Here is a 57,671-nt window from a genome sequence, read left to right as displayed (position 1 = left end):
TCTAAAGCTAAGTTCAACTAACAGTGTGCCAACTAACAATGACACGACAATAGACAACGCCGAAAAAGTTAAACAGTCCTGGGAGGCGATTAAACAAACAGAGCGTGAACAAAAACAGCAGTTTTCTCTACTTGATGATATTCCAGTATCACTTCCAGCATTAAATCGTGCGATTAAAATTCAAAAAAGAGTTGCAAAAGTCGGCTTTGATTGGCCTGATTTAGTCCCTGTTGTCGCTAAAGTCCATGAAGAAATCGACGAAGTCATGGAAGAGGCGAAACATTTACAAGCTGAGCCAGAAATCTACCAAGCTAAAGTGGTTGATGAAATGGGGGATTTACTTTTTGCTGTAGCCAATATGGCGAGGCATCTAGGTGTTAATCCTGAATCTGCACTGCGACAAGCGAATCAAAAATTTGAGCGTCGATTTAGAGGTGTTGAAAGTTTAGCTGAAAAAAGTACAAAAACCATGAGTGAGCACACACTCGAAGAGCTAGACGCATATTGGGATACCGTTAAGCAAACCGAGCGAAGCAAATAATTACAGACTTGAATTAGAGCAAGTTGTTTATAGAGATTGAACTAAACAGCTCTGAACTAAACAACGATGAACTTAACAACGATGAGCCCATTATCTAGCATTAATTAAGTCAAAAGTTGAAAGATAGCGCCAGTCATTATTCATTAAGGTATCAGTCCCAAAGGCATCAGTCGTTAAAATACTGGGCGTTAAGCAATTAGGCGCTAAGAAACTGGCGGTTATGGCACTTGTGGCTAAGAGACTGGCGGCAAAGGTACTTGTGGAAAAGATATTGGAATAGATTTTGGTCATAAGTATTTGAAATAAAGTGTGGGATTCACAACAGAGGCAGTGAATCATTCTTATCGCCGTGTTTAATCGCACCACTAAGAATAGAATCAATTGGTTAAATTACACTTTGTTGCGGGGATAAATGGGTAACAGGCTCGCTAAAACAGTGAGCATAAGTTTTATATTAATTTAATGAGTTTATTGTTTGTTGTTATCAGGCTAATTTGGTAGAATGTCGCCCCGTCCTAGTGCTTTCTTACAAGCACGTATTTTTCAAACTCACATTCTCAGGTTCAGCATGACTACAAGGTATATCTTCGTTACTGGTGGCGTTGTTTCTTCACTAGGTAAAGGCATTGCAGCAGCGTCGCTCGCAGCAATTTTAGAGGCGCGTGGCCTCAATGTAACCATTATGAAACTGGACCCATACATTAACGTTGATCCAGGTACCATGAGCCCGACCCAGCACGGTGAAGTATTCGTGACTGAAGATGGTGCTGAAACTGACTTAGACTTAGGTCATTACGAGCGTTTTATTCGTACCAAAATGAACCGTCGTAACAACTTCACTACTGGTCGTATTTACGAGCAAGTATTACGTAAAGAGCGTCGTGGTGATTATTTAGGCGCAACCATTCAGGTTATACCGCATATTACTAATGCGATTAAAGAGAAAGTACTTGAAGGTGGTGAAGGCCATGATGTTGCTATCGTAGAGATTGGTGGCACTGTAGGTGATATTGAATCATTGCCTTTCTTAGAGTCTATTCGTCAATTAAGTGCAGAGCTAGGACGTGATCGCACTTTATTTATGCATTTAACCTTAGTGCCTTTCTTAGGTGCTGCAGGTGAGATTAAGACTAAACCTACACAGCACTCTGTTAAAGAGTTGCGTTCAATTGGTATTGCGCCAGATGTACTTGTATGTCGTGGTGACCGCGCGATCCCTGTGAATGAAAAAGCAAAGATCTCGCTATTCTGTAATGTAGAAGAAAAAGCCGTTATCTCGCTTAAAGATGTAGACAGTATCTACAAAATCCCAGCGTTACTTCGCTCGCAAGGTCTTGATGAATTAGTTATCAAGCGCTTTGGTATTGATTGTAAAGAAGCAGATTTATCTGAGTGGGAAAATGTAATTTACCAAGAAGCTAACCCAACAGGTGAAATCACTATTGGTATGGTGGGTAAATACATTGAATTACCTGATGCTTACAAGTCAGTCAATGAAGCATTAAAACATGCTGGCCTGAAAAATCGTTTAACCGTTAATATCACATACGTAGATTCACAAACTGTTGAAGCAAAAGGTGCTGAAGTTTTAGAAGGCTTAGACGGTATCTTGGTTCCTGGTGGTTTCGGTGAACGTGGTGTTGAAGGCAAAATTTATGCTGCTAAATACGCCCGTGAAAATAACGTACCTTATTTCGGTATCTGTTTAGGTATGCAAGTGGCATTGATTGAGTTTGCTCGTAACGTTGCGAACCTTGAAAATGCGCATTCAACAGAATTTGATTCTTCAACTGACCATCCAGTTATTGGTTTGATCACTGAGTGGATCAATGAAGAAGGTAATATTGAGAAGCGTCATGAAGAGTCAGATCTAGGTGGCACGATGCGTTTAGGCGCTCAGCTTTGTCATTTACTGGAAGGTTCTAAAGCTGCAGCGGCGTATAATTCGAATACGTGTGTTGAACGTCATCGTCATCGTTTTGAAGTGAACAACAACTACGTTGAGCGCTTAGAGAAAGCAGGATTAGTATTCAGTGGTCTTTCATCTGACCGCAAGTTAGTTGAAATGATCGAGCTGCCAAATCACCCTTGGTTTGTTGCGGGTCAATTCCATCCAGAGTTCACCTCGACGCCACGTGATGGCCACCCACTATTTGAAGGGTTTGTAGCTGCCGCTGCTGCCCATCAAAAAGGTGATGCTAGCTAAATAATGAAAGCCATTGATGCCAACATCAATGGCTTTTTTTTATCCATAGACAATCTTGTGCGCTTTGATAGTTGCTGCGCTAACATAATAGGTCTATGCTATGCTGCGAATTGATTTTAAATTACCAAACTGAAAGTGAAATACCAATAGTGATTCATTATTTAGATTAATGTTACTGATTATTGGTATTGATTTTCTATTTTAATTTTATCTTACATATATCGAGGATATTATGGCTAACATTATTAACGTCATTGGTCGCGAAATCATGGATTCGCGTGGTAACCCAACAGTAGAAGCTGAAGTACATCTTGATGATGGCTCTTTTGGTATGGCTGCTGCACCATCAGGTGCATCTACTGGTTCACGTGAAGCATTAGAATTACGTGACGGCGACAAAGCACGTTACTTAGGTAAAGGTGTCTTAAAAGCAGTTGAAGCGGTAAACGGCCCAATTGCAGATGCACTAAAAGGTAAAGATGCATTGGCTCAAGCTGAACTTGACCAAATCATGATTGACTTAGATGGTACTGAAAATAAAGCTAAATTTGGTGCTAACGCTATTTTAGCTGTGTCTTTAGCTGCGGCTAAAGCTGCTGCTGCATCAAAGAAAGTACCTTTATATGTTCATATCGCTGATTTAAACGGTACGCCTGGTGTTTACTCTATGCCACTACCAATGATGAACATCATTAATGGTGGTGAGCATGCTGATAACTCAGTAGATATTCAAGAGTTTATGATTCAGCCTGTTGGCGCTGCTAACTTCCGTGAAGGTTTACGCATGGGTGCTGAAGTATTCCATAGCCTAGCGAAAGTCTTAAAAGCTGACGGTCATTCAACTGCAGTGGGTGATGAAGGTGGTTTTGCACCTAACCTTCCATCTAATGCATCAGCATTAGCTGCAATTAAAGTCGCTGTAGCGAATGCTGGTTACGAGTTAGGTAAAGACATCACACTAGCGATGGACTGTGCCGCATCTGAGTTTTATGACAAAGAAGCAAATATCTATGACCTTAAAGGTGAAGGTAAAAAGTTCACTTCAGAAGAGTTTAACTACTTCTTACAAGATCTAACGAAAGAATACCCAATTGTTTCAATTGAAGATGGTCTTGACGAGTCTGATTGGGACGGTTTTGCACACCAAACTAAATTGTTAGGTGACAAAATCCAATTAGTTGGTGACGATTTATTCGTGACAAATACTAAAATTTTGAAGCGCGGTATCGACAACGGTATTGCTAATTCAATCTTAATCAAATTTAACCAAATTGGTTCGTTAACTGAAACGTTAGCTGCTATCAAAATGGCTAAAGATGCTGGCTTTACTGTCGTTATTTCTCACCGTAGTGGTGAAACAGAAGATGCAACGATTGCAGACTTAGCTGTTGGTACTGCTGCAGGCCAAATTAAAACGGGCTCATTAAGCCGTAGTGATCGTGTGGCTAAGTACAACCAACTCCTTCGTATCGAAGAAGCACTAGGTGAAAAAGCACCTTATAACGGTTTAAAAGAAGTGAAAGGCCAAGCTTAATTTCAAATCTTAGCTAAATCTTAAAAAGGTCACCACTAGGTGGCCTTTTTTGTTGTACTATAGCATTACTATTATTTTTAAATTTCGCCGAAAACCAACTATATGAAACGACTTTTACTATTACTTTTTATCTTAGTAGGCTTGTTGCAGTATCGACTATGGTTAGGCGAGAACAACCTTTCTCAGTATATGAATTTGCAAAAGCAAATTGCCAGCCAACAAGAAAGTAATAATAAACTTATTGCAAGAAACCTCGTGCTTAAAGAAGAGATTATTGATCTTAAAAGTGGCACTGAAGCAATTGAAGAACGTGCTCGCAATGAGCTAGGCATGGTAAAGGAAGGAGAAACTTTCTATCGTGTCGTAGGTAATAACCCTCGTAATAATTCTACCTTTGGTCAGTAAAAAAATGATGAAGTCTGTAACATCAGATGTGATTGCCATTGTGCCGGCAGCTGGCATTGGCGCAAGAATGGGCGCCACTATTCCTAAACAGTATCTATCACTTGGTGAGCAAAGTATTTTAGCCCACACCTTAGATAGCTTAATCGCTCATGATGATATCAGTGAAGTCATTGTTGCTTTGCATCCTGACGATCGATTCTTTGAGACATTGTCTCAGGCTGAACATCCAAAGATAACGACTGTTATCGGCGGAGATGAACGAGCTGATTCTGTGCTCGCCGCTCTTAGCGCTATCTGTAAAAATGATCACAGCACTCAGCTTAAATGGGCATTGGTTCATGATGCAGCAAGACCATGTTTAACCCAAACTGATATCGATAAATTACTGTCTTCTCGAGAGCAATTTCCACAAGGCGCTATTTTGGCTATGCCGGTAAGAGATACCATGAAAAGGTGTGAGTCATCGAGTCAGTCAATTGCAGAAACCGTGTGCCGAGATAATTTATGGCATGCATTGACGCCACAGCTATTCCCAGCAGGGCAGTTGCAACAACATCTATCATCAGCACTTGAGCAAAATATCACGATTACAGATGAAGCCAGTGCAATGGAGTGGGCTGGTGTGAACCCAGGCTTGGTCAACGGTAGAGCTGACAATATTAAAGTGACTCACCCTGATGATCTGCAACTTGCAAAGCTGTTTTTAGCGCATATCAACAGCAAATAAGCTTGATAAACCTATACGCATAAACATTAACGAAAAGTGATAATGATGAATATACGAATTGGACATGGTTTTGACGTACACAAGTTTGGTGGAGATAAACCACTTATTTTAGGCGGTGTCACAGTACCTTATGAGACGGGATTAATTGCTCACTCAGATGGTGATGTTGTGCTGCATGCTGTTTCAGATGCGATTTTAGGCGCTATGGCGCTTGGAGATATTGGTAAGCATTTTCCTGACACCGATGCTGAATTTGCAGGGGCTGATAGCCGTGTTTTATTAAGACATTGCTTTAATCTCGCAAAGCAGAAGCAATTTATTGTTGGCAACCTTGATGTCACTATTATTGCTCAAGCGCCTAAAATGCTACCTCATATTGAAGCCATTCGTCAGTGTATTGCGACTGATTTAGAGACGCATGTTGAGCATATTAATGTTAAAGCGACTACGACTGAAAAGTTAGGTTTTACAGGTCGTAAAGAAGGTATAGCCGTTGAGTCAGTTGTATTAATGACACAAAAATAGTTAAACCATTTTCTTGTAAGTGCCGTTCAACTTACAACCCCAATGAGTTAGAGAAAATATCATGAGTTCGTTACATTACCTTTTTGGTAAGCCTGCATGTAAAGCTGATTTACGTACTGTAAACAGTGATTTTATCGTTAAAGAAATGCTCCCTTTCAGTCCAACAGGTGAAGGTGAGCATCATATGATCCATGTGCGTAAAGAGGGCTTGAATACCAATCAGGTGGCTGAAATCTTGGCTAAATTCGCTAAAGTTCATCAAAAAGAAGTGACGTACGCGGGCCAAAAAGATAAAAACGCCGTTACTGAGCAATGGTTCGGAGTCAGAATTCCGGGAAAAGAAACCCCTGACTGGCAGTCTCTTTCAACAAAAGATAATAATGATGTAAAGGCGAATGAAGCTGACTTAGCGAATAAAGAAAATACCCCTCGCTTAACCATATTATCTAGTCAGCGCCATAGTAAAAAATTGCGTATTGGGACATTACTTGGAAATCGTTTTGAACTCACCCTGCGCAATGTCAGTGACAAGGTTGAGCTTGAGAAACGTATTCAACAGGTAATGCAAACTGGTGTCCCTAATTATTTTGGGGAACAGCGCTTTGGTCATCAAGGTAAGAATTTGATTTTTGGCCAGCAAATGCTAGCAGGAAAAAAAGTAAAAGATCGAAAAAAGCGCAGTATGTATCTTTCGGCAGTTCGCTCTAATGTGTTTAATCAAGTGGTGTCTTATCGATTAAACCATCATAGTATTGCGCCTCTGACAGGAGATTGCGTCATGCTTGCGGGGAGTAAAAGTTTCTTTGTGACAGATAAATGGGATCCTGAAACATTAGCAAGATTATCAAGCAATGATATTCAGTTATCGGCGCCGTTATGGGGAAGAGGTAGCATACTCCCTCAAGCTGATGCCGCTAATGTTGAGCAAGCTGCGTTAATAGCACTAACAAACGATCTACAAGGGTTAGAGCAAGCTGGGTTAGAGCAAGAAAGACGGCCTATGCTGTTAAAACCGCAAGCATTGAAATATCGTTTTGAGCAAGACACCTTGTTCATAGAGTTCATATTACCTGCAGGTAGCTATGCAACCTCCGTTTTACGAGAGTTATTGGATTATCAAGATGTGCAGGAAGTTGCACGTCAGCAAAGGGTTGCTGAACAACAAATGCAAGCTTCAATGCAAGTAGAAAACCTACAAAAAGCGCAAGAGTCGACAAAGTGATTAATATACTCGTTAGTAATGATGATGGAGTAACGGCTCCAGGTATAAAAGCCCTTGCTGTTGAACTTGCTAAAATCGCGAAGGTAAAAGTGGTCGCTCCTGATCGTAACTGTTCTGCAGCGAGTAATTCTTTGACCTTGACTAACCCATTAAGAATTAATAACTTAGATAATGGGTATATTGCGGTTAATGGCACACCTTCCGATTGTGTTCACTTAGCAATTCGTGAGCTATGTGATAATGAACCCGATATTGTCGTATCTGGCATTAATGCAGGCGCAAACATGGGTGATGACACATTATATTCAGGCACAGTGGCAGCAGCGATGGAAGGGCGCTTTTTAGGACTGCCTGCCATTGCTGTGTCTTTAGTTGGTAAAGAGCTGATACATTATCAAAGTGCTGCAATTTATGCGGCTAGAATTGTACAAGGCTTGCTTGAACATCCCATTAATAATGATCAAATTTTAAATGTTAACGTCCCTGACTTGCCTGTAGAAGAAATCAAAGGCATACGTGTGACTCGCCTAGGCTCGAGACATAAAGCTGAAGGCATGATCAAAGCTCAAGATCCTGCTGGGCGAGATATATACTGGTTAGGCCCGCCAGGTAAAGAACAAGATGCGAGTGATGACACTGACTTTGGTACTGTAGAGCAAGGTTTTGTTTCAATCACTCCGTTAACTGTCGACTTAACTGCATATAATCAGCTTGCTGGTTTAGAGAACTGGATAAATAAACTATGAGCCAGGTAGCCTCAACAGTTGCCATTAATTTAGCGAGAAAGTTACACGAAGCTGGGATTCGTAATAATGCCGTCTTACAAGCCGTGTCTAATACTCCAAGAGAGCTATTTTTAGATGGCGCTTTGGCGCATAAAGCTTATGAGAATACCGCCTTACCCATTGGGCAAGGACAAACGATTTCTCAGCCTTATATTGTCGCAAGAATGACTGAATTGTTGTTACAACATAATCCTAGCAAAGTGTTGGAGATTGGCACAGGTTCAGGATATCAAGCTGCGATATTAGCTCAGTTAGTGCCGCAACTGTGCACTATTGAACGAATTAAAGCGTTGCAAATTCAAGCTCGGCAGCGATTAAAGCGTTTAGATTTGCATAACGTTTCTTTTAAATACGGTGATGGCTGGAAAGGGTGGCAGAACAAAGCTCCTTTTGATGCCATTATGGTGACTGCTGCTGCAGCTTCAGTGCCAGAAGCTTTATTGATGCAGTTATCAGAAGGCGGTGTATTAGTGATCCCTGTTGGAGAAGACTCCCAGCAATTATTAAAAATTACTCGTCACGGGAATGAGTACAGTTCACAGATTATTGAGGCAGTAAAATTCGTCCCATTAATTAATGGCGAACTCGCTTAATTAGGGTGATATTTCCTATCATTTTGGAGAACATGCTTGAAGTATCACAATTGGGTTTTAATCACTTTCATATTGCTTTCAATTACGGGTTGTAGTTTTCAAGCTCATACTCCAGCACCTGTGAGTAGCATTTCGGCTTCTGCTGGGCCGAAATACAATAAAGGCTCGATCACCACCGGCACTTACAAAGTAAAACGTGGCGATACCTTGTATTCAATTTCTTGGGGGGCAGGCAAGGATTTTAGCGATATTGCTAAATATAATCGCCTCAAAGCACCTTACACAATTTACCCCGGGCAGACACTGAAACTCTATCAGCCTACACCTAGCAAAACGTCAGCTAAACCGGTTGCTATAGCGAACAGTAAACCTAAGCCTGCAAAGAAACCTGTGGCAAAACAAACTACAGCTACAAAACAGGCTAGCACTAGTGCTGATAAAAATAGTACAAAAAAAGAGCTTGATCACAAAGCAAAGCCTGCGTATTCTGTAAAAACTACCCAAGAAAAAACGGTACAAGTAGCGAAAAATCCTGTTTCACGCTTGCCAGATAAAGTAAGCAAGTGGAATTGGCCGAATAAAGGTCGAATAATAGGGTATTTCTCTACCACTCAACAGGGGAATCAGGGCATTAAGCTTGCGGGTTCTCGCGGTGATATTATTAAAGCCGCAGCTGATGGAAGAGTGGTTTATGCCGGCAATGCACTTCGTGGATATGGTAATTTAGTCATTATTAAGCATAACGAAGATTTTTTAAGTGCATATGCTCATGCTGATGCAATATTGGTCAAAGAAAAACAATATGTAAATGCAGGACAGACAGTGGCGAAAATGGGTAGCACAGGGGCAAACCAGGTGATGTTACATTTTGAGATCCGTCTCCATGGTAAGTCAGTTAACCCATTAAATTATTTACCTAAACGCTAACTGTTTAGTTCACATCAAAACGGAGGATAGGCAAGTGCAGTAGATACTTAAATTTTATCAGGTTTGGGAGAGCACCATATGAGCCAGAAACAAAACGCTGCAGTAGCAGAAGAGCTTATGGATTTAGCTAAACAACCAGAAGAGGTTGCACTAAAGGCAGGAACTAAAGCCAAAACAGCACAGCAACCCGATATCGACCAACAAGTTCAAGATGATCTGCAAAAGAATCTTGACGCCACTCAACTATATTTAGGTGAGATTGGTTTTTCCCCTTTGCTTAGTGCAGAAGAAGAAGTCTTCTTTTCACGTAAAGCACTCAAAGGCTGCGAGAAATCTCGTAACCGCATGATAGAAAGTAACTTACGTTTAGTTGTTAAAATTGCCAGAAGGTATAACAACCGTGGACTAGCGTTACTCGATCTTATCGAAGAAGGTAACCTAGGACTTATTCGCGCGGTCGAAAAATTTGACCCAGAGCGAGGCTTTCGTTTTTCAACTTATGCGACATGGTGGATAAGACAGACCATTGAGCGCGCTATCATGAATCAAACTCGCACCATTCGTTTACCTATTCATGTCGTTAAAGAGCTTAACGTGTATCTTCGTACCGCAAGACAATTGGCTCAAAAATTAGATCATGAGCCCACGGCTGAAGAAATCGCAGATACGTTAGATGTTTCTACTAGCGATGTAAGCCGCATGTTAAAGCTAAACGAAAAAATCACTTCTGTAGATACGCCATTAGGCGGCGAAAATGATAAAGCGTTATTAGATGTCATTGCTGATGATGATTCGGTTGGACCTGATTACAAAGTGCAGGATGAAGATCTATCAAATTCGATAGTAGGTTGGCTAAATGAGCTAAATACTAAGCAAAGAGAAGTGCTCGCGAGACGTTTTGGTTTATTAGGTTATGAGCCTTCTACATTAGAAAATGTGGGTGCTGAGATTGGCCTAACGCGTGAACGTGTCCGCCAGATCCAAGTTGAAGCTTTAAAACGATTGAAAGATGTTTTAGGTGCACAAGGCTTGTCAGTTGAAGCGTTATTCAGAAGCTAATTTGTTGGAATAAGCTTTAGTATGCTTTCAATGAATAAGGACATTAATCATGTCCTTTTTTATTGTCTGTTGAAAACGAGGAATAAGAAACAATGAATAAAAATGTCATTAGTTTTATCAGTATTGTATGTGTTGTGATATTGACTGGTTGTCAAAGCACAAGAGACACAATGATAGAACAAGGTTATCCCCTAGCTTATGCCGATGGTTTTCAGGATGGGTGCGATAGCGGTAACAAGGCTGGCGGAAGTTTGTTTGATGAGTTTAAAAAAGATGTCAATCGCTTTAATCAGGAGCAGGATTATGCTCAAGGCTGGACCGATGGATTTAGACAGTGTGAAACTGAGCAAGAATCAATACAGCGCCAAGTAAGAATGAGCATCGAGCAACAGAAATTACAGCAACAGACCAAGAGTAATGAGTTAGCTGAGCAACATGCATTAGAGCGAGAAGTCATGAAAGGAGTTGATACGAGTAGCCTAAAATCATTAGAGAAGTGACCAGGCTATACTCAATGCTGTTAGTGAATAAAAAACGCTGCGAAATCATCGCAGCGTTTTTTGTACTGAGTCTTTAAATAGATGTATTAAAGCTGAGCTAGCCTTTTAAGTTCATACAACATATCTAAAGCCTGTTTAGGCGTTAAATTGTCTGGATTTATCTGAGCTAACTTGTCTGTTGCAGCAGATGACTGGGGTTCAGGTAATGTCAGGTTTAATGCTTCTTGAATCGGTACTTGATTGTTATTAGCAAAGTCACGACTTTCAAGCATATGCAGTTTTTGTTTCGCCGCTTTGATGACGTGGGCTGGTACCCCTGCTAGTGAAGCAACTTGTAAGCCATAACTTTTACTCGCAGCGCCCTCTTGAACAGCATGCATAAAGGCAATCGTGTCACCATGTTCAACGGCATCTAAATGTACATTAGCAGTGCCAGTTATTTGCTCTGGCAACTGGGTTAATTCAAAGTAATGGGTTGCGAATAAGGTTAACGCTGCGACTTTTTCAGCTAAATACTCTGCTGCTGACCAAGCTAGAGATAAACCGTCATAGGTCGAAGTACCTCGACCGATTTCATCCATTAAAACTAAACTTTTCTCTGTAGCATTATGAAGAATGTTAGCGGTTTCTGTCATTTCGACCATAAAAGTAGAACGTCCAGAAGCGAGATCGTCAGAGGCGCCGATACGTGTAAATATTCGATCTACAGGGCCGATAATTGCTTTTTGTGCAGGTACAAAGCTACCTATATGAGCCATAAGCGTGATTAACGCAACCTGACGCATATAAGTCGACTTACCCCCCATATTGGGCCCCGTTACGATAAGCATTCTTCGCTTAGGCGCGAGGGTGACTGGGTTGGCAATAAATGGTGTTTGGCTAACTAATTCGACCACAGGATGACGGCCAGACTCGATATGAATACCAATGTCATTACTGATTTCTGGACAATGATAATCCAGTGTTTCAGCTCGCTCTGCAAAGTTGCTTAGCACATCTAATTCGGATGCAGCTTGGGCAAACAGTTGTAGTTCATGCAATTTAGGTAAAAGTAAATCAAATAACTCTTCCCAAAGCTGCTTTTCAATCGCTAATGCCTTTCCTTGACTAGATAGCACTTTCTCTTCGTATTCTTTTAACTCTGGTGTGATGTAGCGTTCGGTATTCTTTAGTGTTTGACGACGCTGATAGCTCAAAGGAACTTGATCTGATTGTAAGCGACTCACTTCGATATAGTAGCCGTGAACCCGGTTGTAGCCGACCTTTAATGTATTGATGCCTGTTTGTTCTTTTTCACGGTTTTCTAATTGTACTAGATAATCAGATGCCCCTTCACTTAGGCCACGCCATTCATCTAGTTGTGCGTTGTAACCCGCTTTAATTACGCCGCCATCACGGATAAGCATAGGCGGATTATCGACAATCGCATTTTCCAATAGCTGTTGCTGCTCTGGAAACTCGCCTAATAAATTGGCTAGACGTTGGAGTTCACTTTGTTGGCAGTGACCTAAAGTTTGCTGAATTTCAGGTAATAAAGCCAACGCCTGGCGAAGACGGGCAAAATCTCGTGGGCGTGCGCTGCGAATAGCTAGCCTCGCCATGATACGTTCGATATCGCCAAGGGCTTTTAATTGCTGGTGTAAGTCTGCATATAACCCCGTATCAATTAACTCAGCAACTGCTTGTTGCCTTTGGCTAATATGCTGTTGGTCACGCAGCGGTTGGTGGATCCATCGCTGCAACATACGACTTCCCATCGGCGTCGCTGTCTTATCGAGTACCCAAGCTAAGGTATTATCACGTGAACCAGATAAATTAATAGTAAGTTCTAAGTTTCGGCGGGTGGCAGCATCAAGAATGATAGTATCAGCCTGATTAAACATGGTGATGCTATTAATATGAGGCAAAGCTGTTTTTTGTGTGTCTTTGACATATTGCATTAAGCAGCCAGCTGCTTGTAGCGAAAGCCTAGCATTTGTAATACCAAATCCATGAAGATCTTTGGTACCAAATTGCTCTAGAAGTAATTGAATGCTGGTATCGTAATCAAACTCCCATTCAGGTCTTCGACGTATGCCTTTGCGATTTTCAATTAATTGGCGGTCAAGTAAATCTTCACTGTAGAGCAATTCTGCAGGACTGGTACGTTGCAGTTCAGCTTCCAGTGTTTCGTCATTTTCAAGTTCAACAATAACAAATCGACCAGACGAAACATCTAAAGTCGCGTAGCCAAATCCACTCTTACCCTGATATACCGCAGCAAGTAAGTTATCCTGCTTTTCTTGTAGTAAGGCCTCGTCGGTTAAGGTACCTGGGGTAACAATTCTTACAACTTTACGCTCAACTGGTCCTTTACTTGTAGCAGGGTCACCGACTTGTTCACAAATAGCGACAGATTGACCAATTTGAACCAATTTTGCGAGGTAACCTTCAACGGCGTGGTAGGGAAGTCCTGCCATGGGAATCGCGTTACCACCACTTTTTCCACGTGCAGTTAATGAGATACCTAACAGTTCCGATGCCAGCTTAGCGTCTTCATAAAATAATTCATAAAAGTCTCCCATACGATAAAACAACAGCATTTCAGGATGCTGTGCTTTCAGCGTTAAATACTGGCGCATCATGGGAGTGTGCTTTTCTAAATTTGGGTCTTCATTTACGGTCATTAAGTGATTGCTCTTACTTTATTTTGAATTAGGCTAAGTCTGGGTCAATATAGGCGGTCATCTTAACAACAATTGATTTGATACCCAATAGAATCGCAACGATGCTATGCCGTCTTGCCCTTGTTTACTGATTTTTTGAACAATACTTATTGTTGTAAACTCAGGTATTTACCCAACTTAGAAGTACTGTATACAGTGGTTTTGTTTGTCTACTATTTATCGTTATTAATATATTTTCGTTATTAACTGTATGATTTTTAATGTGTAAATAATAGTAAGGTAAAAAAAAGGAAAAAAATTATACAGTAACTATTGATACTGTATGATTATACAGTATACTGAGCTCATATTACGAAACAGACAAATTTATTCGTTACCAAGTTCGTTATTCGAACTGAGTCACCTTAAAGGGATAAAGAGAATGAAAGCAGATCCAAATAAAGAGAAAGCGCTGAATGCTGTATTAGGTCAAATTGAAAAGCAATTTGGTAAAGGTTCAATCATGAAGTTGGGCGCTGATCGCACAATGGATGTTGAAACCATTTCTACAGGTTCGCTTTCGTTGGATGTTGCCTTAGGTGCTGGTGGTTTACCAATGGGACGTATCGTTGAAATTTACGGTCCAGAATCATCGGGTAAAACAACGTTAACACTTGAAGTTATTGCTGCAGCACAACGTGAAGGCAAAACGTGTGCGTTTATTGATGCTGAGCATGCTCTAGACCCTATCTATGCAAAAAATCTAGGTGTCGATATTGATAACCTATTATGTTCACAACCTGATACTGGTGAGCAAGCGCTTGAAATCTGTGATGCGCTAACACGTTCAGGTGCTGTTGATGTAATCATTGTCGATTCTGTTGCAGCATTAACACCAAAAGCTGAAATTGAAGGTGAAATTGGTGATTCTCATATGGGCCTTGCCGCACGTATGATGAGCCAAGCAATGCGTAAGCTTGCAGGTAACTTAAAACAGTCAAATACGCTACTTATTTTCATTAACCAAATTCGTATGAAAATTGGTGTTATGTTTGGTAACCCTGAAACCACAACGGGTGGTAATGCACTTAAATTCTACGCTTCTGTACGTTTAGATATTCGTCGTACAGGTGCGATTAAAGACGGCGACGCTGTCGTAGGTAACGAGACTCGAGTAAAGGTCGTTAAAAATAAAATTGCAGCGCCATTTAGACAAGCTGAATTCCAAATTCTTTACGGTAAAGGTATTAACCGTACTGGTGAGCTCGTTGATTTAGGTGTAGCACACAAGCTGGTTGAGAAAGCTGGTGCTTGGTACAGCTACCAAGGCAACAAGATTGGTCAAGGCCGTGCAAATGCGGGTAAATACCTAGTTGAAAACCCTGCAGTAGCTGAAGAAATTGAAGCAAATTTACGTCAAATGCTATTAAGCACTGAAAAAGAAGCGGCACCAGCTGAGTCGGATGAAAACATCGATTTAGAAACAGGTGAAGTGTTCTAATCACGTTTTAACAGTAATGAAAATAACTATCGCGGTCGACATGAGTCGGCCGCGATTTTTTTGTGAGTGCTCTATTCATTGGCATATGTGATCGAACGCCGCGCATAAAGATATGACTTCATTAAAGACGTCATTTAGCTCGTATTACGGCACAGATTATTAAAAACCAATTAACCGATTACAGTAATCGCCCCTCATAGCAAGAAAATCGCTAATCTAAATACGCTTGGATCTCGCACCTTCAGTTTGTTTAAGTATATAATGTTGCCAATTTAAAGCTGATATTCAGCTTCATGATAAATAGAATTTATCCATTTAGGGCGATTTCATGTTTCAGACCACCACAGAATTAAGAAGCGCATTTTTAGCGTATTTTGGTAACAACGGACACCAAGTTGTCGACAGTAGCTCGTTAGTACCACATAACGATCCAACGTTATTATTTACAAATGCGGGTATGAACCAATTTAAAGAAGCTTTTCTAGGATTGGAAAATCGTGGTTATTCACGTGCAACGACATCGCAACGTTGTGTCCGTGCTGGTGGTAAGCATAATGACTTAGATAATGTAGGTTACACCGCCCGTCACCATACTTTCTTTGAAATGTTAGGTAACTTTAGTTTTGGTGATTACTTTAAAGAAGAAGCCATTTCATATGCGTGGAACTTTTTAACCCAAACACTGAAATTACCAACAGAAAAACTTTGTGTCACTATTTACGATACTGATGACGAAGCCTTTGAAATCTGGAATAAGAAAATCGGTGTTGCTGCTGAAAATATTATTCGTATTGGTGATAACAAAGGCGCTCCTTATGCCTCTGACAACTTCTGGCAAATGGGTGATACAGGTCCTTGTGGTCCATGTTCAGAGATCTTTTATGATCATGGCGAGCACATTTGGGGCGGCCGCCCTGGTACACCAGAAGAAGATGGCGATCGCTTCATTGAAATCTGGAATATCGTTTTCATGCAGTACAACCGTCAAGCTGACGGTGAAATGAAACCGCTACCAAAACCTTCAGTCGATACAGGTATGGGAATTGAGCGTATTGCAGCTATCATGCAAGGCGTACACTCAAACTACGAAATTGATATTTTCCAAGCGTTAATCAAAAAAGCGGCGGAGATTATTGGGGTTGAAGATTTAGAAAATAAATCACTGCGCGTAATTGCTGACCATATTCGTTCTTGTTCATTCTTAATTGCTGATGGTGTGATGCCGTCGAATGAAGGCCGTGGTTATGTATTGCGTCGTATCATTCGTCGTGCAGTGCGTCACGGTAATAAGTTAGGTGCAACCGATACGTTCTTCTTTAAATTGCTGCCTACCCTAATTGAAGTCATGGGCGATGCGGGTAAAAGTTTGGTTGAAGCTAAAGCGATTATTGAAAAATCGTTAAAAGCTGAAGAAGAACAATTTGCCAGAACACTAGAGCGTGGATTAGGTATTTTAGATGCAGCGTTAAACGAGTTAGATACTAACGTTTTAGATGGTGAAACAGCCTTTAAACTTTACGATACCTATGGTTTCCCAGTGGATCTAACAGCTGACGTCTGTCGTGAACGTGATATTACCGTTGATGAAGCCGGTTTCGAAGCTGCGATGGCTGAGCAAAGAAGCCGTGCACAAGCTGCTGGTAATTTTGGTACTGATTATAATACTGGTCTTAAAATCGAAGGTGAAACTGAGTTTTGTGGTTACACCGAATTAAACGGTGAAGGCAGTGTTTCTGCAATTTATGTTGGTGGTGAATCAGTCGAGACGTTAGCAGCAGGTCAAGAAGCGGTAATCGTATTAGATAACACGCCTTTTTATGCGGAGTCAGGTGGTCAGGTAGGTGATAAAGGCTTACTTTCAATTGGCGAAAATGTTTTTGAAGTTGCTGATACGCAAATCTTCGGTCAAGCATTTGGTCACGAAGGTAAGTTAACGGCAGGTACATTGACTGTAGGCCAAAAAGTCACTGCAGAAGTGGATAAGAAATTACGTCACCGTACACAGTTAAATCACTCGGTGACTCACTTATTACATGCCGCCCTTCGTAATGTTTTAGGAACTCACGTAAATCAAAAGGGATCTTTAGTTAACCCTGAGCGTTTACGTTTTGACTTTGCGCACTTCGAAGCCGTAACTGCTGCAGAACTCAAGCAAGTAGAAGATATGGTCAATACCCAAATCCGTCGTAACCATCAGCTAAAAACTGCTGTGATGGGTATTGATGAGGCAAAAGAGCAGGGCGCTATGGCCTTGTTTGGCGAAAAGTACGACAGTGAAGTACGCGTTGTGACTATGGGTGATTTCTCGATTGAACTCTGTGGTGGTACACATGTTGGCCGTACAGGTGATATYGGTTTGTTCAAAATCACTTCTGAAGGCGGTATTGCGGCGGGTATTCGTCGTATTGAAGCGGTAACTGGCGCTGCAGCAATGGAGTATGTTGCTGAGCAGCAAGCACAACTTGATAAAGCGGCTTCATTGTTAAAGTCTGACTCAGCTTCAGTTGTTGCTAAGCTTAAAGCGCAACTTGATAAAGTGAAGCAACTAGAAAAAGAAATGTCGCAGCTAAAAGATAAGTTAGCTGCTGCAGCTAGTGCAGATATTGCTGGTGAAGCCATTGAACTAAACGGCGTAAAAGTTCTTGTTAAAAAGCTTGAAGGTGTTGATCCTAAATCACTACGTGGTTTACAAGATGAGCTTAAGCAGAAGCTAAACTCAGCCATTATTGTGCTTGGTATTGCTAATGAAGGTAAAGTTAATCTTATTGCTGGTGTGAGTAAAGATTTAGTCGGTAAAGTGAAGGCAGGTGAGCTTGTTGCTATGGTTGCTCAGCAAGTTGGTGGTAAAGGTGGTGGTCGTCCTGATATGGCTCAAGCTGGCGGTACGCAACCAGAGAAACTTGATGATGCATTAGCATTAGTTCAACCTTGGTTAACAGAGCGTTTAGGCTAACGGTTAATTAAGATTAAAGTCACTCTCATAGAGCAATGAACATAAAGCATTTAATATTGATAGCGGGTAAAAATGTGATTGATTTACCGGTGATTGTTAGTTGCTTTATGGCTTGAGTGATTGTTCAAGGTTTGGCATAGTAGAAACGTAATAATGACAGCGGTATTACGAAACCACATTTTTGAATAAAAACAGATTTAACGCACTGAAAATCATGTAAGTATAGTTTTTTATGCTTATATGGTTATGAAAGCGACAAATTGTTTTGAAGGTTCTGTTTTAGCTTTGTCTAAAGAATGAACGTCAAATGTTAACAGCTTGAAACAATCGGACTTTAAAAATACCGAATTTCTTTATTTTTTGATTTTTTACAGTAAAAAGCTTAAAAATTTTATTGATTTAGTGTCGTTACTAATGATTTGTATTAAGCTAACTATATTAAAACGCGCATATTACGGATAGAAGCTGGTGTATGCTGATTGGACTAAAGGAGCAATCGAATGCTGATTTTGACTCGCCGTGTAGGCGAAACATTAATGATAGGTGATGAAGTTACAGTTACTGTGCTTGGCGTAAAAGGTAATCAGGTACGTATCGGTGTAAACGCACCTAAAGAAGTATCAGTTCATCGTGAAGAAATTTACCAACGTATCCAGTCAGAAAAATCTGGCAATACGACCCCTGAAGGGGGCAATTTCTGATAAATCAGAATTGTTAGCTATACGAATAAGGCCAGCGAAAGCTGGCTTTATTGTTTTTGGATGGTAAATAATGCTGGAACAATGGAAGCTATCGCTGTTGCTTTAATCATTTTTAATCATTTTTAAACGTTTTTAATCATCATTGCTGTGATGCTTCTTTTTTATCTTTGAGTCGTTGACGACTTGAGTGTTGTTCTAATCCTCTAATTATTTCGATCTTCATTTATTTGCTCTAATCATTATGCACACAATTATTCTCAAATAAGTTGATTTTTAGTTTATGGGCAGGTTTATCTACTTCATTTTAATGAATGACGACGATGGCTACAAAAATGATGGTTTATTGTTTTTATCTATAAAAACAAAAATCGGGTAAAAGAATTGATAAATATTGTGGCATATGTCGGCAATGTGATTAAAAACAGTTCAAATGAATATAGTTTCTGAAAAAGGGTTTGACTTATTTTCTTCAAACAGTAATATACCGCCCAAGAAAACGGAGAGGTGGCCGAGTGGCCGAAGGCGCTCCCCTGCTAAGGGAGTATGGGCTTTAACTCCCATCGAGGGTTCGAATCCCTCCCTCTCCGCCATTTCTTAAAAATAGTAAACGATGCGCGTGTAGCTCAGCTGGATAGAGTACCTGGCTACGAACCAGGCGGTCGGAGGTTCGAATCCTCCCACGCGCACCATTACTATAAAAAAAAGCAATATCAATACGATGCGCGTGTAGCTCAGCTGGATAGAGTACCTGGCTACGAACCAGGCGGTCGGAGGTTCGAATCCTCCCACGCGCACCATTGATATTATTTGCTTTTGTACCAAATTTTGCGCGTGTAGCTCAGCTGGATAGAGTACCTGGCTACGAACCAGGCGGTCGGAGGTTCGAATCCTCCCACGCGCACCATTATTGTTCGGAGAGGTGGCCGAGTGGCCGAAGGCGCTCCCCTGCTAAGGGAGTATGGGCTTTAACTCCCATCGAGGGTTCGAATCCCTCCCTCTCCGCCATTATTTGCATAATCTAAACCATGCAACTAAGCTCATTAGCAATGAGCAAGCTCGTGTTAAGCGAGTGATATAAAAGATTTGCGCGTGTAGCTCAGCTGGATAGAGTACCTGGCTACGAACCAGGCGGTCGGAGGTTCGAATCCTCCCACGCGCACCATTATTAGAGAATGCCCTGTAGCTTGCTACAGGGCATTTTTTATTGCTGGTTCGTCACTGCTCAATTTAAGTGTCACTTTTCTATTTTCATTTTGCGTAATAGAGCAAAGCCTTCAAAGTGTTATATTCAATTACCTTCCTTTCTAGGCCGCCAGCGTCGTTTTAATGCTGTTTATATTTTCAGCCGTTCTATACGTGTTAACAGCTTTTAATTCGCTTGATGTTGGTTAGCATGCGTTTGAGCTCTATATAGAGTCTGCGGATAAGGGGGATCTTTTTTGCAACTCAACAAACGCTTTATCTATATTGGTACTCTTTTAGGTGAAATCACTCTTAACATGGATCATCAGCGTTGATCTATTGGCAACAGGCACACTAAGGAGCATGATTTACCATGTAACTGCTCGATTGTAATAAATAGTCAATTAATCACGATAAAATTGACATATTTATGCTTTTTACATCATCTGCACTTCTTTAGGGCGATTGGTTGTTCTTTATCTTGATATCACTTTTTAGTTAGAAGTCGTCATAATCTTGTCATTTTCTTCATAAACCCATCAAAATTAAATTATTCTCATAAAAGTCTCATTTTAATTATCGAATTATCACCTATACCCTTTTAATTTTATTATTTTTGGTCTGACCAATTTACAAAGTGTTGGATTAATTGTTATAGATTAGTTATATTTTTCGTCAGTGAAGAATTTGATATAACTAAATTAGCTGGTTGATTAGCTTTTTTATAATCATAAATTAGTTAAGATAGACTGAATATTTATTCTGAATGCCGTTTGTGAATTAATGAATGCCTACTTTTGGTGCGTGAGTTAATTGCATATATGACTTCATTATTGGCGTATGTAATCAGAACGGATCCTGTGTGCAATGACTGATTGAACACTAAGACAAGAGAGGATGTATGACTTCAATATCTGAGCAATTATTTAACGCCTTAGGCGTGATGATAATGGGGATGAGCTTAGTCTTTATTTTTTTAAGCTTGTTAATCGTCGGTATCACTATCGTCGCCAGATTAACCAAGTCAGAGAATCAAGTTGCAGCAGCGTCGGCGCCAATAGCGCAAGCACCTGCATCAGCAGCGACACTTGACCCTAAGTTAGTAGCAGCAATCACTTCTGCTATTCATCAGTATCGTGCCAAAGATTAATAGTTTAGGAGTAATTATGAGCAAGCCTTTAGCGTTAACAGATGTAGTATTACGAGACGCCCATCAGTCTATTTTGGCAACACGCCTACGTTTAGACGATATGTTACCTATCGCTCCTTTACTGGATAAAATCGGTTATTGGTCACTTGAATCATGGGGAGGCGCGACCTTCGATTCATGCATTCGTTATTTAGGAGAAGATCCGTGGGATCGTATCCGAGAACTTAAAAAGGTCATGCCAAATACGCCGCAGCAAATGTTGTTACGTGGTCAAAACCTTTTGGGGTATCGCCATTATGCTGATGATGTAGTAACTCGCTTTGTGGAGCGTGCGCATACTAACGGTGTTGACGTGTTCCGTGTGTTTGATGCAATGAATGATGTTCGTAACTTAGAAACGGCTGTTAAAGCGGTGAAACAGGTTGGTGGTCATGCTCAAGGGACTATTTCGTTTACAACTAGCCCAGTTCATACCGTTGATACTTGGGTTGATATGGCTAAAAACCTTGAAGACATGGGTTGTGAGTCATTGTGTATAAAAGACATGGCAGGTCTACTCAAACCAATGGAAGCATTTGACCTAATTAGCAGACTTAAATCTCAAACGGATTTAACTGTATCTATGCATTGTCATGCTACAACGGGTTTAAGCACTGCAACTTATCAAAAAGCAATTGAAGCGGGTATTGATGTACTTGATACCGCCATTTCGTCAATGAGCCAAACATATGGACATTCAGCGACAGAAACCTTAGTCGCAATGGCTGAAGATAATGGCCGCTCAACTGGCTATGACATGGCGCTGTTAGAAGAAATTGCAGCTTACTTTAGAGAAGTTCGTAAAAAGTATGCTCGTTTTGAAGGTGCGCTGAAAGGTATTGATTCACGTATTTTACGTGCACAAGTGCCAGGTGGCATGTTAACCAACATGGAAAACCAGCTCAAAGAGCAGGGCGCTGCGGACAAAATGGATGCTGTATTAGAAGAGATCCCTCGTGTACGTGAAGATCTTGGTTTCTTACCTTTGGTGACGCCAACGTCACAGATTGTAGGTACTCAATCAGTAATTAATGTCCTAATGGGTGAGCGATATAAAACCCTAGCTAAAGAAACTGAAGGCGTATTAAAAGGTGAGTACGGTTCAACACCTGCACCAGTTAACGCTGAACTTCAGGCTAGAGTGCTAGACGGTGGTGAGGCCATTACATGTCGTCCTGCCGATCTTATTGCACCAGAGCTAGATAAGTTACGCCAAGAGTTGGCTGATATCGCTAAGAAAGACAATATTACTTTAGCGGCAGAAACTGATGATGATGTGATGACGTATGCGTTATTTAATCAAATTGGATTACAGTTCTTAACTAACCGTGGTAATCCGGATGCATTTGAGCCTATTCCAAGTGCTGATGATATTGCGGTTGTTGCTGATAAAAAAGACAAAGGGCCTGAAACCTATACCGTTAATGTCCAAGGGCAAAATTTTGTGGTGGAAGTCAGTGAAGGTGGAGATATTAGCCAAATTGTACCCACTTCATCAACGGCTGGTTCTCAAGCGCCAGCTCCGCTTGCACCTTTAACGCCGGCGAGTAATGAAATTAAAGTCACGATGAATGCACCGCTGTCAGGCAATATTTTCAAAGTGATGGTGAATGATGGCGACCATGTTAATGAGGGTGATGTGGTATTAATCCTTGAAGCAATGAAGATGGAAACCGAAGTTCGAGCAGAAACGACAGGTGTGATCAGAAATATCGCGGTTAAACAAGGCGATGCAGTTGCAGTTGGCGCACCATTACTGGCACTAGCGTAAGAGGTAGGAGATAGCATGGAAGGATTAATGGCCTTTTGGTCTGAGACAGGTATTGCTAACTTCGCACCTGATCAACTATTTATGATGGCAATTGGCGGGGCATTATTATATCTCGCCATTGCTAAAGGCTTCGAGCCACTTTTGTTAGTGCCGATTGGTTTCGGTGCTATCTTGGCGAATATTCCTAATGCGGGGTTTACCGACGAAGGCGGTCTACTTTGGTATGCCTACTATGTTGGTATTGAAACAGGCATATTCCCATTACTGATTTTCATGGGCGTGGGGGCGTTAACTGACTTTGGAGCACTGATTGCTAATCCGAAAACCTTACTATTAGGTGCTGCGGCGCAGTTTGGTATTTTTGCGACCTTGCTTGGTGCAATTGCATTAAATTTAGTGCCTGGGTTTGAGTTTACTATGCAAGATGCTGCGGCTATTGCGATTATTGGTGGCGCCGATGGCCCAACAGCCATTTTCTTAGCCTCTAAACTAGCCCCAGATTTATTGGGTGCAATCGCAGTTGCTGCGTACTCGTACATGGCGTTAGTACCGTTAATTCAACCACCAATCATGCGTTTATTGACTAACGAATCTGAACGCACCATTAAGATGGAACAGCTGCGTGAAGTCAGTAAAAAAGAGAAAATTATTTTCCCATTGATGGTAGTGGGAATGACCATTTTATTCTTACCAGCAGCAACGCCTTTAGTAGGGATGTTCTGTCTAGGTAACTTAATGCGTGAATGTGGCGTGGTAGATAGATTATCAAGCACTGCTCAAAACGAATTAATTAACATTGTCACTATTTTCCTTGGTTTAGCAGTGGGCTCTAAATTGCAGGCTGAAGAGTTTCTACGTATCGAAACCTTAGGTATTTTAGTCTTAGGAGCTGTCGCATTTAGTATCGGCACAGCTGCTGGTGTGTTGATGGCTAAACTGATGTCTAAAGTCTCAGGTGGTAAGATTAACCCATTGATTGGTGCAGCTGGTGTATCTGCTGTACCTATGGCCGCACGTGTTGTGAATAAGGTTGGTTTAGAGTCAAACCAACAAAACTTCTTATTGATGCATGCTATGGGACCAAACGTCGCTGGTGTACTGGGTAGCGCTGTTGCTGCTGGTGTATTGTTGGCTGTTCTAGGTTAATACCTTGCGTTAACTCTGTTTGTTGTAAATTATATTAAAGCCACTGCTAAGCAGTGGTTTTTTTTGCTAACACATTAGTCATATTAAGCCTGAGTTCATCGCTAGCTCATTGGTATAAACAGAAGATATACGCGTCTGTATCAGGGTTTTACTTTCTCACTCTCTCACTCTTTTCACTTAGCATTTAACTCATCACTCATAAGCCTTTCTTTATTTTCTTTCTTACTCGATTAGCAAGGCTTAAGGGACGTCGATTTATCAGCCTAATCCAATATTAAGGCTTGCATTGCTCCATTGTTGTTCAATCCAAAAAACGACTCGTATTTTATACCCATTTAGGTGCGATTTTATTTATCTTGCACTAAATTAGCACTACCCTTTATAGGTATGTTGATAGGTTATTTTAAAATTTGCGTTTAAAACAGTGTGTTACTAAGTTGGCACGTTAGCTGAATAGTAATGGTCACATATTGGCTGATTATAATTGTATTTTATTTATCCGTTTTTGATTGTTTTTGGTCTTAAACGTGAAAATTAATCATTTTCTAGTCGTAAATTAATTTAAGCAAAGGCGCTTGATTATTCCTTAGGGGGTAGTTAGCGCCTTTTTTGTTTTACCTATTTAACACTTAACAAGGATTTAAAGATGAATTGGAAAAAAGCACTTAAACAGACATTACTGGTGATGTCTTTTTCTGCCGTATTGCCAGCCATGGCTGAGGTCGGATTTCCAGAAAAGGAAGAACTGACTTTTGGTTTTATCAAATTAACTGATATGGCGCCTATCGCTATCGCTTACGAGAATGGTTACTTTGAAGAAGAAGGCCTATACGTCACGATTGAAGCCCAAGCTAACTGGAAGGTGTTATTAGACGGTGTTATTGATGGTCGCTTAGATGGCGCGCATATGCTGGCAGGGCAGCCAATAGCTGCCACTATTGGTTATGGTACTAAAGCGCATATTATTACGCCTTTTTCGATGGATTTAAACGGTAATGCCATTACGGTATCCAATGATATTTGGAAAAAAATGAAACCTAACATCGCTAAAAATAGCGATGGCAAACCTGTTCATCCAATTAAAGCTGATGCGCTGAAACCTGTTGTCGAGGAATACACTGAAGCTGGTAAACCGTTCAAAATGGGCATGGTATTTCCTGTATCAACCCATAACTACGAACTACGTTATTGGTTAGCTGCTGGCGGTATTCACCCAGGATACTATGCGCCTCATAAAGGTGACACTTCGGGTCAATTAGATGCGCAAGCATTTCTTTCTGTAACCCCTCCGCCACAAATGCCATCAACGCTTGAAGCTGGCACTATTTACGGATACTGCGTGGGTGAACCATGGAATCAGCAAGCCGTATTTAAAGGCATTGGAGTGCCGGTTGTTACCGACTATGAAATTTGGAAAGACAACCCAGAGAAGGTTTTTGGGATCACGGCTGAATTTGCTGAAAAATACCCTAACACGACGATTCGTTTAACTCGCGCCCTGATTAAGGCGGCTAAGTGGTTAGATGATAATAACAATGCCAATCGTCCAGCAGCTGTAAAAATCTTATCGCAATCTAATTATGTTGGTGCTGATTACGATGTCATTGCTAATAGTATGACCGGCACATTTGAATATGAAAAAGGCGATAAGCGAGCGGTTCCAGACTTCAATGTGTTCTTCCGTTATAACGCAACTTACCCATATTACTCAGATGCGATTTGGTATTTAACGCAAATGCGTCGCTGGGGGCAGATCTCTGAAGATAAACCTGATGATTGGTACAAAGATGTTGCTGCGAAAGTTTATCGCCCAGATATCTATGCTAAAGCTGCTCAATCCTTAATTGATGACAAAACCATTGATGCAAAACATTTCCCAGACTTTGCAACTGAAACTGGCTTTAAAAAACCTCAGCAGCACTTTATTGACGATATCGTGTATGACGGGAGCGCGCCTAATGCTTACATCAATAAGTTCAGCATTGGTTTAAAACAAGGCGATAAGCTGTAATTTACAGCTATCGAAGTGAGGATAGAGCTATGTCAACCATTGCAAAAATCACCCAGAGGCTTCCTATGGATAAGTCATCTGCCAACGTGTTGCTTTCGAAACTAGGTCAAATGAGTAAAACGTTACTGTTGCCCATTATTGGCTTAACCGTGTTCTTAGTCTTATGGTCTATCAGCGCAAATAACATCAACACTTCGTTGGGTAAGTTTCCGGGGCCAGTGGCTGTTGTAGCTCAGTTCGACTCGCTTTACCAAGAACATGTGGCTGAACGAGAAAAAGCGGCAGCTTTCTATGAGCGTCAAAAAGTGCGTAATGAAGCCCGCGTGGCAAAAGATCCAACTTATGTGCCAAAGACACGAGCTTATACAGGTAAAGAAACCTTTGTTGATCAGATTGGTACGAGTTTGATTACCGTGATGTCAGGTTTTTTATTAGCCGCGATTATCGCAATTCCATTGGGTATTTGGATGGGGCTGAGCAAAAATTTAAATGCGGCAATAAACCCTATTGTGCAGCTGTTTAAACCCGTCTCGCCATTGGCTTGGTTACCACTGGTTACTATGGTGGTGAGCGCACTTTATGTCTCTCCAGATCCTATGTTATCGAAATCGTTTATCAATTCGTTACTCACAGTCACTTTATGTAGTTTGTGGCCAATGATCATTAACACCTCAATCGGAGTCGCATCTATTGATACTGATTTATTAAATGTCAGTCGAGTATTGAGGTTATCAGCCTTTACTCATGTGCAGAAAATCGTATTACCAGCATCAATACCGTTAATTTTCACGGGGATGCGTTTATCACTCGGTGTGGCTTGGATGGTGTTAATTGCAGCAGAGATGTTGGCGCAAAACCCAGGCCTTGGCAAATTTGTTTGGGATGAGTTCCAAAACGGAAGTTCAGAGTCGTTATCTCGCATTATGGCAGCCGTTATTGTGATTGGGTTTATTGGTTTCTTACTAGATAGAGCAATGCTTGCACTACAAGCTTGGTTCTCATGGGACAAAGCCCGTTAATTTGGGACGCAAGGAGTAAATATTATGAGTGTATTTTTAGATATCAGTAATATCGATATGGATTTTCCTACCCCTAATGGTCCATTTAAAGCGCTTAAAGAAGTGAACCTGAAGATCAATAAAGGTGAGTTTGTATCGCTCATTGGTCATTCGGGCTGTGGTAAATCAACTGTACTAAATATCGTAGCGGGTCTTTATCAAGCCACACAAGGTGGAGTGATTTTAAACAGCGCAGAAGTAACTGAGCCTGGGCCTGAGCGAGCCGTTGTGTTTCAAAACCACTCATTACTGCCATGGCTGACGTCATATCAAAATGTCGAGCTAGCAGTTAAACAAGTATTTAAGAATAAAAAATCCAAAGCTGAAATTAAGGACTGGATTGAATACAACTTAAAGCTGGTACATATGGAACATGCAATGCATAAGCTTCCTAGCGAAATTTCAGGCGGTATGAAGCAACGAGTCGGTATTGCAAGAGCATTGGCAATGGAACCCGAAGTCTTGTTAATGGATGAACCGTTTGGCGCATTAGATGCACTAACGCGTGCGCACATGCAGGACTCGCTAATGGAAATTCAAAACGAGCTGAATAACACCGTTATTATGATTACGCATGATGTGGATGAAGCCGTATTACTATCCGATAAAATTGTCATGATGACCAACGGCCCAGCAGCGACGGTTGGTGAAATTTTAGACGTGAATTTACCAAGACCAAGAGAGCGGTTAGCACTGGCAGAAGACAAAGAATATAACCGTCTACGTGCTGAAGTATTGAAGTTCTTATACGAGAAGCAACGAAAAGTTGAGACTATTAATATTAGTAATTCATCAATTAGTAACGATGAAACTGCTAATGTTGGCTAAGATTACTCTGATGGACAAGATTTAATTACAACAAGGGAAATATGATGAGAAAGAATCAACTTGCGAGTTTTATCAATAAAAGGTTAGCAAAATCAGCGTTAACCATCATTGCTCCAGCATCTTTGGCATTGATGGGCCAAGTACATGCTGCAGAAGCAACGACGATTGCAGAAGCTGTGACTGAAGGGAAAGTGAAAGTCGATTTGAATCTGCGTTATGAAATGGTAGAGCAAGATAACGCATTAAAAGATGCAGATGCCTTTACGTTACGTACCCGATTAACTTACGCCACAGCTGATTACTATGGTTTTAGTTCGTTAGTCGAGTTCGAAGATTCACGTGTCGTAGCGGGTGTTGATGACTATAACGATACTTTAGGAAACAATCCTGATTATTCTGTGATTGCCGATCCAGAAACCACAGAACTTGATCAGTTATTTTTAAAATACCAATACGAAGGTTTTAGTGTGAAAGGGGGTCGACAAGTGATCACCTTTGATAATCAGCGTTTTGTGGGACATGTGGGTTGGCGTCAAGATAGACAGACGTTTGATGGCGTCATGCTTGAATATAAGTTCAATGATATGTTCCAAATTGATTATGGTTATATTACTCAGCGAAATCGTATTTTTGCAGAAGCAAAAGATATTGATTCAAAAGATAATTTAATCAATGCTCAATTAAAAACGGGTTTTGGTACGTTAAGCGCCTATGGCTACCTATTAGAAGAAGATACTAATATTGAAAACGGTCTAGACACTTATGGTCTTCGCTTTACCGGTAAAGCTGATATTGGTGATATTAAGTTACTTTATACAGCGGAATATGCCACTCAGGATTCAGATACAGCAGGGCAATCTTATTCTGCAGATTATATGAGTCTTGAGGGGGGCGTTGGTTTTTCAGTGGTTACCTTCAAAGTAGGCTACGAGTTGTTAGGTTCAGATGGTGGCGATTATGGTTTCTCGACTCCACTTGCAACACTACATGGCTTTAATGGTTGGACCGACCAATTCTTAACAACACCTAAAGAAGGCTTGGCTGACTTGTATGCATCTATTGGTGGTAGTGTGATTGGTGGTAAATGGGCTGTGGCTTATCACGAGTTTGATGCGGATGAATCAAGTGCAGCGGTGGACGATTTAGGCTCAGAAATCAACGCCGTCTTTAGTATGCCATTATACGACCACTATACCGTTGGCGTTAAATATGCGGCTTATTCAGCTGGTGATGTTGCAGCAGGTAAAGTGGATACTGACAAAGCGTGGGTATGGTTTAACGCAAAGTTTTAGCCTAATGTCATTCGCGACTTTTAAATAGGTTGGGCTATAAAATGAAAACGGCAGATGAACAATTCATCTGCCGTTTTGTAGGTTTGGTAGCAAATTAACTGAATCTTTAACCAAATCCTTATTTACGTCATTAACTATGCTGTTTGCTCAATGACTTTTTCATTTGATTTAAACTGCGCTTCATCAAATTGACCTTCACTTTTACCAACCACAACCGCTGTCATCATATCGCCAGTGACGTTCGTTGCTGTACGGATCATGTCAATTACACGGTCAATTGCCGCAATAAATGCGATTCCTTCAAGCGGTAAACCAACAACACCTAAGGTAACGGTTAGCATAACCATTGCACTACCAGGTACACCTGCAGTACCAACTGACGCTACTGTTGCTGTAACAGCGATGAGCATGTAATCGCTCATTTCTAATGGGATACCATAAATTTGGGCAATGAAGATTGCCGCAATAGCAGGGTAAATACCGCCACAACCGTCCATATTCATGGTTGCGCCAAGAGGTAAAACAAAAGCACTATAGCGTTTAGATACGCCCATTGATTCAGTACATTTAGTACTTGCTGGTAATGTACCAAAGCTAGATGCAGTACTGAATGCGACTAACTGTGCAGGCATGGCTTTGCGGAAAAATTGTATCGGGCTCAGTTTAGCGACAAACTTAATTAAGCCACCATAGACAAAAATGATGTGGATGAGCGCTGCGACATAAATTGCGATAATGAACTTACCTAATGGCAATAAGGTTGATAAACCGTACTCACCCACAACCCAAGCCATTAAACCAAATACACCTATTGGGGTGAGTTTTAATACCATACGAGTGAGTTCAAACATGACTTCTGCGCCAGCTGAAATGGTATTTTTAAGTGGTGCAGCTTTTTCGCCAACAGCATTAATAGCGATACCCACTAATGCAGCAAATACGATAATTTGCAGTACTTTTCCTTCTGCTAATGAGGCAAAAGGATTAACTGGGATCATATTTAATAAGACTTGAGCAAACCCTGGAATATCACGGTCTCTCACTTCCGTTGTCGCCAGCTCAATACTGCCGCCCATATCAAAAGAACTACCAATGGCAAGACCTATGAATGATGCAGCCGTGCCTGTTAGCATAAACAGGCCTAAGGTCTTAAAGCTAAGACGTTTAAGGTTTGCTTGAGAACCTAAAGAAGTAATACTAACGACAATGGCGCAGAAAACTAAGGGTGCGACCAACATTTTAATGGCACTGATAAACAAGTCACCGAGTGGTTTCAGCATTACGGCGCTTTCGCCTAAAGCAACACCCGCCATGATACCAAAAGCAAAACCTGCGAGGACTTTTTGCCAAAAAGGAATACGTTTCAAGGTTTGAAAAATCATTAAATTTCCAACTATTTATTATACTTGCCGTTGTTTTCAGCAAGGGGATTATTATTTCAATAACCAAACACAATTACACAAAGGCTATTGAATAGTCATTGCGGAAGTTACGCTGCGTAAGCAATACGATGGTTCACATCATTAAGGTTCAGCTTATTTTAATATTGCTTATCTACAGTTCTCGGTGGAGCAATTTTCGAATTGTATTGAGTCAATCATAACGGGACAAACCGTTTTTGATATAACTTATACCATTTTTGAGACTTGTTAAATGTACTTTAAATTTCAACAACTTGCTAACCCTTGGTAAGGTGTGACTTCAAAGTGATTAAAACTCTATAAATATCATCAGGTAAAGTAAATGACAGCGTTATGGTTAATGTTTAGCGGGGCCTTTCTAGCAGCAACTTTGTTACCAGGAGGCTCAGAAGTTTTACTTGTCGCTTTATTGAATGAAGCCCCACAAACGTGGTTTGCATTGCTTGTTGTGGCCAGTATTGGTAATTCGTTAGGGGCAATCACCAGTTATTATTTAGGCTATTTAGGCCGCTTTGCGAAGACGCCAGAGGACTTTGCCTCTAAAAAATACCAACATGGACTAAAATTAATCGAAAAATATGGCTATTGGGCGTTATTGTTATCTTGGCTGCCATTAATCGGCGATATTTTATGTTTAATCGCAGGATGGCTAAAGTTACCTATTGTCCCATCGACTATCATGATACTCATCGGTAAAACGATTCGTTACTCTTTAATTGTGGCAGCATTTATGTTGGCGTGGTAATAATGACCCTACGAGGTAGGGTATCCATCATATTGAATATTAATATATAACTTTCAATCACTTTAGTTTGTATTTTTGCAAGCCATAGCGCAATTTCCACTACTATTGGAAACTATCTGAATAAAGCAGGGTCGTAAGCCCATACTATTATGCTATTAATTTTTTAAAGGAAGTTTAAGTGAAGAAATGGATCTTAGCAGCGGCGATCTCTATTGCCATAAGTGGCTGCGCACATGACGTAAAAACGTCCTCCAGTTTGCCTCAAGGCGTGACTTTAGTCGAAACCGTTGGTGTATCTGACGCGGTGAGTATCCCTTATAAAAAATATTTGTTAGAGAATGGACTGACAGTTATTTTGCATCAGGACAATTCAGATCCTCTTGTTCATGTTGATGTTACTTACCATGTGGGGTCTGCTCGTGAAGTAGAAGGCCGCAGTGGTTTTGCTCATTTATTCGAACACATGATGTTCCAGGGCTCCCAGCATGTTGGAGATGAGCAACACTTTAAAGTCGTCACAGAAGCTGGCGGTACGCTTAACGGAACGACTAATACCGATAGAACAAATTACTTTGAAACCGTGCCAAGTAACCAGCTCGAAAAAATGTTGTGGCTAGAGTCAGACCGAATGGGCTTTTTGTTGCCAGCATTGACCAGTGAAAAATTTGAAGTTCAGCGTGAAACGGTGAAAAACGAACGTGCTCAACGTATCGACAACCAACCATATGGCCGTTTGAATGAACGCTTTAATCAAGCCATGTTTCCTGAGGGACACCCTTACTCATGGCCTGTGATTGGCTGGCCAGAAGATCTAGAACGTGCAACGGTTGATGATGTTCGTAACTTCTTTAAACGTTGGTATGGGCCTAACAATGCTACGTTAACTATTGGTGGAGATTTTGATGAAATGCAAACGCTTGCCATGGTTAATAAGTACTTTGGTGAGTTAGCCCGTGGCCCTGAAGTTAAAGCTGATCCTAAAACCCCTGTTACTCTCGATGAAACCCGATATATTTCGATGGAAGATAAGGTGCATCTACCTCTGATTTATATGGGTTTTCCGACAGTTTATGCCCGTCATGAAGATGAAGCTGCATTAGATTTATTGGCCAATATTTTAGGCGGCGGTAAAACATCGCTGTTATACAAAAATCTGGTTAAAGATGGCTTTGCTGTGCAGGCATCAGTCGGTCATCCTTGCCAAGAGTTATCGTGTCGTTTGACTCTATATGCGTTGGCAAATCCTGCATCAGGTACCGACCTTGCTAAATTAGAACAAAAAATTAATGACTCGATTGCCGAGTTTGAGCAGCGTGGTGTGACCGATGACGATCTACAAAAAGTAAAAGTGCAATTTGAAGCCGATACCATTTACGGCATGCAAAGTGTGAAAGGCAAAGTTTCTACACTGGCTTACAATCAAACCTTTTTTGATAACCCTAATATGGTCGCCAGTGATTTAGCTCGTTATGCCAGTGTTACCAAAGAAGATGTGATGCGGGTTTTTAAAACCTATATCAAAGATAAACCAATGGTCGTAATGAGTGTGGTTCCTGAAGGGGCTAAACAGCTTATCGCTAAAGAGGATAACTTCACTCCGGTAACGCAATCAGTGGCCGATGTAGCGGTAACAGGAACAGAGAATGTTCGTCAAATCACTTCAAGCTTTGATCGCACCGTGATGCCGAAGGCAGGCGCTGCGCCCGTGCTTAAAGTACCAAAGCTATGGAATGCATCACTAGCAAATGGCATCGAGGTCATGGGAACAGAAAACCATGAAACCCCAACGGTAGAGTTATTAATTTATCTTGATGGCGGTAATCGGTTACCTGAAATTGAAAAAGCAGGTGTCGCCTCTTTAACGGCTTCAATGTTAAATGAGTCGAGTCAAAAACGAACAACAGAAGAATTAGCAGGCGCACTTGAAATGCTAGGCAGTAGTATTTCATTTGGAGCAACCTCTACTCAGAGCTACATTCAAGTATCGAGTTTGACTGAAAATCTGACACCAACGTTGGCAATTTTACAAGAAAAGTTATTTTCGCCAGGTTTTGTTGAGGCTGATTTTGAGCGTCTAAAACAACAGGAAATACAAGGGTTACAACACCAAGAATCAGATCCAAACTATCTAGCTCGTAGAGCATTTTCAGGATTACTTTTTGGCGAAGATACTCACTTTAGCGTACAAGCCTCAGGCAGTGTAGCGACAGTTTCTGCGTTGACATTAGATGACGTAAAGCAGTTCTATCAAACCCAATATAAAGCAGGTAATGCGCAGGTGGTGTTAGTGTCTGATTTACCTCAACAACAGGTGATGTCTGAACTTTCGGTATTGGAGAAATGGCAAGGCAGTGCAAATAAAGCTGAAGCGTTACCAACATTCCCAACACTTGCTGGTGGCACTATTTACGTTATTGATAAACCCGGTGCGGCTCAGTCAGTGATTAAGATCGGTAAGCGAGCATTACCTTACGATGCGACAGGGGAGTATTTTAAATCTTTCTTAATGAATTACCCATTAGGTGGAGCATTTAATAGTCGTATAAACCTGAATCTACGTGAAGATAAAGGCTATACCTACGGGGCAAGAACTGGCTTTAATGGTAATGATGTTATCGGTCGTTTTGAAGCAACTGCCAGTGTTCGAACAGATGTAACGGCCGAGTCTGTGACTGAATTTGTGAATGAAATAAAACGTTTTCAAGCACAAGGCATGACGGATAAAGAGCTAGCTTTCATGCGCAGTTCTATTTCTCAAGGTAAAGCGCTTGAGTATGAAACCCCATATCAAAAAGCGGGCTTTATGCGCATGATACAGCGTTATCAATTGGCAGATGATTTTACTGAGCAACAGGCTGATATTGTGGCGACAATCAGTAAAGATGAACTTAACAAGTTAGCTAAAGCGCAGTTAGATTTATCGAGTATGATTATGGTCATTGTTGGCGATAAAACGGTGATTTCACCTAAACTTGAAGCTTTAGGCTATCCTATAAAAGAGATTAAATAGGTTTCGCTATTGTTTTTAAAAATATAGACCCTATATAGGTTTTATAGGGTCTGATATGATGAAAGACCACATAACGGTGACAATAATGATGTTACCGTTTTTTATTTTAAGACGATTGAACGTAAATTTATTCAATGAAGCAGATTTTATTATGCATTGTTGGAAATAATATCGTTTAATATCAGGTCTAGCAGATTGTAAGTCGCAATATGAACCGATGCGGCTGACTAATTCGAGTGATTAATTCGAGTTATTAATTCGGGTTACAATAAGAGAACAGCAAATTGAACTCATTCAATGAAATAATCGATTACCTTTCCAACGACCAAGGTCGTGAATCACTGCTCGGTATGTTAAGGGGCATTGAACGTGAAGCTTTAAGAATCGATGACTCTGGTCAATTAGCAAAAGACGGTCACCCAGAAAAGTTAGGTTCAGCCTTAACTCACTCTCGTATTACCACAGATTACAGTGAGTCTCTTTTAGAGTTCATTACTCCAGTTAATTCTAATATTGACACTTTATTAGATGGCTTGACTCAAACTCATGCCTACAGTGTTAAAAATATGAATGGCCAAACACTCTGGCCTGTCAGCATGCCTTGTTATGTTGGCGATGAAAAAAATATTCCGATCGCCCGTTACGGCAGTTCAAATAATGGCAAAATGAAAACCCTTTATCGTCAAGGGCTAACTCATAGATATGGACCTTTAATGCAGATTATTGCTGGGGTTCACTTTAATTTTTCAGTGTCAGAAAAACTGTGGGATGCTTTGTATGAGAAAAGTGATAAACAGCTTTCTAGACAAGATTTTATCTCAGAATCTTACTTTGGCATGATCCGCAACTATCGCCGTTTGGTATGGGTATTGCCATACTTCTTTGGCTCTTCACCCGCACTATGTAGTTCGTTTATTAAAGAACAGCCAGTTGATTTTGATTTTAAGAAAACAGGTAAAGGGACACTTTACTTACCTTACGCAACGTCATTGCGTATGAGTGATTTAGGTTACACCAATAAAGAGCAGGAACAGCTAGATATTAGTTATAACTCGCTACCTGAGTATCTAGCGGGTGTAGGCGAAGCAATTAGAATGCCTTCAGCAAGCTTTGCAAAAATCGGGGTTAAGGTTGGCAATGAATATCGCCAGTTGAATAGCAACGTTTTACAAATCGAAAATGAATTTTATTCGCCAATTCGGGCTAAACGCGTTGCTAAGTCAGGTGAAAAACCATCTGAAGCGCTTGCTAGAGCAGGTGTAGAATATATCGAAGTGCGTGCCCTTGATGTCAATCCATACAGCCCTATTGGTATTGATGCTACTCAGGTTAAGTTCCTTGATTTGTTCTTGCTTTATTGTTTATTACTTTCATCCGAGAAAACAGATGTTGAAGGAGAGGCTGAAATAGCCGCTAACTTAAAAGCTGTTGTACTTGAAGGTCGTAAACCTGACTTAACCTTAAGTAGAAAGGGCCAACACGTTAAGTTAACTGAATGGTTAAGTGATATTTTTGAGCCAATGTCACGACTTGCTGTTTTACTTGATGGTGAGGGAAATCAGTACCAACAAGCATTATCACAGTGGCAAGAAGCGATTAACGACCCAAGTAAAACACTATCTGGTCGTGTACTTGAAGATGTAGTGAATCAAGGTATTGATCATGGTGTGTGGGTTAAACAACTTGCAAAACAGTACCATGAGTACCTGTCTAATTATCCGTTATCAGCCAATACTTTGGCTGAATATGAAGCTGAAGCGCAAGAGTCTCTAAAAGTGCAGCAAGACATTGAAGCACAACCCGCAGTGAGCTTTGATGAGTTTTTAGCGGATTATTTTGCTGATTTAGCGCAGCCAGCAGTTGCCGTTAACCAATGAAGATAACGGCCTTATTATTGATGATGCTTGCACTGCTTCAAGGGTGTGCAAGTTCATCAGATGATGAGTTTATGTGTGGTTCGGTTGCGAGTTACATTACGCCACCGACTGCTGATAACCTATATCGGGTGGTTGTCACACATCTTGATGGCCAAGCTGTTATTTCGCGTCCTTATTATAAACTGACAGCAGGTAAGCACACGTTTACATTAGCTGAGCTAATAGAGTCGCCAGACTTGAAAGTTAAACTCGCAGCCAGACAAACCAAAAAGCTGGATATTGTGGTTGAACGTGAGCAGCGCTATCATTTAGCTGCTGAACTTAAAGTTGATAAAACATATACAGGGCTTAATAGCGACTATTGGCAGCCAGTGGTTTGGAAGCAAGCGCCTTATGAATGTGTATTTACCGATAAGATGGGGTAAATACTCAATGCTCCCCAAGCGATAATTACACCAAGGAATCACGCTTAGTCATTTTTCGTCCCATACCTATTTTTCATTCTCCTCGTGTTCAATTAATCGCTTTACATTTATCTCTTCAACGCAGTTATTTAAAAAGTCACTGAAAAATCATTTAACAAACTGATTTAAAGTTAGCCTCATAAACTAGCCTTCTTAAAATTAGCGACCTCAAAATATCGTTAATAGCCTATATGTATTGCGATGATATCAATCCGTGACAGTCCATAACCGTCTAAGCGACACTGTCTAATCGTCAGTTAAGTCATGGGATATTTTGTCGCTTTATCATAACGACATCGTCAGCTTTTTTATGATAAAGCGGTTTGCATCTCTGTCACTTTGATGTGAGAATCTAACCGTCTTTGGATTTTCATATTCAGTTGTTTTCATTTGCTATAAGGGCTTTTATGAAGTGGTTTTTTCGTGCTTTAGGCACCATTTTATTATTACAACTTACCGGTTGTGCCACACCTCCACCAAAAGAGCCTGACAACCTGTGTTCTATTTTCCAAGAAAATCGCTCTTGGTATAAAGCTGCTGTCAATACTCGTGATAAATGGGGCGTACCAGTGCATGTTCCACTCGCTATGATGTACCAAGAAAGCTCGTTTAAGCACAATGCTGCGCCGCCGATGGAATACTTTCTTGGTTTTATCCCAATTGGACGTGCCAGTGATGCTTATGGTTATGCTCAAGCAAAAACGATGACGTGGGATGATTACGTGCGTGAAACAGGTAATTCGTGGTCGAGTCGAAGTAACTTTGATGATGCGATGGATTTTATGGGGTGGTTTATTTATAAAACTAATAAAATCAATGGTATTTCTAAGTGGGACGCAAAAAATCAATATTTGAATTATCACGAAGGATGGGGCGGTTACAAACGGGGAACTTATAAAGCCAAAGCGTGGCTAGGCCCTGTCGCCAATCGCGTCGATGCACGTTCAAAAACCTATGCTCAACAGTATCACACTTGTAAAGAAGACTTAGATTCTTCTTGGTTATGGCGTTTATTCTTTGGGTAATCCATCGCCTTGAACCATAAGCCTCGCCAATGCGAGGCTTTTTTATTTCATTTGTATAAAAATACTGACAATAATAAATCTAAACTTTCAGCGACAATGTCCGATAACAATTGTAGATATTGTGTTAATTCTTTAATGTTGCACAGGATTTAACATCTTACGATTTATCAATAATAAAAATTGTAACCACTTAGGTTTAAAATAATTTATTCGTTTTCGGAACCCTATATGCAAACTCATAATGATAATAATAAATTGCAGACGAGGTTATTATTACCCGTCATGTCGTTTGTCTTGCTCGCCATTGTTGTTTCACTGTTTCTTCCTGATCAAATCTCCACATTCCAATTGGTCATATTGCTTGTTTGCTTAGGCACTGCGCAGTTGTTTGCCTTGTTATATGTTTACCAGCAGCAAGTACAAAAACGCTTAAATGTATTGAGCCATTATTTAGCGTTAGTGGTCAGTACCCATACTGCGCCCGATAAGCCATTAAAGGATAATGGAGATGACCAAATTGCTAATATCAGTAATGGATTAAGCGATTTCATTGAAGATTTGAAAGCTGTTATTGATGAGATTCGAGCCGATGCTAATGATGTTCGCTCAGGATCATATGAACTTGCTTCTCAAATGGGAGCTGCTGAGTCATCAATGAGTCAAAGCACACAAGAGAATGAACAAATAAGTGCTTCTTTAACTGAGATTGTTCACACTGCGGACGAATTATTTACTAATGCTGAAGAGCTTAAGTCGACATCAGTTCAAGTTAAAGAGCTATTAGCATCAGGAACAAGTGATGCACAAAATAACCAAAGCTCAATGACGACCTTTGCTAATGGCATTGAGAGCATGGTGTCTGATTTAGATTTGCTGAACAGTGATAGCCAGAAGATTGGAAACGTTTTAGAAGTCATTAAAAGTATTGCCGAGCAAACTAACTTGTTAGCCTTAAATGCTGCAATTGAGGCTGCTAGAGCGGGTGAGCAAGGGCGTGGCTTTGCTGTTGTAGCAGATGAAGTGCGAGCCTTAGCGCACCGAACACAAGAATCGACAGTTGAAATTCAATCTATTGTGCTAGAGCTTCAAGCTAAAGCTGGAAATGCGGTCAGTGCCATCGGAGAAAGTCAGCGTGTCACCCAAGAAAGCCTACAACAATGTCAGCGTGTGACCCAAGCCTTTAGCGATATAGGACACGTCTTTGAACAATTAGACAGTGTTGCTGGCAATATGACTTACAGTATTCAAGGTCAGCAAACTTCAACGGGAAGCATTAATAATCGTGCGATTGAAATTTCACGTTTAAGCCATGAGGTGCAATTAAATCTCGAAGCGATTTCATTAAGAGCACAACAACAAAAGGCAAGCTCTGAAAACCTTGAACAAGTACTAACCCGAGTGTGTATTTAACATGCTTAAAGGTAGCAAATAAAAAAGGAGCCTTAGGCTCCTTTTTTGCTTTATAGCGAACATGACTCACTACAATTTAACGCTCGAATTCAGCCAATATCCAAGCAAGAGGGGCTTGGTACTGCTCAGGCATCCATTGCTGTAATAGTGCAATACTGTCGTCAACCATCGCTTTATTGTGTGCTGATAAATTGAGGTGACCCACTTTACGGCCCACTCTGACTTCTTTGTTGTACCAGAATAGCTCTGCATTCGGTAAGCTTAGCCAGCGGTCGTCTTTATCCACACCAATTAAGTTAACCATCACACATTGATAGTTAACTTGTGGGGTGTGGATCGGTAAATCACACAATGCACGCAGGTGTAATTCAAACTGATTGATGTGGCAGCCTGACTGTGTCCAGTGCCCTGAGTTGTGCACTCGTGGTGCTAACTCATTCACCAGTAGTTCATCACCGACACGGAAGCATTCCATCGCCATAACTCCCACGTAATCGAGGGCATCCATGACGCTGGTTAACATTGCTTCAGCTTGTGGTTGAAGGTGGTCTAATCGGCTTAATGGCGATATAGAAGCCATTAAAATACCATCTTGATGTAAGTTAAGGGTTAATGGGTAAAAAACACATTCACCACTTTGGGTTCTTACACCAATAATTGATACTTCTTCATCAAAATTGATTGCTTGTTCTGCAATGGCTTCATTGCGCCAATCAGCGGGTATTTCTGTTCCTTCAGCTTGCTTTAACCAATGCTGACCTTTGCCGTCATAACCGCCAGTGCGGCGTTTAAGTAATACTCGATCACCATATTGCTGATGCAAGTTTGAGGTATCAGTATTGTCATCAACTAATTCCCAAGGCGATGTCGGAACCGATAGTTCATCCAATAAGCTTTTTTGGGTAAAGCGGTCAGCCAAACGCCCAAAAACGGGGCCATTAATAAAATGCTGATGTTCGCTTAATTGCAGGCTTAGGGATGACTCTGGCCATTGCTCACGCTCTGCAGTGATAATATCAGTATCTTTCAGCGGTAAACGCTCATTAGATGGCGTCATGATGTCCACAGGTTGGACATTGATTGCTAAAGGTTGACCAGCATGGGAAAGCATGGCGCCGAGTTGGCCATCGCCAAGTACCCAGACATTATGTTGTTTAGGGTTTTGCTGAGCCATTATTAAGCTTCCCTCGGATCTGGGTTTTCAAGAATGGTGTTAGTTTGATCATCTCTAAATGCATCAAGACGAGCAGCGAGTTCAGCGTCCGTTACAGCAAGGATTTGACTTGCAAGTAAGCCAGCATTAAATGCACCCGCTGTGCCGATTGCCAAGGTACCCACTGCAATACCTTTAGGCATTTGAACGATTGACAGTAAGCTATCCATTCCTGAAAGCGCCTTACTTTGTACTGGCACGCCAAGAACGGGTAAACGGGTTTTTGAAGCGATCATACCAGGTAAGTGAGCAGCACCACCGGCGCCACCAATAATCACTTTATAACCTTTATCGGCAGCAGTGCTTGCAAAGTCCATTAGTTTGTCAGGAGTACGGTGCGCTGAGACAACTTCAACATGATATGGCACCTGAAGCTTATCCATTATTTCTGCGGCGGCTTCCATGGTGGGCCAATCACTCTTAGATCCCATTACTACGGCAACAAGGGCTTGCATGATAACTCCTTAACACACTTATATTATTAGGTTATTTCTTACTTTTCCCTGCGTAGGGTACAGGGCTTATCACCATGAAAATCATGACGATAAAAAAGGGGCTAGATAATAGCATGCTGGCTTTATTTTCGCTGCATTTCAGTGTTTTCTGCGGCTGAAACTCAGTTTCTGATTGCGAATGCTAACAGGGTACTCTACTGTTAATGACATAGGCTTTGAACTCGAGGGTACTTTATGGCATTCGAAAGGTTAAAGACTAAGGGACTAGTTTTTTGCACTGTATTTTTTTTTACTACATTCAATCAGCAGCTTATAGCTGCAACTCATGCCGTTATGTTAACGGAAGTTGATGAAACGATAGTGTCTATTTCTGGTAATGAAGAGATGGAAGCAATTGCATTATTAACAGAGTTTAGTGATGAGCAGCTTTCATTTGACCAAGAGCAAGTCAGCATGACTCGTGGTTGGTTAGAATTATCTAAACAGCAAAATAGTTGCATGTTTAATAAAATAAAAACCGCAGAACGTGAAAGTGTCGCTCATTTTTCCAAATATCCTATCAGTGTTTACCCTCCACTTAGATTAATCGTAATGAGTCATCATCGGGAACTCTTTCCCAAAGAGTTTGATTTAGCGAATTTTCCTGCAGATACACATGGTCAACTTGGGGTCGTCAAAGATAGAGCTTATGGCGACTTTATTGATGAGAAAATAAAAAGAAACCCACATCAATACTATATTCGTGGCGGGATGGGCTCTTCAAACAGTTTAATTAAAATGCTTAAAGCAGAGCGAGTAAAGGGGATTATCGAGTACAGTGAAGTGGTCGATGCCTTTTTACGAGACAATAACCAGAGTTTAGATTATCAATCTATTCCTATTCGCCATGTGACTCAGCCTATTTATGGCTACATCGCTTGTTCACAAGGCGAAAAAGGTAAAAAAGTCATTGCTGAAATTGACCGAATTATGGGTCTACAAAGTTTTCAAGAAGCTTTTATTCAAATGCATGCTGACTTTTTTGGTGAGGCTGAACAAGCCATTTTAATTCCTGAATTAGAACGTGTTTTTAGTCAGTAATAACCGTTATTATTTTTTTGAGTTGTGGCAATACTGATATTATTTAAAAAATTTAACCCTTTTTGATTTGTTATCCGTTATTACTTATAGGTGAAAACGGTTAAGGGGCTAAAAATGGGAACATCATCGAAGTTATCACGTCAAAAATTGGAGGGCTATTACTTCAATAAAGGGCGTTTATGGCCGTCTATTTTAGTTGGTCTGACATTACTATTGGTGTTGTTAATTAATCTTACTCTACATGTGCGAGCTGAGGTCACGAACAGACCTAATGTCGTTCAAGCAGAGCCAATTGATCCGATCATTCTTCCTAAAAAACCGACAATGCCGCCCGTTAAACCTGGGGTTTATCAAGGGCAGCTGAGCATTGATGGTCATGGTGGCAATATGGTGACAGGGGAAACGCCGCTGTCGCAATACCGACTTTCCTTTAATGATACTGATTACGATGCGCTACAATCCTTGATAGCTCAAGGCCAGTTACCTTTACGAAACTCAGTTAGTAGCCATCAATTAGTTAACCATTTCGATTATCGATTCGACAACACATTAGCTAACAGCGGCGAGTTGTCAAAAAACTATAAAGTGACCACAGAACTTGCGCCATCGCCATTCAATCAAAGCACGTTTCTACTACTTGTGAATGTTGAATTGACCGCGAATGCCAGCGAAAAAGCCGAATTGGGTTTTAATTGGCTACAGACTTTGGTGAGGTTTAACCCTAGATTAGTGTCTGAGTATCGTTTAATTGGCTATGAAACCAATACCAGAGTTAATAGTAGAAAGGGGCCTGCACAACATGTTCAACCTCATATCAAACTGAGTGATGCTAAACAGTTTGTTGCGTTATATGAGCTTAGATATAACGAGCAAACCATGACAGTAGGTGTTAATAATATTGAGGGTGATACTGCTGGTAATCGTGGTGTTCACCAAGGTTTTAGCGCAACAACGATGGCCGAATTAGTCATTTTGGATTCCAGAGCCAAAGCTAAACAGCAGTTAATACCTGAATACGCGATTGATATATCGCAGCAACATAAGTTCTTTGAACAAGCTAGCCCTGAGTTTCGATTTGCGGCTGCGGTGGCTGGACTGGGTCAGCTTATTAATCACAATCATTATGTGCATCAGTTTAATTATGACGAATTAGTGCATATTGCTAACCAGTCGGTGAATGAACTAAATCAAATTGTGGGCGATAACGCATCAACCGATAAAATTGAGTTTTTAGCGCTTGTTAAGTCGGTTTATGAGCTAACTAAGTCGCAACAAGGTAAACAATATCGTCCTCGCAATCAGGTCACGCCTTATCCAATGCCGAAGCCCATTTTACTACCAAAACAGGGTGAGTTATTAGAGGGTAAGCAAACAAAGAATCAAAATCATTAATTTCAAGTTAACTGAAGATTGAATGAGGTTTTTTATGACTCAATGCAGTGAATAAGTGGACATTACCTACGTCGCTGGGCAAACTGGTTTAATGCGAAAATAGCCTATAACCAAGGTAGTCAGTGGTGACAGATAACGAAATAAATCAGCAAGCTAATAGAGCTGTTGATAGATCCGATGAACAATTAATGTTGGACTATCAGCAAGGTGATGCTCACGCTTTTGAAGCGCTTTACAGTAAACATAAAGGGCCGCTTTATCGCTACTTTGTACGCCAAATAAGCGATAACACCTTAGCAGAAGATTTATATCAAGATACTTGGGGCAAAGTGATTAATGCCGCTGATAATTACCAAGTTACTGCTAAATTTACTACTTGGTTATACCGTATTGCACATAATTTATTAATCGATCATGTCCGTGCTGTAAAACCATTAGATAAGCTTGATGAATTAGGTGAGCAGGGCATGGATGAGTTTGATGCCAGCATTGGAAATCAACAATTCAATGGGCGACCAGATGAAGTTTTAGAGCAACAGCATCAAGCGCAATTACTTAAAGCCTGCGTAGCTAAATTACCAGCGGTGCAAAAAGAAGCATTTCTGTTGAACATCGAGTTAGGCTTAACAGCTAACGCCATCAGTGATATTGCTAATGTTACTGTTGAAGCCACTAAAAGCCGTATTCGCTATGCGTATCAAAGTATCAAACAATGTGTCGCCAATAAGTGGGAGGGAATGACTCATGAGTAAGCATGATAATAATGACTCTGAACCTATGACTGACGAAGCTTTTGCGGCGTTGCAGCAAGACATTTCTGCTTTGTATAAGCTACAAAATTTAGAGCGGCCTTCTGCGGCGATTGATGCTGCAATTTTGGCTCAGTCAAAAATGCGTTCGACACAGAAAACGCAGCAGAATTCCAACTCCAATGTGATTAAGGTGAGTTTTTGGCATAAGCATAAATTGCCATTATCAAGTGCTGCATCAGTGATGATCATAGCATCGGTTATGTTACTCAATCCTGAGTTTAATCAACATGCTGTGACAGATATTGAAGAGGCGATTCCAATGGCGACAGAGGTTAATCAAACTTCACCTTCGCCAGCTATGATGCGTGCAGAGCCCAATACTTTTGCTGATGAACCTGCAAGTTCAAGTCAACGTATTGAGCAGGGAAGTGGGCAAAGTATTGAGCAGAATGTTGAAACGATGGCTGAAGCACAGCAAGAGACCCAAGCCATACAAGCATTAACTCAACAACAAGCAGCACCGAAAGTAAGTACGGAACACGCTTCAGGTATCGCTCGAAGTCAAATGAAACTGTCTGAAGCACAAGGTTTTAGCAAGATAGATAAAATGCAGTCACAACCTTTAATGCAACATGACTCAGTCGAGCAAGCTTTGGAAACATTAACACAATTAGTTAAAGATAAAGATTGGCAACAAGCTGAACGATATCTACAAACGATTGAACAGCGGTTTCCGAGGATTGTGGAATTAGAACATCCACAACATGAAGTGTATCAGCAATTTAAAAGGCAGTTGACTACTCAATAGTGCCGCCGTGAGCGCAAAGCCATAATATTAAAAAGGTAATAATATTTAATTGATATTATTACCTTTTTTTATCTTAACTTAATCATGTTAATCCTTATTCTCTGATGAGTATTTTTACTAACGTATTCGGTTACAAATTCATCGAGGATAAATCATTAATTAACGTATTTTGATACTGATAAGTTGCATTTTTTTTGCTAATTTGAGTGCTTGAAAATAATAATATTTACAAGGACTTTTCTGATCATGAAACTTCGTCAATCCGTTACCGCTTGCATGCTGGCCCTTGGGCTTTCAGGAATCGCTTTTCAAGCGGTCAGTAGTGAAAACCAAGGGTACTATCGTGCGCCAGCATTGCACGACCAAACCATTGTGTTTACCGCTGAAGGCGACTTATGGACCAGTCAGTTAAACCAAACTACAGCGACAAGATTGACGACTCAAGCAGCAGAAGAGTTAGATGCGACTATTTCAAAAGATGGTCAGTGGTTGGCTTTTACTGCTAATTATGACGGTGCAACTGAAGTGTATGTTATGCCAATGGCCGGCGGTGTTGCAAAACGAGTGAGCTTTGAGAATAGCCGGGTTCGCCTGCAAGGTTGGACTGCTTCAGGTGAGATTCTATACGCCACTGACAATGTCAATGGTCCAGCAAATTACTGGGTGCTAAAAACAGTTAATCCGTCGTCATTAATCGTAACCGATCTTCCCCTAGCTGATGCCATTGAAGGTGCGATTGATGCGCAAGGTAAATACGTTTATTTCACTCAATTTGGTCTACAAGCCAGTGGAGATAACGCCAAGGTTTATCGAGGTGGCGCATTAGGCGAAATCTGGCGCTATGAGCTGGGTAGCAAAAAAGAAGCGCAAAAGCTTACCGCCTTCCATCAGGGTTCTGTAAGACAACCTATGGTGTGGCAAAATCGCGTGTACTTTGTCAGTGATCAATCTGGCAATGATAACATTTGGTCTATGTCAGTTGATGGCAAGGACATGACTCAGCATACTCAATTTTCAGAGTGGCAAGTGCGTGACGCTCAATTAAATCAGGGACGTATAGTGTTTCAACATGGCGCAGACATTAACGTATTTGATATTAGTAATAATAGTTCGTCCATCGTCAATGTTAGTTTGACTTCAGATTTTCCTCATCGTCGTGAGCAATGGATTGCAGATCCAATGCAATATGCCACGTCAGTTGCTTTTGCTGCAAAGGGGAATAAAGCGGTTATTACAGCTCGTAGTCATGTCGCCGTTGCCAGCCATGACGGCAGTAGACTGATTCAAGTTAAAACCCCTGCTGATGCTAGAGTTCGTAATGGTGCTCTTAGTGTCGACGGAAAATGGGTTTACGGCATCAGTGATGCTTCAGGTCAACAAGAGATTTGGCAATTCCCAGCGGATGGTAGCGAAGGTGCGAAACAATTAACCAAAGATGGCTCATCGTTACGAACCAGCTTACACCTTTCACCAGACGGTCGTTATATTGCTCACGATGATTATGACGGCAACGTGTGGCTATTGGACTTGAAAAAAGGCAAGAATAAAAAAATTATCGTTAATGGGGAAGGGTTAGGCGAATATGCGGACATTGTTTGGTCTGCGAACAGTCAGCTTATCGCCGTGACTAAGTCTGAAATTGGTAAGCAGCGTCCACAGGTGGTGTTGTACTCCTTATCAGATGAAAGAGCACAAGCATTAACTAGCGATAAATATGAGTCATTTTCACCTAGTTTTAGCCCTGATGGGCAGTGGTTATATTTCTTATCTAATCGCCACTTTGATGCAACACCAGGTTCACCTTGGGGTGATAGAAACATGGGGCCGATTTTTGATAAACGCACCCAAGTGTTTGCGATTGCACTCAATGAGAAGGCGTTATTTCCATTCGAAAAACCGACTGAACTCAATGCAAGTACCATTGCAGATAAAGAAGAAGCGACCAATACCGCAACTAAAAAAATCAGAGTTGACTGGAAAGGGATTACTCAGCGTCTTTGGCAAGTACCCGTTGCATCAGGGAATTATGCTAATTTAACTGTGCTAAAAGATAAGTTGTATTTATTGGACACTCATGCCAATAAGACCAGTTTAAAGCTCATTAAATTTGATCATCTCTCTGCTGAAATTAGCGAGTTTGGGGCTGATATCGGTGGTTATGCTGTGTCTGCTGACGGCGAGAAATTACTCATTACTAAGCAGTCTAACCCTGCTGAAATGCATATTGTTACCGCAGGCGATAAGCTACCTGCTGAACTTAAAAACACTCAAGTTGATACCGCTCAATGGCAGCTGGCTATCTCACCTATGCAAGAGTGGCAGCAAATTTTTGAAGATGCTTGGTTGATGCATCGAGACTCTTTTTACGATAAAGGCATGCGAGGTAAAGATTGGGCTGCCATTAAACAAAAATACCAACCTTTATTAAAAAGATTGACCGATCGTAACGAGCTTAATGACATATTTAAGCAAATGATGGGGGAACTCGATTCATTGCATTCCCAAGTTCGTGGTGGTGATGTCACTAAAAATGAGACTGCAACTGCGGCTAGTTTAGGGGCGCGATTATCACAAACGGATAAAGGTGTGATTATCGGTCATATTTATCAGAATGATCCTGAGTTGCCTTCTCAAGCTTCACCCCTTGGGCGAATTAATGTGGATGCTAAACCAGGGGATATCATAGTCGCCATTAATGGCAAAGCCATTGACTCGGTTGCGGATGTAACGCATAGCTTGCGAAACCAAGCTGAAAAACAGGTACTGCTTGATTTAAAGCGTGGCAAAGATAGCCATAAAACCATTGTTGTGCCTCATAGCAATGGCGCAGATGCTAAATTACGTTACTTAGATTGGGTTAACAACAATGCGCAAAAAGTTGCTAAGGCCAGTGATGGCAAAATGGGGTATTTGCACCTGTATGCTATGGGGTCGGGTGATATCGAAAGTTTCGCACGCGAGTTTTACACCAATTACGATAAGGATGGCTTAATTATCGACGTTCGTCGAAACCGAGGCGGAAACATTGATAGCTGGATAATTGAAAAACTGCTTCGCCGTGCTTGGGCATTTTGGCAGCCGACCCATGGTTCAGCAAATACCAATATGCAACAAACCTTTAGAGGCCATTTAGTGGTGCTTGCAGATCAAATGACGTACTCAGATGGTGAAACTTTTTCTGCAGGGATTAAAGCATTAGGTTTAGCCCCTATTATTGGCAAGCAAACTGCTGGTGCTGGAGTGTGGTTATCAGGGCGTAATCGAGTGACTGATAATGGAATGGCACGCGTCGCTGAGTATCCTCAATATGCAATGGATGGTCGTTGGATTGTTGAAGGCTACGGTGTTACACCTGATATTGAAGTTGATAACTTGCCTTATGCAACGTTTACCGGTGCTGATGCGCAGCTTGAAAAGGCCATTAGTTACCTTAAAGAGGAACTAAAACAAACGCCGATCCTACCTTTACGTGCTAAACCTATTCCACAACAAGGCACTGCAGAGGATATTTTACCTAAACCATAGACTGGTTTTAAAAGTGACCAAGCAGAACAGGAAACGGTTGCTTGGTGATTTAAGTTATTGTTTTTAGGTGCATAAATTGAAATGCGTCTGACGAGGGCTCTACTAATAAGTCATCTAAACACTAAAAAAGCCAATCACAATGATTGGCTTTTTTTACGTCTTACTTGGTTGCTGAGTAAGGGTTATATCTGTCTTTACTCAGTAATGAATATTAATCGATATTTATTGATACTTCAGAGTTAATACTGTTCGCAATAAAGCAGTTAGCATGGGCTTTATCGTGTATTTTTTGCAGTACTTCATTACTGACTTCAATGCCTTCGGCAAACGTTACTTGCGGGTTTAAGAGCATTTTAGTGACAGACAATTTTCCTGAATCGTTTTTACCAAGTTCAGCACGGGCATTATCTTGATAAGATACGACAGTTAATCGCTTTAAGTGCGCAATGGCTAGAAATGTCAGCATATGACACGAAGATAAGGCGGCCAAAAGGCTTTCTTCTGGGTTAATTTTTTCGTCATTACCTTTGTACTCAGGTGCTGAAGAAGCTTGTATCACTTGCCCTGAACCAAACTCAATTTGGTGATCTCGGTTAAATTCAGGTGCGGTATGTTCAAAATGATCCGCTTGCCAGTTTACCGTTAGCTTAAAACCCATTAATGCTTCCTTTATTAGCCAATTCAAATGCTTAAAGTCGATTGTTTGCTAAATAAATTAGCGTTCTTACCTTAAATACATTTTTACCGAGCCTGCATTTTACCTGAGTACCTGATGAAATCTACTAAAGCTTAGAAAATTCAATTCTATTGTATTCGTAAAAATACCTTTGCATTTCACTTTGTTTGTTTTTTGCGCATTAATTCATTCGCTTATGTAAGCGATTTTTAACTTGATTGTTAATGGTTTGTTATGAATACGTATGCAAAAAATTGAGACTAATACTTATCCATGACTACTATAACTCGATAATAATGCCTGATATTCCATTAGTCTGAGTCGTATAACTGAATGTTGGGTGACTATAAAGTCAGTAAGGTGAGGGGAAACTCAATGTTCAATTGTAAACCTAGTGTGTTATCACTAGCGCTAGCAGCGGCAGGAGTCAGTATTATGTTGACTCCGAATGACGCATTTGCGGCCGATGAGATAAAAACTGAAACGGTTCAATCTTCGACAGCTGATGTCGAAGTGAGCGCCACAGAGAATACACAACCCACAAATGCGTTAGCTAGCAATGAAGCGGATGATACGGAAGCAGAAACTGGCATCGAGCGGATCAGTGTGAAAGGCTATAGTCGTAGTTTGATTGATTCACTTAACTCAAAACGTTATGGGGATACCGTTTCTGAACAATTATCTGCCGATGACTTAGGTGCACTACCTGACGTTTCAATGGCCGATGCATTGACCCGTTTACCTGGTATTTCTGCAGTACGTACTGGTGGTCAAGCTGCTGAAATTAACATTCGTGGTATGTCGGGTGGCTTTGTTTTTTCAACCTTAAATGGACGTGAACAAGTATCAACGAGTGGTTCTCGTAGTATTGAGTTTGACCAATACCCTTCTGAATTAATTAGTTCTGCAGCGGTTTACAAGTCGCCTAAAGCTTCCCTTATTGAAGGCGGTGTTGCGGGTACTGTTGAGCTGACAACCGTCAGTCCTCTAAGCAAAGATAAACAACATAACTTTACTGCCAATGTGCGTGGTATGTATAACGATCGTGCCGATGAAGTGTATGGTGCCGAAGATTTTGGTTCTCGTTTAAGCTTTTCATATCAAGGTAAATTCCTAGAGGATACCTTAGGTGTGGCAGTGGGTTACGCTCGTCTTGAACAGCCGAGTGTCGCAACTCAATTTATTGGCCTTGCTTACAATGATTCCAAGGATGTCGACGGCATTGAAGGGGATATCAATGGACCTGAAGATAACCCTGCGAACGAATACATCAGTGAAGGTTTTGAGGTACAACATCTAGGTGGTGTTGAAATTCGAAATGGTTACATGGCCGCCATTGAGTGGGCACCAGTAGATAATTTTGTGTTAAAGGCTGATGCCTTTATGTCCCGCTTTGACAGCGAATCATTTGCTCGTGGTTTTCGTACCAAGTTTGGCGGCCGCGATGCCAGTGTTTCAAATCCAACTTATGATGGTAATTCAGTTATCGGCGGCACGTTTAACCGCACTTCTAAAAGCTACACTCGTGTCGAAATCGTCAATGATGATAACCAAGATTTTGATGAGGTCGACAGCTTTGGTATCAATGGTGATTGGCAGGTAACAGACAGATTAAACGTCAATGTCGATGTGTCGTTATCAGCGGCTAAAAGTGATTTCAGAAACGGCTTACTTTGGTCAAATGTCGCTGTTGATGCGAATGCGGATGCGCCTATTTTTGATGAGAATGTCTCAGTAAGTTATTTATTAAATGGTTTAGATTTACCCGATGTTGGCTTTAATCAGGCGGATGCATTTTCTGATATCGACCGAGTGATGGTCAGTAAATACGGTATTTATCCGTTTGAAAACGAAGATGAAGTGAAAGCATACCGAGTAGATTTTACTTATGAGTTAGATAATGACTTTATCGCAAGTGTAGAATTTGGCGCACGCTATTCAGATCGCACTTACTCAAACGATCGCTCAGTATTTGAATACGGTAATGATGGTGCATTTTCAAAGTCTGAGCCGCCACTCAAACTTACCGATGATATGACAACGGTTGTTGACTGGGATGGTGACTTTTCATATTTCCCTTCTTATTTAGCCATTGATTTAGATAAAGCGCTCAATGCATGGTTCCCAGATGGCACGCCACAACCTGTGCAAACTTGGGGTAATGCAGGTGGAGTCATCGATCCACAAGGCTACACAACTAACTATTCATGGTCAGTGCTGCAAAGTGGCGAGGTGTATGAAGAAGTCTTGTCTGGCTATGTTATGGCAAACATTGATACTGAAATTGGTGGATTACCAATTACGGGTAACTTTGGTGTTCGTGTGGTTAATACCGACCAGTCAGCGACCATGCTTCAAAATGTAGAAGGCGACCCAACATTAGGTGCGCAAAATATTACTGATGAAATTGGCATTATTAACCAAAACTATGCACCTACAGTACAAGGTGTGGATTACACCGATTACCTGCCTTCTATCAACTTAAACTTTAAAGTCACTGATGACTCACAGGTCCGTTTTGCCGCTGCAAAAGTGATGTCTCGCCCACCGATTAATCGCTTAGCTGGTGATATTAGTGCATCGGTTTCAGATGATGGTGAAATCAATGGTTCAAGTACCAATAACCCATTCTTAATGCCGTTCTATGCAGATCAATACGATTTATCTTATGAGTATTACTTTGATGAAGGGGCTGTCGTCGCTGCTGTCTTCTATAAGAATATTGACTCATTCATTGACACGATTGCGATTGATAATTTCGACTTTAAAGGCAACGGTTTTAACGTCCCTGATTACATTATTGATGAAGATAGTGGTGAGCAAATTGAAACCACTAACGGTACTTACACAACTGCAGTCAATAACGCTGAAGGCGGCTATATTCGTGGTCTTGAATTAGCTTACACCCAAGTGTTTGCTTCACTACCAGCAGGATGGTCAGGGCTAGGGTTTAACGCCAGTTACTCTTACACCGAGTCTGAAGTGCAATCGATTACTAACTTAGGTGGTGATACGGCAACGCAAGATTTACCTGGGTTATCTAACAATGTGGTCAGCGCCACGCTCTTTTACTCTTACGAAGGCTTCGAAACTCGCTTAAGTGGTCGTTACCGTGATGATTTCGTATCTGAGCAAGTCGCCATTAACGAACAAGTGGTGAACTTTGATGGTGAAACAGTGCTTGATTATCAAGCGTCTTACCAAGTGACTGATGGCTTAGGAGTGTTATTTCAAGTGAATAACTTAACTGATGAGCCAACTAAAAGTTACTTCGGCACTGAAAACAAAACCGGCACCATTCAGTACTTTGGCCGCGAATTTTACTTGGGGTTCACTTATGCCATGTAACAAAAATAATAAGAACAATATCCAGTTAATTCGTGTGATGGGTCATCAAATTAATAACAACAAACTGATGACGCAATTTAATCAACATTCTATGGGGAGAAGTCACTCATGATGAGTATTTCTAGAGTCGTGAAATTATCTGCAGTTGCTGCCAGTTTAGCGACGCTTGCAGGTTGTGGTGGTGGGGATTCATCTGAGCCAGGTGAAGTGCTGTTAACGTGTAATGTACCGAATATCCCTAATGCAGCGGGCACCGAATGTGTACCACCGCCGCCATTAAGCTGTCCTGCACCTAAATTTCCAGATGCAAAAAATGAAAGCTGTATTGTGGGCTATAACCCTGAGCTACCAGAGCCTGTAGCTTACGCTGGTGAAAACCAAGCTGTGTTGTATTACAACCGAATTAAGGATAACGATAATACTGATTCGAACCCTAATTACCCAGGTTATAAGCTGCATACTTGGAATAATGACACCTGTGATAGTTATGCACCGCCGTTTGATTCAACTGATTGGGCAAATGGTCATTCGTTTGATGGTATTGACCCTAATTATGGTGCCTATTGGATCATTAATCTTAAAGAAGGCTATGGCGAATGTGCCAACTTTATTGTTCATATCGGTACTGAAGGTTCAGGTAAAGCACTGGGGGATGGTGACTTAGTCATGAACCTTAAAGTGTTAGCCGAAGACGGCGAGCCTGAAGCAAACTTTAACCGTACTAATTTTACCATCCATGGTGAAAGTGATGTGTATGATTATCCGATTCTAGATGTTGGTTTTTCTATTGCTGGTGCAAGTGCTCACTGGTTAGATCAAAACACTTTTGTATGGAATGAAGATCCCGACGGCATTGCCAAGTTCGTCATTCATCATTCAGCATCAGCTGGAATTGCTGCTGATAATGATGGCAACATCAGTGGTACTCAGGTTGAAGTGATGACCAGTGAGCTAACTGATGTGCAAAAAGCCTTAGTGCCACATTTAGCTGATTGGCCTGCCTATGAAGCGAATTTTACTGCAGAAGAAGCTAAGTCTATTGCTAAAAATCAATTGGTGATGGCGGCGTATGACAGTGCCAATAAACCTGTCGCGGCAAGTCATGTACAAGTGGCAAAAGTATTGGATGCGTTATATACCTCAGGTGATAACGATGCTGACGAAGCTGATTTAGGCATAATATATGACGGTAGTAACATCATTGCTAATGTCTGGGCGCCAACAGCGCAGTCGGTAAACTTAAAGGTTTATGACACGGCGAAAAACTTAACCTCTACAGAAGCGATGAGCCTTGATGCTGACACGGGTATTTGGTCATTCAGTGGTGATATGAGCCTAGACAGAATGTATTACCGCTATGAATTAGTAGTTTATCATCCTGTTACTCAGGCTATTGAAACACTCGAGTCAACGGATCCTTACTCACTTAATGTCTCAACTAATGGCCGTTACAGCCAATTTGTTAACTTGAGTGATGCAGATTTAAAACCTGAAGGTTGGGATGGCCACGAAGTTATGACGGTGGCAAATCCTGAGGATATCGTGATTTACGAAGGTCATGTACGTGACTTTAGTGCACGTGATGAAAGCACGTCTGAAGCTAATCGAGGAAAGTATTTAGCCTTTACTGAAGAGGGAAGTGACCCTGTTGAGCATCTTAGAAAGCTGGCTGAAAGTGGTGTAACACATTTTCATTTGCTGCCAATCAATGACATTGCCACAGTCAATGAAGACCCAGCTGAGCGCGTTGATATTTCAGATACCTTGGGCACCTTATGTGACAAGATTGATGACAATGCAGATGCGTGTTTGACTCAGGATAAGTCGGCAACTATTCAGTCTATTTTAGAAGGAACATTACCAGGCTCTAAAGATGCGCAAGCACTCGTTAATGCCATGCGTGGTTATGACAGCTTTAACTGGGGTTACGATCCGCAACATTTTATTGCCCCAGAAGGAAGTTATGCGACTGATGCTGACGGTATTGCTCGCATTAAAGAACTGCGAGAAATGAACTTAGCATTACATGAACTCGGTTTACGCGTGGTACTTGATGTGGTCTATAACCATACGAGTTCGTCGGGACTTTGGGATAACTCGGTACTGGATAAAGTCGTGCCAGGTTACTACCACCGCTATAACGAAATTACCGGTAAAATTGAGTCATCGACTTGTTGTGATAATACTGCAACAGAACATCGAATGATGGATAAGTTTGTTTCAGACTCCATGGTCATTCTTGCCAAGCAGTATGGATTTGATGGTTTCCGATTCGATGTGATGGGTCATATGCCGAAAAGCAGTATTTTAGATGCTCGCGAGGCTGTTCAAGCGGTTGATCCTGATAACTACTTCTATGGTGAAGGTTGGAACTTTGGTGAAGTCGCAGATAACCGCTTATTTGAACAAGCTGTTCAGGCCAATATGGCAGGCAGTGAAGTCGGTACCTTTAATGATCGTATTCGAGAGTCAGTTCGTGGCGGTGCATTATTTGCTATGGAGCAAAAAGATGACTACTTACGCGACCAAGACACCCTGCGTTTATCAATGGCTGGTAACTTACAAAATTACGTCTTAAAAGACTTTAATGGTAATACAGCAACAGGTAGCAGCTTTAGCTGGAACACCCAGCCTACGGCCTATACTTTAGATCCTGCTGACAGTATTAACTATGTGTCAAAGCATGATAACGAAACCTTGTGGGATATTTTGCAGTACTCAAATGACATTGGTATGTCGCTTGATACTCGAGTTCGTGTGCAAAACATTGCTGCAACGATTCCATTAATGAGCCAAGGTATCCCGTTCTTCCAAATGGGTGGTGATATGTTGCGGTCAAAATCACTGGATCGTAACACCTATGACTCTGGTGATTGGTTTAACTGGGTCGACTTTACTAAGGAAAGCAATAACTGGAATGTTGGATTACCATTAGAGCAAGATAATGCAGAGAAAATGGAACAAATTATCGCACTAGCAGGTAATCCTAATTCAGCCCCATCAATGTCTGAAATTGAGTTTGCTTCAAGCGTGTTTAATGAGTTCTTATCGATACGTAAAAGCAGCCCCTTACTGCGGTTAACTACCGAGCAAGACATTATTGATCGAGTTGGTTTCCATAATATTGGTAAAAACCAAAAGCAAGGCGTTATCGTGATGAGTGTTGACGATGGTGCAGGCCTAGTGGATGTTGACCCTGCGGTTGATGCCATGGTGGTGATGATAAATGGTAGTGATAGTGAGCAATCTCATACTGTGTCAACAGCAATGGGCTTTAGCTTGCATCCAACATTAGCTATGTCAGTTGACTCAACAGTTCAAGGTGCAAACTTTAGTGAAGGCACTGAGGAAGGAACCTTTACCGTTCCAGCTCATACCACAGCTGTGTTTGTTAAAAACCAAGGTGATGCACAAGGTACTGGTTTAAGTGCAGACGCGACAGCGGGTGCGCCTGATGTTGTTCCTTATGGCAGCACTGAAGTCTTTGTTCGTGGCAGCATGAACGGTTGGGGTGAAGTGGATAGCTTTACCTATGTGGGGAGTGGTGAATATCGTGTTGCGATTACACTTGCTGCGGGTGGCTATGACTTTAAAGTAGCGTCAGCAGATTGGAGTACCGTTGATTTTGGCGGTGTATCAGATGCTGAAGCAGGTGTAGATGAAGACGTAGCAGAGCAACTTGCACCAAGTGGTGCAAACTTAAGCTTTACAGCTGCAACTGATGCAACTTACGTGTTCTCACTCAATGCGGCTGATAAAGATAACCCAGTGCTTACCGTATACAACGAAGAGCCTTTTGTGGGGACTAGCGTTTATATTCGTGGTGGCATGAACGGTTGGGGTGAAACTGACGAGCTAACATATATGGGCGGTAGTATTTATCAAGCTGAAATTTTGGTATCTGTAGCAAACCATGAGTTTAAAGTGGCATCAGCTGATTGGTCTACTGTTGATTTTGGTAGCTTAGATGCCGATGGTTCAGTCACACTAGGGACTGAAAAAGCATTAGCTGTTTCTGGTAGCAATATGAGCCTGAACTTTGAAACTGAAGAAATGTATACCTTCACTCTAGACATGACTAATCGCAATGAACCTGTGTTAACAGTAAACAAAACTGATATGTTTGCTGGTAATACCGTTTACATTCGTGGTGGCATGAATGGGTGGGGGGAAGTGGATGCACTCAGTTATCAGGGATCATCTGTATATACTGTCGATATTGCACTTGACGCTGGAACTGCCGAGTTCAAAATCGCCACAGGAGACTGGTCAACGGTAGATTTTGGCGCTATAGCAGGTGAAGAGGCCGTGATTGAAGGTGATATGAAAACCTTAGCCTCTAAAGGAGCAAATATGCTGTTTGATGTTGCTGCAGCTGGGACTTATCGCTTTACGGTAACAGGCCCAAGTTTAAGTTCACCTACGTTAACCGTTAATCGTGTTAACTAGGACCTAGATAATTGTGTTGATGGTAAAAGGCTCAGCGAAAGCTGGGCTTTTTTGTTTTAAAAAACTGCAATATGTGTTGTGAATGACACCTAGTGTACTGGTCGGTAGTGCTTTATTAATTATGTTTCATCAGGATGATTCTGTGTTAAATAGCAGGATTCTTGGTAAAAGCAGCCTAATGTTATTTATGCTAAAACGGTTTTAAAGCGCCTTTTAAGGGGGCGAACAGTAATATATTACTTTGTTAACTGGCTTGCTCTGACTGAAATTTAAACAAAAAAGAGGGCTAATTGTCTGAAAAATGACAATAAATGCATTTTTGATGTAAAGACGACAAAAGTTGCAGATTTTGTTTGGTTTTTGTGTCTATACTAAAGCTGTAAAGGAAGAAAATGACAGTAGTATTAAAAGAAGGCAGGTTGTTAGCTAAGTTAACAAAAATTTATACAACGGCCCTTGTGATCTAGGACACACGCCCCAAAATCTACTTATGTAAGAATAAATATCTGCTAGAAAGTGAAGTATATAGCCTTGCTATATTATTAAAGGATAAGTTATCTATGAAAATAAATCTTTCGGGTCACCATGTTGATGTTACAGATACTGTAAAACAAGACGTTAGCGCAAAATTCACCAAAATTGCCAGCCATTTCCCAACGCTAATATCACTCGATATTATCATCTCAAAAGAACACGGCGAATTTGAAGTTGAAATCACGA

General features: G+C 41.1%; 41 protein-coding genes, 6 tRNA genes and 1 pseudogene (2 of these 48 only partly in view). 43 read left to right on the top strand and 5 right to left on the bottom strand.

Annotation, left to right across the window (positions count from 1 at the left end; translation table 11 throughout):
• The 12 genes from mazG to A9267_RS06330 all read left to right on the top strand — a co-directional run.
• Positions 1–541, top strand: partial view of a nucleoside triphosphate pyrophosphohydrolase gene (gene mazG, locus A9267_RS06385; RefSeq protein ID WP_231919058.1) — the 3' portion only. 284 nt of this gene lie to the left of the window's left edge; 541 of the gene's 825 nt are visible here — the last part of the coding sequence; its start codon lies beyond the left edge, outside the window; its stop codon occupies positions 539–541.
• 568 nt (positions 542–1,109) lie between these two features.
• Positions 1,110–2,747, top strand: a complete 1,638-nt coding sequence (locus A9267_RS06380; RefSeq protein ID WP_055023767.1) for a CTP synthase — start codon at positions 1,110–1,112, stop codon at positions 2,745–2,747.
• 232 nt (positions 2,748–2,979) lie between these two features.
• The gene (eno, locus tag A9267_RS06375; protein ID WP_055023768.1) at positions 2,980–4,281 is read left to right on the top strand and encodes a phosphopyruvate hydratase; all 1,302 of its coding nucleotides are present in this window, start codon (positions 2,980–2,982) and stop codon (positions 4,279–4,281) included.
• A 102-nt stretch (positions 4,282–4,383) separates the two neighbouring features.
• The gene (gene ftsB / locus A9267_RS06370; protein ID WP_055023769.1) at positions 4,384–4,686 is read left to right on the top strand and encodes a cell division protein FtsB; all 303 of its coding nucleotides are present in this window, start codon (positions 4,384–4,386) and stop codon (positions 4,684–4,686) included.
• A gap of 4 nt (positions 4,687–4,690) precedes the next feature.
• Complete coding sequence (gene ispD, locus A9267_RS06365; protein WP_065108772.1) at positions 4,691–5,413, top strand: 2-C-methyl-D-erythritol 4-phosphate cytidylyltransferase; 723 nt, start codon at positions 4,691–4,693, stop codon at positions 5,411–5,413.
• Positions 5,414–5,458: 45 nt separating this feature from the next.
• A complete protein-coding gene (gene ispF / locus A9267_RS06360; protein ID WP_065108622.1) occupies positions 5,459–5,938 on the top strand; it encodes a 2-C-methyl-D-erythritol 2,4-cyclodiphosphate synthase in 480 nt (159 codons plus the stop codon).
• A 61-nt stretch (positions 5,939–5,999) separates the two neighbouring features.
• Positions 6,000–7,160, top strand: a complete 1,161-nt coding sequence (gene truD, locus A9267_RS06355; RefSeq protein ID WP_065108621.1) for a tRNA pseudouridine(13) synthase TruD — start codon at positions 6,000–6,002, stop codon at positions 7,158–7,160.
• Positions 7,157–7,906, top strand: coding sequence for a 5'/3'-nucleotidase SurE (gene surE / locus A9267_RS06350; protein WP_055023773.1), 750 nt, complete (start codon positions 7,157–7,159; stop codon positions 7,904–7,906). Before truD ends, surE begins: the two co-directional genes overlap by 4 nt.
• On the top strand, positions 7,903–8,538 hold the full coding sequence (locus tag A9267_RS06345) for a protein-L-isoaspartate(D-aspartate) O-methyltransferase (RefSeq protein ID WP_055023774.1): 636 nt from the start codon (positions 7,903–7,905) through the stop codon (positions 8,536–8,538). The genes surE and A9267_RS06345 overlap by 4 nt, the downstream gene beginning before the upstream one ends.
• Before the next feature lie 36 nt (positions 8,539–8,574).
• On the top strand, positions 8,575–9,465 hold the full coding sequence (locus A9267_RS06340; RefSeq protein ID WP_065108620.1) for a peptidoglycan DD-metalloendopeptidase family protein: 891 nt from the start codon (positions 8,575–8,577) through the stop codon (positions 9,463–9,465).
• 78 nt (positions 9,466–9,543) lie between these two features.
• Positions 9,544–10,524 (top strand): RNA polymerase sigma factor RpoS, encoded by a 981-nt coding sequence (gene rpoS, locus A9267_RS06335; RefSeq protein ID WP_055023776.1) that lies wholly within the window; start codon positions 9,544–9,546, stop codon positions 10,522–10,524.
• 92 nt (positions 10,525–10,616) lie between these two features.
• On the top strand, positions 10,617–11,024 hold the full coding sequence (locus A9267_RS06330) for a hypothetical protein (protein WP_055023777.1): 408 nt from the start codon (positions 10,617–10,619) through the stop codon (positions 11,022–11,024).
• An 86-nt stretch (positions 11,025–11,110) separates the two neighbouring features.
• Here A9267_RS06330 and mutS read toward each other — a convergent pair whose 3' ends face one another.
• Positions 11,111–13,690 (bottom strand): DNA mismatch repair protein MutS, encoded by a 2,580-nt coding sequence (mutS, locus tag A9267_RS06325; RefSeq protein ID WP_065108619.1) that lies wholly within the window; start codon positions 13,688–13,690, stop codon positions 11,111–11,113.
• A gap of 421 nt (positions 13,691–14,111) precedes the next feature.
• On the opposite strand from mutS, the gene recA reads away from it, so the two are divergent.
• The 16 genes from recA to A9267_RS06245 all read left to right on the top strand — a co-directional run bounded on the left by recA (position 14,112) and on the right by A9267_RS06245 (position 29,301).
• On the top strand, positions 14,112–15,170 hold the full coding sequence (recA, locus tag A9267_RS06320; protein ID WP_055023779.1) for a recombinase RecA: 1,059 nt from the start codon (positions 14,112–14,114) through the stop codon (positions 15,168–15,170).
• A 328-nt stretch (positions 15,171–15,498) separates the two neighbouring features.
• Positions 15,499–18,123, top strand: coding sequence for an alanine--tRNA ligase (gene alaS, locus A9267_RS06315; protein ID WP_055023780.1), 2,625 nt, complete (start codon positions 15,499–15,501; stop codon positions 18,121–18,123).
• Positions 18,124–18,623: 500 nt separating this feature from the next.
• The gene (csrA, locus tag A9267_RS06310) at positions 18,624–18,824 is read left to right on the top strand and encodes a carbon storage regulator CsrA (RefSeq protein WP_055023781.1); all 201 of its coding nucleotides are present in this window, start codon (positions 18,624–18,626) and stop codon (positions 18,822–18,824) included.
• Between the two features lie 498 nt (positions 18,825–19,322).
• A tRNA-Ser gene (locus A9267_RS06305) sits at positions 19,323–19,414 on the top strand.
• A gap of 22 nt (positions 19,415–19,436) precedes the next feature.
• Positions 19,437–19,513, top strand: a tRNA-Arg gene (locus A9267_RS06300).
• 31 nt (positions 19,514–19,544) lie between these two features.
• A tRNA-Arg gene (locus A9267_RS06295) sits at positions 19,545–19,621 on the top strand.
• A gap of 30 nt (positions 19,622–19,651) precedes the next feature.
• Positions 19,652–19,728, top strand: a tRNA-Arg gene (locus tag A9267_RS06290).
• Positions 19,729–19,737: 9 nt separating this feature from the next.
• Positions 19,738–19,829, top strand: a tRNA-Ser gene (locus A9267_RS06285).
• Positions 19,830–19,909: 80 nt separating this feature from the next.
• A tRNA-Arg gene (locus A9267_RS06280) sits at positions 19,910–19,986 on the top strand.
• Positions 19,987–20,907: 921 nt separating this feature from the next.
• A complete protein-coding gene (locus A9267_RS06275; RefSeq protein ID WP_065108618.1) occupies positions 20,908–21,156 on the top strand; it encodes an OadG family transporter subunit in 249 nt (82 codons plus the stop codon).
• A gap of 16 nt (positions 21,157–21,172) precedes the next feature.
• Positions 21,173–22,966, top strand: coding sequence for a sodium-extruding oxaloacetate decarboxylase subunit alpha (oadA, locus tag A9267_RS06270; protein WP_065108617.1), 1,794 nt, complete (start codon positions 21,173–21,175; stop codon positions 22,964–22,966).
• A 15-nt stretch (positions 22,967–22,981) separates the two neighbouring features.
• On the top strand, positions 22,982–24,112 hold the full coding sequence (locus tag A9267_RS06265) for a sodium ion-translocating decarboxylase subunit beta (protein ID WP_055025721.1): 1,131 nt from the start codon (positions 22,982–22,984) through the stop codon (positions 24,110–24,112).
• A gap of 646 nt (positions 24,113–24,758) precedes the next feature.
• Positions 24,759–26,123, top strand: a complete 1,365-nt coding sequence (locus tag A9267_RS06260) for a CmpA/NrtA family ABC transporter substrate-binding protein (protein ID WP_055025720.1) — start codon at positions 24,759–24,761, stop codon at positions 26,121–26,123.
• Between the two features lie 29 nt (positions 26,124–26,152).
• Positions 26,153–27,142, top strand: a complete 990-nt coding sequence (locus tag A9267_RS06255) for an ABC transporter permease (protein WP_065108616.1) — start codon at positions 26,153–26,155, stop codon at positions 27,140–27,142.
• A gap of 24 nt (positions 27,143–27,166) precedes the next feature.
• Positions 27,167–28,009, top strand: a complete 843-nt coding sequence (locus tag A9267_RS06250) for an ABC transporter ATP-binding protein (protein WP_055025718.1) — start codon at positions 27,167–27,169, stop codon at positions 28,007–28,009.
• A 44-nt stretch (positions 28,010–28,053) separates the two neighbouring features.
• Entirely contained in the window at positions 28,054–29,301 is a 1,248-nt protein-coding gene (locus tag A9267_RS06245) for an alginate export family protein (protein ID WP_055025717.1), read from the top strand.
• Between the two features lie 134 nt (positions 29,302–29,435).
• Here the strand turns inward: A9267_RS06245 and A9267_RS06240 are convergent, their stop codons facing one another.
• Positions 29,436–30,683, bottom strand: coding sequence for a dicarboxylate/amino acid:cation symporter (locus tag A9267_RS06240; RefSeq protein ID WP_065108615.1), 1,248 nt, complete (start codon positions 30,681–30,683; stop codon positions 29,436–29,438).
• Between the two features lie 361 nt (positions 30,684–31,044).
• Between A9267_RS06240 and A9267_RS06235 the strand changes: the two genes are divergently transcribed.
• From A9267_RS06235 to A9267_RS06210, 6 genes are all read left to right on the top strand, one after another.
• A complete protein-coding gene (locus tag A9267_RS06235) occupies positions 31,045–31,467 on the top strand; it encodes a YqaA family protein (protein WP_065108614.1) in 423 nt (140 codons plus the stop codon).
• A gap of 178 nt (positions 31,468–31,645) precedes the next feature.
• Entirely contained in the window at positions 31,646–34,477 is a 2,832-nt protein-coding gene (locus tag A9267_RS06230; RefSeq protein ID WP_065108613.1) for a M16 family metallopeptidase, read from the top strand.
• Positions 34,478–34,761: 284 nt separating this feature from the next.
• Entirely contained in the window at positions 34,762–36,354 is a 1,593-nt protein-coding gene (gshA, locus tag A9267_RS06225; RefSeq protein WP_082972229.1) for a glutamate--cysteine ligase, read from the top strand.
• Entirely contained in the window at positions 36,351–36,779 is a 429-nt protein-coding gene (locus tag A9267_RS06220) for a hypothetical protein (RefSeq protein ID WP_065108612.1), read from the top strand. Before gshA ends, A9267_RS06220 begins: the two co-directional genes overlap by 4 nt.
• Before the next feature lie 446 nt (positions 36,780–37,225).
• Complete coding sequence (locus tag A9267_RS06215) at positions 37,226–37,843, top strand: transglycosylase SLT domain-containing protein (protein ID WP_055025712.1); 618 nt, start codon at positions 37,226–37,228, stop codon at positions 37,841–37,843.
• A 228-nt stretch (positions 37,844–38,071) separates the two neighbouring features.
• Positions 38,072–39,253 carry a methyl-accepting chemotaxis protein gene (locus tag A9267_RS06210; protein WP_065108611.1) on the top strand — a complete coding sequence of 394 codons (1,182 nt, stop codon included), beginning with the start codon at positions 38,072–38,074 and terminating at the stop codon, positions 39,251–39,253.
• A 76-nt stretch (positions 39,254–39,329) separates the two neighbouring features.
• Here the strand turns inward: A9267_RS06210 and purK are convergent, their stop codons facing one another.
• The gene (gene purK / locus A9267_RS06205) at positions 39,330–40,427 is read right to left on the bottom strand and encodes a 5-(carboxyamino)imidazole ribonucleotide synthase (protein ID WP_055025710.1); all 1,098 of its coding nucleotides are present in this window, start codon (positions 40,425–40,427) and stop codon (positions 39,330–39,332) included.
• Between the two features lie 2 nt (positions 40,428–40,429).
• Positions 40,430–40,921 carry a 5-(carboxyamino)imidazole ribonucleotide mutase gene (purE, locus tag A9267_RS06200; RefSeq protein ID WP_055025709.1) on the bottom strand — a complete coding sequence of 164 codons (492 nt, stop codon included), beginning with the start codon at positions 40,919–40,921 and terminating at the stop codon, positions 40,430–40,432.
• 234 nt (positions 40,922–41,155) lie between these two features.
• On the opposite strand from purE, the gene A9267_RS06195 reads away from it, so the two are divergent.
• From A9267_RS06195 to A9267_RS06175, 6 genes and pseudogenes are all read left to right on the top strand, one after another.
• The gene (locus A9267_RS06195; RefSeq protein ID WP_065108610.1) at positions 41,156–42,001 is read left to right on the top strand and encodes a hypothetical protein; all 846 of its coding nucleotides are present in this window, start codon (positions 41,156–41,158) and stop codon (positions 41,999–42,001) included.
• A 114-nt stretch (positions 42,002–42,115) separates the two neighbouring features.
• Positions 42,116–42,625: pseudogene (locus A9267_RS22265) on the top strand (VWA domain-containing protein); the annotation flags it as partial.
• Between the two features lie 15 nt (positions 42,626–42,640).
• The gene (locus tag A9267_RS22260) at positions 42,641–43,393 is read left to right on the top strand and encodes a YfbK domain-containing protein (protein ID WP_443018787.1); all 753 of its coding nucleotides are present in this window, start codon (positions 42,641–42,643) and stop codon (positions 43,391–43,393) included.
• Between the two features lie 188 nt (positions 43,394–43,581).
• Positions 43,582–44,145 carry a sigma-70 family RNA polymerase sigma factor gene (locus A9267_RS06185; RefSeq protein WP_065108770.1) on the top strand — a complete coding sequence of 188 codons (564 nt, stop codon included), beginning with the start codon at positions 43,582–43,584 and terminating at the stop codon, positions 44,143–44,145.
• Complete coding sequence (locus A9267_RS06180) at positions 44,138–44,953, top strand: hypothetical protein (protein ID WP_065108608.1); 816 nt, start codon at positions 44,138–44,140, stop codon at positions 44,951–44,953. Before A9267_RS06185 ends, A9267_RS06180 begins: the two co-directional genes overlap by 8 nt.
• Positions 44,954–45,199: 246 nt before the next feature.
• The gene (locus A9267_RS06175; protein WP_065108607.1) at positions 45,200–48,478 is read left to right on the top strand and encodes a S41 family peptidase; all 3,279 of its coding nucleotides are present in this window, start codon (positions 45,200–45,202) and stop codon (positions 48,476–48,478) included.
• Positions 48,479–48,689: 211 nt separating this feature from the next.
• Here A9267_RS06175 and A9267_RS06170 read toward each other — a convergent pair whose 3' ends face one another.
• Complete coding sequence (locus tag A9267_RS06170; RefSeq protein WP_055025704.1) at positions 48,690–49,136, bottom strand: OsmC family protein; 447 nt, start codon at positions 49,134–49,136, stop codon at positions 48,690–48,692.
• A gap of 393 nt (positions 49,137–49,529) precedes the next feature.
• Between A9267_RS06170 and A9267_RS06165 the strand changes: the two genes are divergently transcribed.
• The 3 genes from A9267_RS06165 to hpf form a co-directional block, all read left to right on the top strand.
• Positions 49,530–52,502, top strand: coding sequence for a TonB-dependent receptor (locus tag A9267_RS06165; RefSeq protein WP_065108606.1), 2,973 nt, complete (start codon positions 49,530–49,532; stop codon positions 52,500–52,502).
• A 108-nt stretch (positions 52,503–52,610) separates the two neighbouring features.
• Positions 52,611–56,951: an alpha-1,6-glucosidase domain-containing protein gene (locus tag A9267_RS06160; RefSeq protein WP_065108605.1), complete on the top strand. Its 4,341-nt coding sequence runs from the start codon at positions 52,611–52,613 to the stop codon at positions 56,949–56,951.
• 560 nt (positions 56,952–57,511) lie between these two features.
• A protein-coding gene (gene hpf, locus A9267_RS06155) for a ribosome hibernation-promoting factor, HPF/YfiA family (protein ID WP_055025701.1) crosses the window boundary here: on the top strand, positions 57,512–57,671 show its 5' end (the start). 197 nt of this gene lie beyond the right edge of the window; 160 of the gene's 357 nt are visible here — the first part of the coding sequence; its start codon is at positions 57,512–57,514; its stop codon lies off the right edge, out of view.

The sequence above is a fragment of the Shewanella sp. UCD-FRSSP16_17 genome, from assembly GCF_001675935.1.
Taxonomy (GTDB): domain Bacteria; phylum Pseudomonadota; class Gammaproteobacteria; order Enterobacterales; family Shewanellaceae; genus Shewanella; species Shewanella japonica.
The sequence above is the reverse complement of the archived record's forward strand: the minus strand, read 5'-3'. Positions and strand labels throughout refer to the sequence as shown.

Bases quoted from the DNA above. Each gene is read 5' to 3' on its own strand.
- A9267_RS06255 (WP_065108616.1), top strand. From the start codon at position 26,153: ATGTCAACCATTGCAAAAATCACCCAGAGGCTTCCTATGGATAAGTCA.
- rpoS (WP_055023776.1), top strand. From the start codon at position 9,544: ATGAGCCAGAAACAAAACGCTGCAGTAGCAGAAGAGCTTATGGATTTA.
- A9267_RS06345 (WP_055023774.1), top strand. From the start codon at position 7,903: ATGAGCCAGGTAGCCTCAACAGTTGCCATTAATTTAGCGAGAAAGTTA.
- A9267_RS06265 (WP_055025721.1), top strand. From the start codon at position 22,982: ATGGAAGGATTAATGGCCTTTTGGTCTGAGACAGGTATTGCTAACTTC.
- A9267_RS06180 (WP_065108608.1), top strand. From the start codon at position 44,138: ATGAGTAAGCATGATAATAATGACTCTGAACCTATGACTGACGAAGCT.
- A9267_RS06275 (WP_065108618.1), top strand. From the start codon at position 20,908: ATGACTTCAATATCTGAGCAATTATTTAACGCCTTAGGCGTGATGATA.
- purE (WP_055025709.1), bottom strand. From the start codon at position 40,921: ATGCAAGCCCTTGTTGCCGTAGTAATGGGATCTAAGAGTGATTGGCCC.
- A9267_RS06245 (WP_055025717.1), top strand. From the start codon at position 28,054: ATGAGAAAGAATCAACTTGCGAGTTTTATCAATAAAAGGTTAGCAAAA.
- A9267_RS06250 (WP_055025718.1), top strand. From the start codon at position 27,167: ATGAGTGTATTTTTAGATATCAGTAATATCGATATGGATTTTCCTACC.
- A9267_RS06160 (WP_065108605.1), top strand. From the start codon at position 52,611: ATGATGAGTATTTCTAGAGTCGTGAAATTATCTGCAGTTGCTGCCAGT.
- truD (WP_065108621.1), top strand. From the start codon at position 6,000: ATGAGTTCGTTACATTACCTTTTTGGTAAGCCTGCATGTAAAGCTGAT.
- A9267_RS06260 (WP_055025720.1), top strand. From the start codon at position 24,759: ATGAATTGGAAAAAAGCACTTAAACAGACATTACTGGTGATGTCTTTT.
- ispD (WP_065108772.1), top strand. From the start codon at position 4,691: ATGATGAAGTCTGTAACATCAGATGTGATTGCCATTGTGCCGGCAGCT.
- A9267_RS06175 (WP_065108607.1), top strand. From the start codon at position 45,200: ATGAAACTTCGTCAATCCGTTACCGCTTGCATGCTGGCCCTTGGGCTT.
- csrA (WP_055023781.1), top strand. From the start codon at position 18,624: ATGCTGATTTTGACTCGCCGTGTAGGCGAAACATTAATGATAGGTGAT.
- ispF (WP_065108622.1), top strand. From the start codon at position 5,459: ATGAATATACGAATTGGACATGGTTTTGACGTACACAAGTTTGGTGGA.
- A9267_RS06210 (WP_065108611.1), top strand. From the start codon at position 38,072: ATGCAAACTCATAATGATAATAATAAATTGCAGACGAGGTTATTATTA.
- ftsB (WP_055023769.1), top strand. From the start codon at position 4,384: ATGAAACGACTTTTACTATTACTTTTTATCTTAGTAGGCTTGTTGCAG.
- A9267_RS06185 (WP_065108770.1), top strand. From the start codon at position 43,582: ATGTTGGACTATCAGCAAGGTGATGCTCACGCTTTTGAAGCGCTTTAC.
- A9267_RS06170 (WP_055025704.1), bottom strand. From the start codon at position 49,136: ATGGGTTTTAAGCTAACGGTAAACTGGCAAGCGGATCATTTTGAACAT.
- mutS (WP_065108619.1), bottom strand. From the start codon at position 13,690: ATGACCGTAAATGAAGACCCAAATTTAGAAAAGCACACTCCCATGATG.
- A9267_RS06380 (WP_055023767.1), top strand. From the start codon at position 1,110: ATGACTACAAGGTATATCTTCGTTACTGGTGGCGTTGTTTCTTCACTA.
- purK (WP_055025710.1), bottom strand. From the start codon at position 40,427: ATGGCTCAGCAAAACCCTAAACAACATAATGTCTGGGTACTTGGCGAT.
- recA (WP_055023779.1), top strand. From the start codon at position 14,112: ATGAAAGCAGATCCAAATAAAGAGAAAGCGCTGAATGCTGTATTAGGT.
- eno (WP_055023768.1), top strand. From the start codon at position 2,980: ATGGCTAACATTATTAACGTCATTGGTCGCGAAATCATGGATTCGCGT.
- A9267_RS06220 (WP_065108612.1), top strand. From the start codon at position 36,351: ATGAAGATAACGGCCTTATTATTGATGATGCTTGCACTGCTTCAAGGG.
- A9267_RS06235 (WP_065108614.1), top strand. From the start codon at position 31,045: ATGACAGCGTTATGGTTAATGTTTAGCGGGGCCTTTCTAGCAGCAACT.
- A9267_RS06330 (WP_055023777.1), top strand. From the start codon at position 10,617: ATGAATAAAAATGTCATTAGTTTTATCAGTATTGTATGTGTTGTGATA.
- A9267_RS06215 (WP_055025712.1), top strand. From the start codon at position 37,226: ATGAAGTGGTTTTTTCGTGCTTTAGGCACCATTTTATTATTACAACTT.
- oadA (WP_065108617.1), top strand. From the start codon at position 21,173: ATGAGCAAGCCTTTAGCGTTAACAGATGTAGTATTACGAGACGCCCAT.
- A9267_RS06240 (WP_065108615.1), bottom strand. From the start codon at position 30,683: ATGATTTTTCAAACCTTGAAACGTATTCCTTTTTGGCAAAAAGTCCTC.
- A9267_RS06195 (WP_065108610.1), top strand. From the start codon at position 41,156: ATGGCATTCGAAAGGTTAAAGACTAAGGGACTAGTTTTTTGCACTGTA.
- A9267_RS06165 (WP_065108606.1), top strand. From the start codon at position 49,530: ATGTTCAATTGTAAACCTAGTGTGTTATCACTAGCGCTAGCAGCGGCA.